The 55,379-nt window shown below is 70.8% G+C and carries 55 protein-coding genes and 1 pseudogene (1 of these 56 running past the window's edge); 24 read left to right on the top strand and 32 right to left on the bottom strand.

All coding sequences use genetic code 11. From position 1 onward, the window contains the following. The 4 genes from ACI2L1_RS33265 to ACI2L1_RS33250 form a co-directional block, all read right to left on the bottom strand. A protein-coding gene (locus ACI2L1_RS33265) for a TerD family protein (RefSeq protein ID WP_404743130.1) crosses the window boundary here: on the bottom strand, positions 1-1,722 show its 5' portion. Its footprint begins 513 nt before the window's first position; 1,722 of the gene's 2,235 nt are visible here — the first part of the coding sequence; it begins with the start codon at positions 1,720-1,722; its stop codon lies off the left edge, out of view. A 52-nt stretch (positions 1,723-1,774) separates the two neighbouring features. After that, complete coding sequence (locus tag ACI2L1_RS33260; RefSeq protein ID WP_404743129.1) at positions 1,775-2,353, bottom strand: TerD family protein; 579 nt, start codon at positions 2,351-2,353, stop codon at positions 1,775-1,777. Positions 2,354-2,485: 132 nt separating this feature from the next. After that, positions 2,486-4,621: an excinuclease ABC subunit UvrB gene (gene uvrB, locus ACI2L1_RS33255; RefSeq protein WP_404743128.1), complete on the bottom strand. Its 2,136-nt coding sequence runs from the start codon at positions 4,619-4,621 to the stop codon at positions 2,486-2,488. A gap of 73 nt (positions 4,622-4,694) precedes the next feature. Then, the gene (locus ACI2L1_RS33250) at positions 4,695-5,564 is read right to left on the bottom strand and encodes an MHYT domain-containing protein (protein ID WP_404743127.1); all 870 of its coding nucleotides are present in this window, start codon (positions 5,562-5,564) and stop codon (positions 4,695-4,697) included. 278 nt (positions 5,565-5,842) lie between these two features. Between ACI2L1_RS33250 and ACI2L1_RS33245 the strand changes: the two genes are divergently transcribed. The 3 genes and pseudogenes from ACI2L1_RS33245 (at position 5,843) to fdhA (ending at position 8,681) form a co-directional block, all read left to right on the top strand. Beyond that, complete coding sequence (locus tag ACI2L1_RS33245) at positions 5,843-6,712, top strand: glycerophosphodiester phosphodiesterase (protein WP_404743126.1); 870 nt, start codon at positions 5,843-5,845, stop codon at positions 6,710-6,712. 56 nt (positions 6,713-6,768) lie between these two features. Next, positions 6,769-7,323, top strand: a complete 555-nt coding sequence (locus ACI2L1_RS33240; protein ID WP_404743125.1) for a methylated-DNA--[protein]-cysteine S-methyltransferase — start codon at positions 6,769-6,771, stop codon at positions 7,321-7,323. Between the two features lie 174 nt (positions 7,324-7,497). Beyond that, positions 7,498-8,681, top strand: a pseudogene (fdhA, locus tag ACI2L1_RS33235) (formaldehyde dehydrogenase, glutathione-independent). Between the two features lie 51 nt (positions 8,682-8,732). Here the strand turns inward: fdhA and ACI2L1_RS33230 are convergent. After that, on the bottom strand, positions 8,733-9,161 hold the full coding sequence (locus ACI2L1_RS33230) for a VOC family protein (protein WP_404743124.1): 429 nt from the start codon (positions 9,159-9,161) through the stop codon (positions 8,733-8,735). 99 nt (positions 9,162-9,260) lie between these two features. Between ACI2L1_RS33230 and ACI2L1_RS33225 the strand changes: the two genes are divergently transcribed. Continuing rightward, positions 9,261-10,169: a pseudouridine-5'-phosphate glycosidase gene (locus tag ACI2L1_RS33225; protein WP_404743123.1), complete on the top strand. Its 909-nt coding sequence runs from the start codon at positions 9,261-9,263 to the stop codon at positions 10,167-10,169. Then, positions 10,166-11,104, top strand: coding sequence for a carbohydrate kinase family protein (locus ACI2L1_RS33220; protein WP_404743122.1), 939 nt, complete (start codon positions 10,166-10,168; stop codon positions 11,102-11,104). The genes ACI2L1_RS33225 and ACI2L1_RS33220 overlap by 4 nt, the downstream gene beginning before the upstream one ends. A 374-nt stretch (positions 11,105-11,478) precedes the next feature. Here ACI2L1_RS33220 and ACI2L1_RS33215 read toward each other — a convergent pair whose 3' ends face one another. Next, positions 11,479-12,273 (bottom strand): class I SAM-dependent methyltransferase, encoded by a 795-nt coding sequence (locus tag ACI2L1_RS33215; RefSeq protein ID WP_404743121.1) that lies wholly within the window; start codon positions 12,271-12,273, stop codon positions 11,479-11,481. A gap of 245 nt (positions 12,274-12,518) precedes the next feature. On the opposite strand from ACI2L1_RS33215, the gene ACI2L1_RS33210 reads away from it, so the two are divergent. Continuing rightward, entirely contained in the window at positions 12,519-13,646 is a 1,128-nt protein-coding gene (locus ACI2L1_RS33210; RefSeq protein ID WP_404743120.1) for a magnesium and cobalt transport protein CorA, read from the top strand. Between the two features lie 22 nt (positions 13,647-13,668). Here ACI2L1_RS33210 and ACI2L1_RS33205 read toward each other — a convergent pair whose 3' ends face one another. Together ACI2L1_RS33205 and ACI2L1_RS33200 are read right to left on the bottom strand one after the other, a co-directional pair. Then, on the bottom strand, positions 13,669-14,100 hold the full coding sequence (locus ACI2L1_RS33205) for a CBS domain-containing protein (RefSeq protein WP_404743119.1): 432 nt from the start codon (positions 14,098-14,100) through the stop codon (positions 13,669-13,671). Positions 14,101-14,260: 160 nt separating this feature from the next. Further along, positions 14,261-14,893, bottom strand: coding sequence for a uridine kinase (locus ACI2L1_RS33200; RefSeq protein WP_404743118.1), 633 nt, complete (start codon positions 14,891-14,893; stop codon positions 14,261-14,263). A gap of 113 nt (positions 14,894-15,006) precedes the next feature. On the opposite strand from ACI2L1_RS33200, the gene ACI2L1_RS33195 reads away from it, so the two are divergent. From ACI2L1_RS33195 to ACI2L1_RS33185, 3 genes are all read left to right on the top strand, one after another. Further along, entirely contained in the window at positions 15,007-15,705 is a 699-nt protein-coding gene (locus ACI2L1_RS33195) for a DUF2293 domain-containing protein (RefSeq protein ID WP_404743117.1), read from the top strand. A 183-nt stretch (positions 15,706-15,888) separates the two neighbouring features. Next, the gene (locus ACI2L1_RS33190) at positions 15,889-16,368 is read left to right on the top strand and encodes a DUF1772 domain-containing protein (RefSeq protein ID WP_404743116.1); all 480 of its coding nucleotides are present in this window, start codon (positions 15,889-15,891) and stop codon (positions 16,366-16,368) included. A 178-nt stretch (positions 16,369-16,546) separates the two neighbouring features. Continuing rightward, a complete protein-coding gene (locus ACI2L1_RS33185; RefSeq protein WP_404743115.1) occupies positions 16,547-18,034 on the top strand; it encodes a glutamate synthase subunit beta in 1,488 nt (495 codons plus the stop codon). 112 nt (positions 18,035-18,146) lie between these two features. On the opposite strand, the gene ACI2L1_RS33180 is transcribed toward ACI2L1_RS33185, so the two are convergent. Then, entirely contained in the window at positions 18,147-18,623 is a 477-nt protein-coding gene (locus tag ACI2L1_RS33180) for a carboxymuconolactone decarboxylase family protein (RefSeq protein ID WP_404743114.1), read from the bottom strand. Positions 18,624-18,668: 45 nt separating this feature from the next. Between ACI2L1_RS33180 and ACI2L1_RS33175 the strand changes: the two genes are divergently transcribed. Together ACI2L1_RS33175 and ACI2L1_RS33170 are read left to right on the top strand one after the other, a co-directional pair. Next, positions 18,669-20,111 (top strand): PLP-dependent aminotransferase family protein, encoded by a 1,443-nt coding sequence (locus ACI2L1_RS33175; RefSeq protein ID WP_404743113.1) that lies wholly within the window; start codon positions 18,669-18,671, stop codon positions 20,109-20,111. Between the two features lie 510 nt (positions 20,112-20,621). After that, positions 20,622-20,771 (top strand): hypothetical protein, encoded by a 150-nt coding sequence (locus ACI2L1_RS33170; protein ID WP_404743112.1) that lies wholly within the window; start codon positions 20,622-20,624, stop codon positions 20,769-20,771. A gap of 19 nt (positions 20,772-20,790) precedes the next feature. Here ACI2L1_RS33170 and ACI2L1_RS33165 read toward each other — a convergent pair whose 3' ends face one another. From ACI2L1_RS33165 to ACI2L1_RS33155, 3 genes are read right to left on the bottom strand one after another with little or no spacing between them, the layout of a single operon-like run. Beyond that, positions 20,791-21,579: an SAM-dependent methyltransferase gene (locus tag ACI2L1_RS33165; RefSeq protein WP_404743111.1), complete on the bottom strand. Its 789-nt coding sequence runs from the start codon at positions 21,577-21,579 to the stop codon at positions 20,791-20,793. Between the two features lie 31 nt (positions 21,580-21,610). Then, positions 21,611-21,865, bottom strand: coding sequence for a DUF397 domain-containing protein (locus tag ACI2L1_RS33160; protein ID WP_123760041.1), 255 nt, complete (start codon positions 21,863-21,865; stop codon positions 21,611-21,613). Then, complete coding sequence (locus ACI2L1_RS33155; RefSeq protein WP_404743110.1) at positions 21,866-22,726, bottom strand: helix-turn-helix transcriptional regulator; 861 nt, start codon at positions 22,724-22,726, stop codon at positions 21,866-21,868. 269 nt (positions 22,727-22,995) lie between these two features. Between ACI2L1_RS33155 and ACI2L1_RS33150 the strand changes: the two genes are divergently transcribed. The 3 genes from ACI2L1_RS33150 to ACI2L1_RS33140 all read left to right on the top strand — a co-directional run bounded on the left by ACI2L1_RS33150 (position 22,996) and on the right by ACI2L1_RS33140 (position 26,245). Continuing rightward, complete coding sequence (locus ACI2L1_RS33150) at positions 22,996-23,658, top strand: ATP-binding protein (protein ID WP_404743109.1); 663 nt, start codon at positions 22,996-22,998, stop codon at positions 23,656-23,658. Further along, on the top strand, positions 23,649-24,095 hold the full coding sequence (locus ACI2L1_RS33145; RefSeq protein ID WP_404743108.1) for a hypothetical protein: 447 nt from the start codon (positions 23,649-23,651) through the stop codon (positions 24,093-24,095). Before ACI2L1_RS33150 ends, ACI2L1_RS33145 begins: the two co-directional genes overlap by 10 nt. Positions 24,096-24,382: 287 nt before the next feature. Further along, a complete protein-coding gene (locus tag ACI2L1_RS33140; RefSeq protein ID WP_404743165.1) occupies positions 24,383-26,245 on the top strand; it encodes an ABC transporter ATP-binding protein in 1,863 nt (620 codons plus the stop codon). Between the two features lie 2 nt (positions 26,246-26,247). Here ACI2L1_RS33140 and ACI2L1_RS33135 read toward each other — a convergent pair whose 3' ends face one another. The 4 genes from ACI2L1_RS33135 to ACI2L1_RS33120 form a co-directional block, all read right to left on the bottom strand. Further along, positions 26,248-26,433, bottom strand: coding sequence for a hypothetical protein (locus tag ACI2L1_RS33135; protein WP_404743107.1), 186 nt, complete (start codon positions 26,431-26,433; stop codon positions 26,248-26,250). A 173-nt stretch (positions 26,434-26,606) separates the two neighbouring features. After that, positions 26,607-27,296: a DUF899 domain-containing protein gene (locus ACI2L1_RS33130; RefSeq protein WP_404743106.1), complete on the bottom strand. Its 690-nt coding sequence runs from the start codon at positions 27,294-27,296 to the stop codon at positions 26,607-26,609. Positions 27,297-27,362: 66 nt separating this feature from the next. Further along, positions 27,363-28,553 carry a cytochrome P450 gene (locus tag ACI2L1_RS33125; protein WP_404743105.1) on the bottom strand — a complete coding sequence of 397 codons (1,191 nt, stop codon included), beginning with the start codon at positions 28,551-28,553 and terminating at the stop codon, positions 27,363-27,365. A 35-nt stretch (positions 28,554-28,588) separates the two neighbouring features. Then, positions 28,589-29,941 carry an amidohydrolase gene (locus tag ACI2L1_RS33120; RefSeq protein WP_404743104.1) on the bottom strand — a complete coding sequence of 451 codons (1,353 nt, stop codon included), beginning with the start codon at positions 29,939-29,941 and terminating at the stop codon, positions 28,589-28,591. Positions 29,942-30,092: 151 nt separating this feature from the next. Between ACI2L1_RS33120 and ACI2L1_RS33115 the strand changes: the two genes are divergently transcribed. Next, positions 30,093-31,040, top strand: coding sequence for an endonuclease/exonuclease/phosphatase family protein (locus ACI2L1_RS33115; RefSeq protein ID WP_404743103.1), 948 nt, complete (start codon positions 30,093-30,095; stop codon positions 31,038-31,040). Positions 31,041-31,043: 3 nt separating this feature from the next. On the opposite strand, the gene ACI2L1_RS33110 is transcribed toward ACI2L1_RS33115, so the two are convergent. Further along, complete coding sequence (locus tag ACI2L1_RS33110; protein ID WP_404743164.1) at positions 31,044-32,915, bottom strand: FUSC family protein; 1,872 nt, start codon at positions 32,913-32,915, stop codon at positions 31,044-31,046. Between the two features lie 249 nt (positions 32,916-33,164). Between ACI2L1_RS33110 and ACI2L1_RS33105 the strand changes: the two genes are divergently transcribed. From ACI2L1_RS33105 to ACI2L1_RS33095, 3 genes are read left to right on the top strand one after another with little or no spacing between them, the layout of a single operon-like run. Continuing rightward, entirely contained in the window at positions 33,165-33,596 is a 432-nt protein-coding gene (locus tag ACI2L1_RS33105; protein ID WP_404743102.1) for a hypothetical protein, read from the top strand. Continuing rightward, a complete protein-coding gene (locus ACI2L1_RS33100; RefSeq protein ID WP_404743101.1) occupies positions 33,593-34,006 on the top strand; it encodes a RidA family protein in 414 nt (137 codons plus the stop codon). The genes ACI2L1_RS33105 and ACI2L1_RS33100 overlap by 4 nt, the downstream gene beginning before the upstream one ends. Then, positions 34,003-34,452: a GNAT family N-acetyltransferase gene (locus ACI2L1_RS33095; protein WP_404743100.1), complete on the top strand. Its 450-nt coding sequence runs from the start codon at positions 34,003-34,005 to the stop codon at positions 34,450-34,452. Before ACI2L1_RS33100 ends, ACI2L1_RS33095 begins: the two co-directional genes overlap by 4 nt. A gap of 8 nt (positions 34,453-34,460) precedes the next feature. On the opposite strand, the gene ACI2L1_RS33090 is transcribed toward ACI2L1_RS33095, so the two are convergent. Both ACI2L1_RS33090 and ACI2L1_RS33085 read right to left on the bottom strand, forming a co-directional pair. Then, the gene (locus ACI2L1_RS33090; RefSeq protein WP_404743099.1) at positions 34,461-35,177 is read right to left on the bottom strand and encodes an aspartate/glutamate racemase family protein; all 717 of its coding nucleotides are present in this window, start codon (positions 35,175-35,177) and stop codon (positions 34,461-34,463) included. Positions 35,178-35,182: 5 nt separating this feature from the next. Next, the gene (locus tag ACI2L1_RS33085; RefSeq protein ID WP_404743098.1) at positions 35,183-36,655 is read right to left on the bottom strand and encodes an NCS1 family nucleobase:cation symporter-1; all 1,473 of its coding nucleotides are present in this window, start codon (positions 36,653-36,655) and stop codon (positions 35,183-35,185) included. Between the two features lie 175 nt (positions 36,656-36,830). On the opposite strand from ACI2L1_RS33085, the gene ACI2L1_RS33080 reads away from it, so the two are divergent. Then, entirely contained in the window at positions 36,831-37,499 is a 669-nt protein-coding gene (locus tag ACI2L1_RS33080; protein WP_404743097.1) for a GntR family transcriptional regulator, read from the top strand. Here ACI2L1_RS33080 and pip read toward each other — a convergent pair. Both pip and ACI2L1_RS33070 read right to left on the bottom strand, forming a co-directional pair. Continuing rightward, complete coding sequence (gene pip, locus ACI2L1_RS33075) at positions 37,496-38,464, bottom strand: prolyl aminopeptidase (RefSeq protein ID WP_404743096.1); 969 nt, start codon at positions 38,462-38,464, stop codon at positions 37,496-37,498. The genes ACI2L1_RS33080 and pip overlap by 4 nt on opposite strands. A 74-nt stretch (positions 38,465-38,538) precedes the next feature. Then, the gene (locus tag ACI2L1_RS33070) at positions 38,539-39,243 is read right to left on the bottom strand and encodes a uracil-DNA glycosylase (protein ID WP_404743095.1); all 705 of its coding nucleotides are present in this window, start codon (positions 39,241-39,243) and stop codon (positions 38,539-38,541) included. Between the two features lie 107 nt (positions 39,244-39,350). Here ACI2L1_RS33070 and ACI2L1_RS33065 point away from each other — a divergent pair, with 107 nt between their 5' ends. Next, entirely contained in the window at positions 39,351-40,139 is a 789-nt protein-coding gene (locus tag ACI2L1_RS33065) for an RNA-binding S4 domain-containing protein (protein ID WP_404743094.1), read from the top strand. A 176-nt stretch (positions 40,140-40,315) separates the two neighbouring features. On the opposite strand, the gene ACI2L1_RS33060 is transcribed toward ACI2L1_RS33065, so the two are convergent. The 3 genes from ACI2L1_RS33060 to ACI2L1_RS33050 all read right to left on the bottom strand — a co-directional run bounded on the left by ACI2L1_RS33060 (position 40,316) and on the right by ACI2L1_RS33050 (position 42,577). Then, the gene (locus tag ACI2L1_RS33060) at positions 40,316-40,771 is read right to left on the bottom strand and encodes a DoxX family protein (RefSeq protein WP_404743093.1); all 456 of its coding nucleotides are present in this window, start codon (positions 40,769-40,771) and stop codon (positions 40,316-40,318) included. A gap of 123 nt (positions 40,772-40,894) precedes the next feature. After that, positions 40,895-41,584 (bottom strand): class I SAM-dependent methyltransferase, encoded by a 690-nt coding sequence (locus ACI2L1_RS33055; protein ID WP_404743092.1) that lies wholly within the window; start codon positions 41,582-41,584, stop codon positions 40,895-40,897. Between the two features lie 93 nt (positions 41,585-41,677). Beyond that, positions 41,678-42,577, bottom strand: a complete 900-nt coding sequence (locus tag ACI2L1_RS33050) for an acyltransferase domain-containing protein (protein ID WP_404743091.1) — start codon at positions 42,575-42,577, stop codon at positions 41,678-41,680. Between the two features lie 74 nt (positions 42,578-42,651). Here ACI2L1_RS33050 and ACI2L1_RS33045 point away from each other — a divergent pair, with 74 nt between their 5' ends. Next, the gene (locus tag ACI2L1_RS33045) at positions 42,652-42,918 is read left to right on the top strand and encodes a DUF6343 family protein (RefSeq protein ID WP_404743090.1); all 267 of its coding nucleotides are present in this window, start codon (positions 42,652-42,654) and stop codon (positions 42,916-42,918) included. A gap of 37 nt (positions 42,919-42,955) precedes the next feature. On the opposite strand, the gene ACI2L1_RS33040 is transcribed toward ACI2L1_RS33045, so the two are convergent. From ACI2L1_RS33040 to rpsA, 4 genes are all read right to left on the bottom strand, one after another. Beyond that, complete coding sequence (locus ACI2L1_RS33040; RefSeq protein ID WP_328746518.1) at positions 42,956-43,336, bottom strand: tetratricopeptide repeat protein; 381 nt, start codon at positions 43,334-43,336, stop codon at positions 42,956-42,958. A gap of 49 nt (positions 43,337-43,385) precedes the next feature. Continuing rightward, entirely contained in the window at positions 43,386-44,072 is a 687-nt protein-coding gene (coaE, locus tag ACI2L1_RS33035) for a dephospho-CoA kinase (protein ID WP_404743089.1), read from the bottom strand. Between the two features lie 31 nt (positions 44,073-44,103). After that, on the bottom strand, positions 44,104-45,042 hold the full coding sequence (locus ACI2L1_RS33030; protein WP_404743088.1) for a PAC2 family protein: 939 nt from the start codon (positions 45,040-45,042) through the stop codon (positions 44,104-44,106). Between the two features lie 255 nt (positions 45,043-45,297). After that, positions 45,298-46,797 (bottom strand): 30S ribosomal protein S1, encoded by a 1,500-nt coding sequence (gene rpsA / locus ACI2L1_RS33025; RefSeq protein ID WP_404743087.1) that lies wholly within the window; start codon positions 46,795-46,797, stop codon positions 45,298-45,300. A gap of 375 nt (positions 46,798-47,172) precedes the next feature. Here rpsA and ACI2L1_RS33020 point away from each other — a divergent pair, with 375 nt between their 5' ends. Next, positions 47,173-48,009: a class I SAM-dependent methyltransferase gene (locus tag ACI2L1_RS33020; protein ID WP_404743163.1), complete on the top strand. Its 837-nt coding sequence runs from the start codon at positions 47,173-47,175 to the stop codon at positions 48,007-48,009. A gap of 39 nt (positions 48,010-48,048) precedes the next feature. After that, entirely contained in the window at positions 48,049-50,574 is a 2,526-nt protein-coding gene (gene hrpB / locus ACI2L1_RS33015) for an ATP-dependent helicase HrpB (protein WP_404743086.1), read from the top strand. Here the strand turns inward: hrpB and ACI2L1_RS33010 are convergent. The 3 genes from ACI2L1_RS33010 to ACI2L1_RS33000 all read right to left on the bottom strand — a co-directional run bounded on the left by ACI2L1_RS33010 (position 50,564) and on the right by ACI2L1_RS33000 (position 53,578). Beyond that, positions 50,564-51,547 carry a DUF3068 domain-containing protein gene (locus ACI2L1_RS33010; RefSeq protein WP_404743085.1) on the bottom strand — a complete coding sequence of 328 codons (984 nt, stop codon included), beginning with the start codon at positions 51,545-51,547 and terminating at the stop codon, positions 50,564-50,566. The genes hrpB and ACI2L1_RS33010 overlap by 11 nt on opposite strands. 21 nt (positions 51,548-51,568) lie before the next feature. Next, a complete protein-coding gene (locus ACI2L1_RS33005) occupies positions 51,569-51,703 on the bottom strand; it encodes an SPW_0924 family protein (RefSeq protein ID WP_359029548.1) in 135 nt (44 codons plus the stop codon). 150 nt (positions 51,704-51,853) lie between these two features. After that, the gene (locus tag ACI2L1_RS33000; protein WP_404743084.1) at positions 51,854-53,578 is read right to left on the bottom strand and encodes a lytic transglycosylase domain-containing protein; all 1,725 of its coding nucleotides are present in this window, start codon (positions 53,576-53,578) and stop codon (positions 51,854-51,856) included. A gap of 308 nt (positions 53,579-53,886) precedes the next feature. Between ACI2L1_RS33000 and ACI2L1_RS32995 the strand changes: the two genes are divergently transcribed. Continuing rightward, positions 53,887-54,732 (top strand): DUF4184 family protein, encoded by an 846-nt coding sequence (locus tag ACI2L1_RS32995; RefSeq protein ID WP_404743083.1) that lies wholly within the window; start codon positions 53,887-53,889, stop codon positions 54,730-54,732. Here the strand turns inward: ACI2L1_RS32995 and ACI2L1_RS32990 are convergent. Then, positions 54,665-55,096, bottom strand: a complete 432-nt coding sequence (locus ACI2L1_RS32990; protein WP_404743082.1) for a hypothetical protein — start codon at positions 55,094-55,096, stop codon at positions 54,665-54,667. The genes ACI2L1_RS32995 and ACI2L1_RS32990 overlap by 68 nt on opposite strands. Positions 55,097-55,379 lie beyond the last annotated feature (283 nt).

The raw sequence follows: 55,379 nt of genomic DNA, 5'->3' as shown, positions 1-55,379 counted from the left end.
GATGACATGCAGGGTGAAGTCACCGGCCGGGTGAACGGCGAGGAGCCGGGCCGCGAGCGCGACGGCCGTGTCCATGGCGAGACCGCGCAGTTCATGGGAGTCGAGGAACGAGCCGTCGAGCGACCCGGCGGCTCCGCCGTCGATCCACAGTCCGCGTTCCAACGGCAGCCTGACCAGCATCGGGATGCGCAGCTCGGCACACTCCGGCAGGTGCACGTCGCCCAGCCGCACGGCCATGGGCACCTCGAACGGCACGCGGTAGCCGTGCCAGACGGGATTGTCCCAGCGGGCGTACGCCGGCGGCAGCGCGGGCTCTACCACCTCGGACTCGGCCATGAGCTGGCCGAGATCCCGGTCGTAGACCGCGCGGGCCTGTTCGACGAGCTGGGCGTGCTTGACGCGGGCCGCCTCCCGCGCGGCGTCGCCCTGTACGCCGACCCGGTTGCGCGGGTCGGCGAGGGCCGCGTCGAGTTCCTTCTCCATGCGCGAGTCGGCGAAGTCGACGGCGCTGCGGTACGCCGCCGTGGAGCGGGCCAGGTCCTCGAACATGCCCCACACCTGGTTGTACAACCGCTCGTCCATGGACCAGCCGGTCGCGTCCCCGGCGACGGGCCGCGCGGGCTGCCCCGGCTGGGCGGGGGACGCGGTGGGCGGAGGCGACGGTGGGGCGGCGTTCTGCCGACGGGGATGGCTGTAGTCGATCGGGCCACCGACCGTGGGCGCGGCCGACTCGGCAGCGGAGTCCACCGTCCCGGCACCCTGGGCGTACCCCGACTGCGCCGCGTCGGCCGCCGGGGTGACCTGCGCGCCGGGGGGAGGGACGGGTTGCTGTGGGCCGGAGGTCAGGCCACCGACCGTGGACGCCGTCGGCTCGGCAGCCGAGTCCGCCGTCCCGGGACCCTGGGCATACCCAGGCTGGCCTGCGTCGGCCGCCGGTGTGCCCTGCGCGCCATGGGGAGCGACAGGTTGCTCTGGGCCGGAGGTCGGGGGCATCGGCTGCGGCGGGGTGCCGGGGGGCTGTGTGCCATACGGCGACAGGGGCTGCGGCGGTACGGCTCCGGGGGCGCCCTGGGTCGTGGCGGAACCCTGGTCCGCGCCGAGGGTCGGCGTGGTCGTCTGCCAAGGGCGGCCGCCGTCGGCCGTGCGGACGGGAAGTGCCGGGACCGAGCGGGCCAGTCCCTGGGCCACCGCCTCGTGGATGGTGCTCGCGAGCTGGTGGGCCTGGGGAAGGCCCTGGTCGGTGAGGAGTTCGGCGAGGCCGCCCGCGTAGCCCTGTCCCACGGCGCGCACTTTCCAGGCGCCCTGGCGGCGGTAGAGCTCCAGTGCGACGACCGCCGACTCGGCGTCCAGACCGGTGATGGTGTAGCTGGCGAGCTCGGTACCGTCCAGGCCCGTGACGGCGACGAACGGGGCGGCGACGGCGCCGAAGTGCACGGGGCCGCCCGCCGCGGGCAGGGCGAGCAGCACATGGACACGGTGGACGGCCTCGGGCACGGCGTCGAGATCAACCGCGAGCCGGTGGTCGGCGGCCGCCTGCCGGGAGACCTCCAGCCCCGGCAGAGTGGGTGCGCCCGGGTGGACGACCCACTCGACGCCGTGCACCGTGCCGTGCTCGTCGCCGAGCGTGGCTCCGGCCACGATCGGTGTGCCGGACGCGATCCGGATCTCGAGACGGGCCTGGGAGAGCGGGTGGTTCTGCCCCCGCACCAGCTCGGCCGTCATCGCCTTCTCCCCCTGTGTCGTGGTGTCGGTCGGATGCCGCTCGGCGGCGCCGTTACAGGTGCGGCAGGATCGCCGGCATCAGGTCCTGGAAGGTCCGGCCGTTGGCCGGGGTGCCTAGGGCGGTCATCGTCCAGCCCGGGCCCGTCCGGTGCACCTTCGCCATGATCTGGGCGGTGTAGGAGCCGCCGCCGGCGAGGGTGTAGCGGGCCAGCTCCTGGCCGTTGGTCTCGTCGACCAGTCGGCAGAACGCGTTCTCCACCTCCTGGAAGGTCTGGCCCGTGAAGGAGTTCACGGTGAAGATGATCTGGTCGACGTGGACCGGGACGCGGGCCAGGTCGACGAGGATCGCCTCGTCGTCCCCGCCCTGGCCGACGCCGCCGACGAGGTTGTCACCGGTGTGCGTGACCGAGCCGTCGTCGCTCACCAAGTGGCGGAAGAAGACGACGTCGACGGGCTGCTTGTCGGCGAACAGGACGGCGGAGGCGTCGAGGTCGACCTCCCGCGTGCGCGAACCGAACAGGCCACGCCGGGGAGCCGCCTGCCAGCCGAGCCCCATGCGCACCGCGGTCAGGCTGGCTCCGTCGTTCTTCTGCAGGCTGATGGCCTGACCCTTGGTCATGTTGACGGTCACGCGCCGAACCCCTCTCGCTGTGTCCCCTGTTGCCGCGGCGCCCGCGGTTGTCCAGAACCCTACGCAGGGCTGCTGACGGTGACGCACCCCGGAGCGCACTTTGTGTCGGTCTTGCAACACGGCGCGATGGGGTCAGGCCAGGCCCGCTTCCTTCATCTGCCGGAGCTCCTTCTTCATCTCGGAGACCTCGTCGCGCAGCCGGGCCGCGATCTCGAACTGGAGGTCGGCGGCGGCGGCACGCATGCGTGCCGTCATCTCCTCGATCTGCTCGGTGAGTTCGGCCGCCGGCCGGTCGGTCGGGACCGTCTCCTTGGCCTTGCCCTTGGCGGCCTTGGTGCCCGCCGCCTTGCCGCCGAGGGCGGGTACGGGGGCCTTGGCTCCCTTGCCGTCCTTGCCCTTGCGGTAGCCGGAGCCGAGCAGCTGCTCGGTGTCCACGTCCTCACGGGCGATCTGCGCGACGATGTCGTTGATCTTCTTGCGGAGCGGCTGGGGGTCGAGACCCCGCTCCTCGTTGTACGCGACCTGCTTCTCCCGGCGGCGGTTGGTCTCGTCGATGGCCTTCTCCATCGCCGGGGTGATCTTGTCGGCGTACATGTGGACCTGGCCGGAGACATTGCGCGCCGCGCGGCCGATGGTCTGGATCAGCGAGGTGCCGGAGCGCAGGAAGCCCTCCTTGTCGGCGTCGAGGATGGCCACCAGGGACACCTCGGGCAGGTCGAGGCCCTCTCGCAGCAGGTTGATGCCGACCAGGACGTCGAACTCGCCGGAGCGCAGCTCGCGCAGCAGCTCGACGCGGCGCAAGGTGTCGACATCGCTGTGCAGATAGCGGACCTGGATGCCGAGTTCCAGGAAGTAGTCGGTGAGGTCCTCGGCCATCTTCTTGGTGAGCGTGGTGACCAGGACGCGCTCGTCCTTGTCGGTGCGGGTGCGGATCTCGTGCACCAGGTCGTCGATCTGGCCCTCGGTGGGCTTGACGACGACCTCCGGGTCGACCAGGCCTGTTGGGCGGATGATCTGCTCGACGACGCCGTCACCGCGCGAGAGCTCGTACTTGCCGGGGGTCGCCGACAGATAGACGGTCTGGCCGATGCGCTCCGTGAACTCCTCCCACTTGAGGGGGCGGTTGTCCAGGGCCGAGGGGAGGCGGAAGCCGTGGTCGACGAGAGTGCGCTTGCGGGAGGCGTCGCCCTCGTACATGGCGCCGATCTGGGGCACGGTCACATGTGACTCGTCGATGACGAGGAGGAAGTCGTCCGGGAAGTAGTCGAGAAGGGTGTTCGGCGGTGAGCCGGGCTCGCGGCCGTCGAAGTGCATCGAGTAGTTCTCGACGCCCGAGCAGGAGCCGATCTGGCGGAGCATCTCCAGGTCGTACGTCGTGCGCATGCGCAGCCGCTGGGCCTCCAGGAGCTTGCCCTGCTTCTCCAGCTCGGCCAGGCGCTCCCCCAGCTCCTTCTCGATGTCGTTGACGGCCCGCTCCATGCGCTCGGGGCCCGCGACGTAGTGAGAGGCCGGGAAGACGTACAGCTGCTCGTCGTCGCTGATGATCTCGCCGGTGAGCGGGTGCAGCGTGGACAGGGCCTCGATCTCGTCGCCGAACATCTCGATGCGGACGGCGAGCTCCTCGTAGACCGGGAAGATCTCGATGGTGTCGCCGCGCACCCGGAAGGTGCCGCGGGTGAAGGCCAGGTCGTTGCGCGTGTACTGGATGTCGACGAAGCGGCGCAGCAGTTGGTCGCGGTCGAGTTCGTCGCCGACCCTGAGGGGGACCATGCGGTCCACGTACTCCTGGGGAGTACCGAGGCCGTAGATGCAGGAGACGGAGGCGACCACGACGACGTCCCTGCGGGTGAGGAGCGAGTTGGTCGCGGAGTGGCGCAACCGCTCGACCTCCTCGTTGATCGAGGAGTCCTTCTCGATGTAGGTGTCCGACTGGGGGACGTACGCCTCGGGCTGGTAGTAGTCGTAGTACGAGACGAAGTATTCGACCGCGTTGTTCGGCAACAGTTCGCGGAACTCGTTCGCCAGCTGGGCGGCCAGCGTCTTGTTCGGGGCCATCACGAGGGTGGGGCGCTGGAGTTTCTCGATCATCCACGCCGTGGTGGCGGACTTTCCGGTGCCGGTCGCGCCGAGCAGGACGACGTCCCTCTCACCTGCCTCGATGCGCTTGGCCAGGTCGGCGATGGCCGCCGGCTGGTCGCCGCTGGGCTGGTAGGGGCTGACGACCTCGAAGGGCGCCACCGTACGTTCGATGTGGGAAACGGGCCGCATGGAGTCCACCGTACGACCCCCCACTGACAACGCGGCCGGATCAGCGGTTCCGGGCACCGCCGGAGCCGGTGGGTCAGCGGTTCTGCGGGGTGCGGGAGTCGCGGTGGGCCAGGTTGCGGCGGGGCAGGAGCGAGGGGCGGCGGGCGGCGGGGTGGGGGACGAGTTCGCGTGCCGGGACGCCGGGCTTGTTCTCGGCGGGTGACCACACCGGCTTACCCATGACCATCAGCGGATCGAACATCACTACGACACCGGCGAGCAGCAGGAAGGCGAGCGGGCCGATCATCATGGGCGCCAGCAGGGAGGCGGCCGAGTCACCGGCGACGGGGGCGGACGTGCCGTGCAGATGGACGCTGAGGGCGGCCATACCGGTGTAATGCATGCCCGTGACGGCGAGCCCCATGACGAGGCTCGCGCCCACGCTCCACAGGAATCCCCTGACCTGCCCGGCGGCCCACAGAGCCGCGGTGGCGGCGACGACGGCTATGACCACGGAGATGGCGACGGTGACGGTGTTGTACTCCAGCTGCCCGTTCAGGCGCATGCCCGCCATGCCCAGGTAGTGCATCGAAGCGATGCCGAGGCCGGTGATGGCACCGCCGGTCGTCAGGGCCGTTCCGGTCGCTCCCCGGTATCCGACGATGAAGACGCCGATGCCCACCATGACGATGGCGACGCCCAGGCTCGCGAAGGTGATGGCCCTGTCGTAGTGGATCGGCGCCTGCTCGACCTTGAACCCCATCATCGCGATGAAGTGCATGGTCCATATGCCGGAGCCGATCGCCGCCGAGCCGAGTGCCAGCCAGCCGGGTCGCCAGGACCGGCTGACCAGCATGGATCTGGTGGTGCAACGCAGGCCGAGGGCCCCGCCGAGGCAGGCCATGAAGTAAGCCACCAGCGGTGTGACGAGTCCGTAGCTGAATCCGTCGACCGTGCCTTGCATGCGCGGTTACCTTCCGCCCTCTTGCGTCCTGGAATTCCCTGAAATGTGCCCCTTCCCATACCGCCCGGGCGGTCGGGGTTGAGGCAGAGAGTATGACTCCCACCGGAATGGTCGAACGATTTTCCGGCAAAGAAACACGCCCTTGCCCCACTTGTGCGGCACCAGTGAGCGGACTCGGGAGAGGCCCATTCAGGATGTGGCCATTCTGTACCCCATTGCCGCTGACCCGGTGCTGTCACAGTTGTGCTGTACGTGATTGCTCGAAGCGAGGAGTACGTATGCACGCGCGCGCTGCGACCGCCCTGACCACCGCGTTCCTGGGCACCGCCGCCCTTCTGCTTCCCGCAACCGACGGCCGGGCCGTCGAGGACGGCACGCCACCCGCGATCATCGCCCACCGGGGCGCCTCCGCCCACGCCCCCGAGAACACCCTGGCCGCCGTCGACAAGGCCGCCGCGCTCGGCGCCGTCTGGGTTGAGAACGACGTCCAGCGCACCAGGGACGGCAAGCTCGTCGTCCTCCACGACGACAGCCTGCAGCGCACCACCGACGTCGAGACGGTCTTCCCCGGCCGGGCGCCCTGGAAGGTGAAGGACTTCACCGCCGCCGAGATCGCCCGCCTGGACGCGGGCAGCTGGTTCGGCGCCACCTACGCGGGCGCGCGCGTGCCGACGCTCAAGCAGTACGTGCACCGCGTCGATCTTCACCGTCAGAAGCTGCTCCTCGAACTCAAGAATCCGGAGCTGTACCCGGGGATCGAGCAGGAAACCCTCAAGCTCCTCGGCAACGAGGGATGGCTGGACGGTCGGCACCGGAGCCGGCTGATCGTGCAGAGCTTCAGCTCGGCGAGCCTGCGGACCGTCCACGACCTGAAGCCCGGTGTGAAGACCGGCTTCCTCGGGACGCCGGCCGTGGCGGACCTGCCCTCGTACGCGGTCTTCGCCGACCAGATCAACCCGTCGTACACCTCCGTCTCCACGGGGTACGTCTCTGCGGTCCAGTCCTTCACGGGCCCGCACGGCAAACCGATGCAGGTCTCCGTATGGACGGTCAACACCGCGGACGCCGCGCGACGGGTCGCCGGGTACGGCGTGGACGGCATCATCACCAACAAGCCCGACGTCGTGCGGGACGCACTGCGCGAGTAGCGGGCTGTTTTCGCAGGTCACCGGGTGTGTCAGTGGTGGCCCGTACCGTGGGTCGCATGAACAACCATGGGCAGGACGAGCAGCGGGTCGTGTGGGCCGTCGTCGGCACGGACATCGGCCCGCTGCTGCTGGCCGCGACCGACGAGGGTCTGGTCAACGTGGTCTTCCACGCCACCGAGCCGGTCCGCGACAAGGCGCTGGAGCGGCTCGCGTCCCGGCTGGGAACCGAGCCCGTCGAAGCGCCCGGTTCCCCGCTGCTGGCCGAGGTGATACGCCAGGTCAAGGCCTACTTCGCGGGCGAGCGGCACGCCTTCGAGCTGCCCCTGGACTGGTCGCTGATCTCGGGCTTCAACCGACAGGTCCTGCGCGAGCTGGCGTCCGGTGTGGCGTACGGCCAGGTCGTCGGGTACGGCGATCTGGCCGGGCGGGTCGGCCAGCCGGGCGCCGCCCAGGCCGTGGGGGTGGCCATGGGCTCCAATCCGCTGCCGATCGTCGTGCCCTGCCACCGGGTCGTCGAGAGTGACGGTGGCATCGGCGGGTTCGGGGGCGGTCTGGAGACCAAGCGAAAGCTGCTCGCGCTGGAGGGCGTGCTGCCCGAGCCGCTGTTCTGACGCCTACCGGCATCCCTTTGTGAAGGGCCCGCGCGCGACGGCTGGCCGGAGGGCCGACGCGGTAGCAGACTCCGCCCTGCGCACAGCCACTGGCATCCGAGGGCTCGGAGCCGAAGGGATGGCGATCAGACATGAGCGGAAAACAGGGCAGTCGCGTATCTCAAGCCAGGCGCGGTGGAGGTCAGGACCGTCGACCACCCGACGCTTGAGCTCCAGGACGGGCCGGGGGTGTCTCCCGAGGCGGTCGGCAGGAAGTGCCGGCATGGGGTCATCCTGAAGGTCCTCGCCACCAACATCTGCGGAAGCGACCAGCACATGGTGCGCGGGCGGACGACCGCGCCCGAGGGGTTGGTTCTCGGACACGAGATCACCGGGGAGGTCGTCGAACGGGGACCGGACGTCGAGTTCATCGAGGTCGGCGACATCGTCTCAGTACCGTTCAACATCGCCTGCGGGCGGTGTCGCAACTGCAAGGAGCGCAGGACCGGAATCTGCCTCAACGTCAACGGGTCCCGCCCGGGCGCGGCCTACGGTTATGTCGACATGGGCGGCTGGTCGGCGGTCAGGCCGAGTTCGCCATGGTCCCGTACGCCGACTTCAACCTGTTGAGGTTCCCGGACCGGGACGAGGCCCGCGAGAAGCTGCTCGATCTGACCATGCTGTCGGACATCTTCCCGACGGGTTTCCACGGCGTGGTGAGTTCGGGCGCGGGCGTCGGTTCAACCGTGTACGTCGCCGGGGCGGGGCCGGTGGGTCTGGCGGCGGCCGCGTCGGCGCAGCTCCTCGGTGCCGCCGTGGTCATCGTCGGGGACCTCAACGCCGAGCGGCTCGCCCAGGCGCGGAGCTTCGGCTGCGAGACCGTCGACGTGTCGCAGGGCAGCGTGCAGGAGCAGATCGCGCAGATCCTCGGGGAGCCCGAGGTGGACGCCGCGGTCGACGCGGTGGGTTTTGAGGCACGGGCCCACGGCAAGGACGCCCCGGAGGCGCCGGCAACCGTCCTGAACTCACTGATGGGCATCACACGCGCGGGCGGTGCGCTGGGTGTACCCGGCCTGTACGTCACCGATGACCCCGGTGGGGTCGACGAGGACGCGAAGAGCGGGACGCTGAAGGTGCGGCTCGGGCTCGGCTGGGCCAAGAGCCACCGCTTCACGACCGGGCAGTGCCCGGTGATGCAGTACAACAGGAGCCTGATGATGGCGATCCTGCACGGACGTGTGCACATCGCCAAGGCGGTCAACGCGACGGTCATCGGACTGGAGGACGCACCGCGCGGCTACGCCGAGTTCGACCAGGGCGCCGGCCGCAAGTACGTGCTCGACCCGCACGGCGCGCTCAGCGGCGTGCGTCCGGTCTGACCCCCTCCGGGAGAGCGGGGCCACGCGTGCGTGCACGTGGCCCCGTGTCCGTCAGTCGTAGTGACGCGCTTCGAAGACGTTCCCGTCGGGGTCGCGGAAGTAGAAGCTGCGCCGCGCCATCCCGCGGGCTCCGAAGGAGTCGTGAGAGATGTCCGAGACCGGCACCGAGCGTTCCTCCAAGCGGGCGCGGAGTGTCTCGAAATCGTCTGCCGGCAGGGCCAGGCAGACATGATTGACGGGGTGTCCCGCGCTCTGTGCGGCGCCGGGGACCATGTCCATGCGCTCCGCCACGGCGAGCGGCATGAGGTCGAAGATGGTCTCGTCGTTGAGCCGTACGGAGGGGAAGGGCGCCGCTCCCGCGGCGAAGTCGGTGATCCTCAGGGGTTCCATGCCCAGCGTCTTCTCGTAGAAATCGGCCGACGCCACCGGGTCGTGCACCCAGAGGACGACATGGTCGAGACGTGTCGAGTTGTCCGTCATGCACCTCAGGCTGGTGTCCTCCTCCACAGCCCGCAAGGGTTTGACCGGACGTACTGTCCGCCAGAGATGAGGGAAGACCGAACGACAGGAGGCAGGCCCGTGGTGCTGATGGTGTCCGAAGAGGTGCGCGAGGCGATCGACGCGCGTCGACCCGTGGTGGCTCTGGAGTCCACGATCATCGCGCACGGGCTGCCGCGTCCGCGCAATCTGCAGGTGGCGCTGGAGCTGGAGGGCGTCGTACGCCAGGAGGGCGCCGTACCGGCGACGATCGCCGTGCTCGACGGGCGGCCCCATGTCGGCCTGGACAAGGAGCAGTTGGAGCGGGTCGCGAACGAGGACGGGATCCGGAAGCTCGGCCATCGCGATCTGCCGCTCGCGGTGGCCGCCGGGGCGAGCGGGGCGACCACGGTCTCGGCGACGGCGCAGCTGGCGGCGCTGGCCGGGGTGCGGGTGTTCGCGACGGGCGGGCTCGGCGGGGTGCACCGGGAGTGGACGGTCACGCAGGACGAGTCGGCCGACCTCGGCCTGCTGGCGCGGACACGGATCACCGTGGTGTGCGCGGGGGTGAAGTCCATCCTGGACGTGCCCGCGACGCTCCAGCGGCTGGAGACCCTGGGCGTCGCGGTGGCCGGCTACGGCACGGACCGCTTCCCCGGCTTCTATCTCTCCGACTCCGGTTACCCCGTGGGCTGGAGGCTGGACTCCCCCGAGCAGGTGGCGGCCGTGATGCGGGCCCAGGACGCGCTCCACGCACCCGAGTCGTCGCTGATCGTCGCCAACCCCGTGCCCGAGGCCGAGCAGCTGGATCCCGGCCTGCACGCGCGCGTGCTCGCGGAAGCGCTGCACGCGTGCGAGGAGGCGGAGGTCACGGGGCAGGGGGTCACGCCCTTCCTGCTCGACTATCTGGTCAGGCACACCGACGGCGCCTCCCTGAGCGCCAACCTGGCGGCGGTGCGCGGCAACGTTCGCCTGGCGGGGCGGATCGCGGCGGCCTGGGCCGGGGCGTGACGACGGACGGGCCCGGTACCGACGCGGCGGATCGGGGCAGCGCCCTCCTGGTGGTCGGGGACGTCATCACGGATGTCGTCGCCCGGCACCGGGGGCCGCTCGCCGCAGGCACGGACACGGCGGCGGCGATCCGTACAGTGCCGGGTGGCGCGGGGGCCAACGTGGCCTGCTGGGCCGCCCGCGATGGCGGTACGGAGGTGCGGCTGCTCGGGCGGGTGGGCGCGGAGGCCGTAGCGTGGCACGAACGGGAGCTGGCCGCGTGCGGGGTACGGTCGCGGCTCGTCGTCGATCCGGAGGCGCCGACCGGGACGGTGATCTGCCTCGTGGACACCGGTGAGGCCGCCGAGCGGACGTTCCTCACGGACAGCGGGGCGTCACTGCGGCTGGCGCCGGACGACTGGTCGGACACGCTGCTCGACGGGGTGGCCCGGCTCCATCTGTCGGGCTATCTCCTGTTCTCGGAGCCGAGCCGTGCGCTGGTGGCGGTGGCCCTGGAGTCGGCACACGCGCGTGGCGTGCCCGTGAGCCTGGATCCGGCGTCGGCGGGCTTCCTCCAAGCGCTGGGCGTGGACCGTTTCCTCTCACTGGTCGAAGGGGTGGACGTCCTGCTGCCGAGCCGGAACGAGGCGTGTCTGCTCACCGGGCTGCCCGACGCGGCGGACGCCGCGGCCAAGCTGAGCCGCCACATCCCGCTGGTGGTCGCCAAACAGGGCGCGGAGGGGGCACTGATCGCCCGGTCCGGCACGGTGTGCGCCCGCGTACCCGCCGTGGCGGCGACGCCCCGGGACACCACCGGGGCGGGCGACGCGTTCACGGGCGCGTTCCTCGCGGCCCTGCTCTCGGGTGCCGTGCCCGAGGACGCGGCGGCGGAGGGATGCCGGGCGGGTGCGCTGGCGGTGGAGCGGGTGGGCGGGAGGCCACTGGTGCCGGGCTGACGGCGGGTCGGCGGCCGCCGTTGCCGAACCCACGCCTCGCCGGGCCCCGGGGTCGCCCTTCGCCGTACACGGCACCGGCGATGCGCCGACACCGCGCCGCTCGCCGCCCGGCACACCGTCGACTGCCCTTCCGCCATGGCCCGGCACACCGACGGCTGCCCTTCCGCCATGGCCCGGCACACCGTCGACTGCCCTTCCGCTACGACCCGGCACGCCCTCGCTGCCCGTCGCTACGACCCGGCACCCGCCGGTGACCCGCCTACGGCCCGACCCCGACCGCGTTCGGCACGCGCCGGAAACCAACCCGCCGTCCGGTTCCCCGACTCCCGCTCCCCTCCTCTCCTGCCTCTCTCCTCTTTCTTTTTTCCTACCTCCTACGCCTTGCGCCCCCACGCCGAGATCAGCGGGGCCGTGGCCAGGTCCAAGGTGCCGGTGGCGACGTTGGCGAGGTGCTGGTCGATGTCCTCGTCCGTGGCGAGGCCCGCCGTGACGAGCTGGTCGCGGATCTGGCGGACCGTAGCGGACTCCAGGGCGGCACAGGCCGGCGAGGCGAGAGGGAAGTACGCGTCGGCCGCGACCTGGCGCAGACCCGCCTCGCGCAGCAGTCGCGGGAGGGTGCGGCCGTAGGAGAGGTCGGCGCCGCGGTCGGCGAGCAGCCTGCGGAAGCCCTGACGCAGCCGGTTCGCCAGCTGTTGCTCGGGACCGTACTCGTCGGGGCAGGTCAGGGGTTGCAGGGCGGGGTCGGCGTCCTCCAGCAGGAGCCGTCCGCCGGGACGCAGGGCCTTGATCATCGACCGCAACGCCCGTTCACGGTCCGGCACATGGACGAGGACGAGGCGGGCGTGCACCAGGTCGAAGCCCTCACCCGGCGGCTCCTCGGCACTCACGTCGTGGACGCGTACGTTCACCGGCGGGCGGGCCGCAGCGGCCAGGCGTGTGGTGTCGATGTCGGTCGCGACGACCCTTCCGGTGGGGCCGACCTTCTTGGCCAGCCAGGACACCACGGAGGTGCCGCCGGCGCCGACCTCCCAGCAGCGCCAGCCGGAGCCGATGCCGAATCCTTCGAGATGCCGGAAGGTCGTGGGGTCGAAGAGGGTGGCGAAGGCGTCGAAACGTTCTGCCGCCTCCGACTGCCTGTTGTCGAGGAGATACCCGTCGCTTCGTGTCATGCCGCGATGATCCCAGTTGCCGGGCTTGTCTGAAACGGACGACGCGGTCGCCACGACGAGATGGCCGACACTGGTCCGGCGAGGAGACCCGCGCCGAGGTGAGCGCGAGTGAGTTGTCCACAGGCGGGAACCAAACGGAATGTCCCCTGTCCACAGGCTCACCCGGCGCTTACGCCGGCCTGGCACACTGGCTCGCCAGGACGCAGCAACGCGTCGAACGGGGAGATCCACGCAAGGAGATCCAGATGTCCATGGCAGGGAATCTGCGCAAGGTCACGGGCCTGGGCAGGGTCGGCGGCCTGCGCAAGGTGGCCCGGCTGACCCGGCGGCGCCCGCGCGTCGACCTGAGCCACCATGCCCGCTCCCCGCTGGGCACCTCGGTGGTCAACTGTGTGACGTACAAAGACGGTGTCCGGGTCCCCGCGGACGGCGATCTGGTCGACACGGTGGAGCACCTGCGGAAGACCCGTGACGGTTTCGTCTGGCTCGGCCTCCACGAGCCGTCGAACCACGAGTTCGAGGGCATCGCGGACCTCTTCGACCTGCATCCGCTGGCCGTCGAGGACGCGGTGGAGGCCCATCAGCGCCCGAAGGTGGAGCGCTACGGCGAGACCCTGTTCGCGGTGTTCAAGACGGTCTGCTACGTGGAGCACGAGGAGCTCACGGCGACGAGCGAGGTGGTCAACACCGGCGAGATCATGGTGTTCGTCGGCCAGGACTTCGTGATCACGGTGCGGCATGGCAGCCACGGCTCGCTGGGCCCGTTGCGCGAGGAGCTGGAGTCCGATCCCCGCCAGCTCGCCAAGGGGCCGGCCGCAGTGCTGCACGCGATCGCGGACCATGTCGTCGACGACTATCTGAACGTCACCGACGCGATGCAGTCGGACATCGACCTGGTCGAGACAGCGGTGTTCGCGGAGAACGGCGCCCGGGTCGACGCGGGCCACATCTACCAGCTCAAGCGGGAGCTCCTGGAGCTGAAGCGGGCGGTGGTCCCGCTGAGCCGCCCGCTCGAAGAGCTCTCCACACGGCCGATCCAGGTGATCGCCCCGCAGATACAGGCGTACTTCCGCGATGTCTCCGACCATCTGTTGCGCGCCAAGGAGCAGATCGCCGCGTTCGACGAACTGCTCAACTCGATCCTGCAGGCGCACCTCGCGCAGGTGACGGTCGCGCAGAACGAGGACATGCGGAAGATCACGGCCTGGGCCGCGGTGATCGCCGTCCCGACGATGGTCTGCGGGGTGTACGGCATGAACTTCGACCACATGCCGGAGCTGCACTGGACGTTCGGCTACCCGTTGGTCATGGGCGTGATAGCCGTCGGGTGCGGCGTACTGTACCGCGGCTTCCGGCGCAACGGCTGGCTGTGACCGGGGCCGTCCGTACGGCGGTTCAGTGGGTGGTGGAGGCGCGGGCGTAGACGCTCTCGGCCCATCCGGCGATCTGTTCGTCCGTCAGGTGCCGGGCCAGGTCGGCCTCGCTGATCATGCCCACCAGGCGCTTGTTCTCGATGACGGGAAGCCTGCGGATCTGGTGCTCCTGCATCTCGTGCAGGACGTCGCCGACGTCGGCGCTCGCGTCGATCCAGCGGGGTGTGCCCTGGGCCATCTCGCCCGCGGTGACCTTGGCCGGGTCGTGGCCCACGGCCACACAGCCGATGACGATGTCGCGGTCGGTGAGGATGCCGCACAGCCGTTCGTTCGCGTCGCTGATGGGCAGGGCTCCGACGCCGAGTTCACGCATCAACTGGGCGGCGCGGTCGAGGGTCTCGTGGGCGGGGATCCACTGGGCACCCCGGTGCATTATGTCTCCGGCGGTGGTCATGGAGTACCTCCCGGTGCCGGACGGCCGGCGCGGCGCGGACGGCACCGCAAGTCCCGGCGCCCTACATTCTCGCCGCGCCGTGGAGGGTCCGCACCCGGAACCCAGCGGTAACGGCGGCCGGGCCCGAACAGGGTCGCCACGACTCCTCGGCGCGGTGGGATCAGCGGCTCCATGCGGGGTGGCGGGGGTCGTCGGCGCGGACGAGGACGTCTGCCGTGCCGGCCGGGTCGGTCTCCTCGGTGTAGCGCTCGTAGGCGGGGAGGGTCCAGTGGTCGGACTCGGGGGTACGGCGGCGCAGGGCACCGTCGGAGAGGAGTACGTGGACGGTCAGGTCGAAGGGGAACCAGTGGCGCAGCAGGAGGGGGCCATGGAGCAACAGGACGCCGCCGGGCGGGAGATGGACGTAGGGACTGCGGGTGGCGCGGTCGGTGGCCGGGTCCCACAGGTCGGGCAGGACACGGCCGTCGCCGCCCGGTTCGAGGGGGCCGAAGACCTCGCGCCAGAGGGCTCCGGTGTCGAACCAGCCGTTGTAGTAGGCCTCCAGGTCGTGGTGGCCGTATTCCAGGCGGAGCGAGGCGGGGCGCAGGAAGCCCTGGATGCCGACGACGAGGGAAGGCCGACCGCGTATGCGCAGCGCCTCCCCGACACGTTCGGCGAGGTCGCCCGGGCGGGCCGCCGGGGCGCCGTCGACAGCGACGCGGGGCCAGGGGCTGCCGTCGGCCGACTTCAGGTCGAGAAGACGGTCGGCCAGTTGGTCACCGAGCCGGTCCCAGGTGATCGCTTCGAGTCGCACATGGCCATGATGCGTCAGCCGACGCTCAGGACGCGTTCCCTCGCACGCAAGGTCTCGCTGCGACTCTTGGGCGCGGGTGTCGGTGGTGGGTGCGCCTGGGGAATGAACCTTTCATGACAGGCCTCGCGACTCCCCCGGCCCGTGGCGGACCCCTGGTCGTCCAGCCGTTGCGGAGACGGCACTGTGCGGAGTGCCGGGGCGGGCCGTTGGCGCTGCTCGTCGTCGAGGGCGGGGCACCGCGGTGTCTCGACTGCGCCGACCTCGGGCACCTGGTGTTCCTGCCACGCGGCGACACGGCGCTCACGCGTCGGTCACGGGAAGAGAGCGCGCTGTCGGCTGTCGTCGTGCGGTTCAACCGGCGCAAGGGGCGCTATGAGCGGCAGGGCGTCCTCGTGGAGGAGGCGGGGCTGGCGCGAGCTGAGGAGCGGTGCCTGGCGGACGTGGAGGCGCGGCGGCGGCGCCGAGTGCGGGACGCCCGGCGGCGGGCGGCGGGGGACGTGCGGTTCGCGGAGGCCTTCGCGGCGGAGATACGACGGCTGTTTCCGGGGTGCCCGGTGGACCGGGCCCGGGACATCGCCTCGCATGCGTCCGTGCGGGGCAGTGGGCGGGTGGGGCGGAGTGCTGCGGGGAGGGCGTTGTCGGAGGGGGCGGTGGTGTCGGCGGTGGTGGCGTCCGTGCGGCATGTGGATACGCCGTATGACGCGTTGCTGATGAGCGGGGTGGCACGGCATGAGGCCCGACGGCGGATCTCGCGGGGCGTGGAGGCGGTGCTGGCGGAATGGCGGGGTGTGGTGGAGGTGGAGGCGGGTTGACGGTGCCGGGTCCGGGAGAGGGAGGGGACGGGATCCCGGCAGAACGTGAGGAGAGGCCGGTGGACGTTTGCGTATGGGGTTGCGCGGATGGGCCATGTGGTGAGGGGTGGGCGCGGGATTCGGTGGTGGGGACGGGCGGTGCCGGGCCGGGGGGCTCGGCCGGATGCGGGAGCTGGTGTTGAGATGATCGATGGGCCTTTCTTCGTGCTGGTCGTGCTGGGGGTGCTCGGTACCGGGCTGGTGGCCGGGGTGTTCTGCGCGTTCTCGACCTTTGTGATGAGGGGGCTCGCCGCGCTGCCGCCCGCGCAGGGCGTCGCCGCGATGAACGCGATCAACGTGAGCGCGGTGCGGCCGCCGTTCATGGCCGTGTTCGCCGGTTCGGCGGTGCTGTGCGCGGTGATCGCGGTGGTGACGTTCGTGCTGTGGCCGGACGAGGGGACGGTGGAGTTGCTGGTGGGCAGCGCGCTGTATCTGTTCGGCTCGTTCGGGCTGACGATGGTGGCGAACGTGCCGCGCAACGACGCCCTGCTCAAACTGGACCCGGGCACCCCGGAGGCGGCGGCGTACTGGCCTACGTACGTGCGCGAGTGGACGATGTGGAACCACGTTCGCGCGGTCGCCTCGGGCGCGGCGGCGGTGGCGTACGTTCTGGCCCTCACATGAGCGTCGTGCGCACCGCCGGGGGACGGGAGAAAGCGCTGTCGCGATGGTCCGTCGGCACCCTGCGGGAGCGGTCGATGAGTCGTATCGTGGCCGAAAGAAGTTCCGCAGGAGTGCCGCCCGATGACGCACGGCCACGTCGGACGCGTCAGCGTCACCAGCGCGAGCAAGGAAGACGGCCATGGCCGATCCCAAGGGATTCATGACCACGCCTCGCCAGGACTGGCCCCGCAGGCCGGTCGAGGAGCGGGTCCGGGACTGGGACGAGGTGTACGTCCCCGGGGCGTTGCTGCCCATCGTCAGCAAGCAGGCGGACCGCTGTATGGACTGCGGCATACCGTTCTGCCACGAGGCCTGTCCGCTGGGGAATCTCATCCCCGAGTGGAACGACCTGGTATCGCGGGAGGACTGGCGGCAGGCCGCCGACCGGCTGCACGCGACGAACAACTTCCCCGAGTTCACCGGGCGGTTGTGCCCGGCGCCGTGCGAGGCGGGGTGTGTGCTCGCCATCAACCAGCCGGCGGTGACCATCAAGAACGTCGAGGTGGCCGTCGCGGACCAGGCCTGGGAGCTCGGGTTCGCGCCGCCGCGGCCGCCGGACCGGTTGTCCGGGCGGACCGTCGCGGTGATCGGGTCGGGGCCCACCGGGCTCGCCGCGGCACAGCAGTTGTCGCGGGCGGGGCATACGGTCGCGGTGTATGAGAAGGACGACCGGCTCGGTGGTCTCATGCGGTACGGCATCCCCGAGTTCAAGATGGAGAAGCACCACCTTGAGCGGCGGATCGAGCAGATGCGGGCCGAGGGGACGAAGTTCCGTACGTCCACGGCGGTCGGGCGGGATGTGGGGGCGGCGGAGCTGCGGGCGCGGTACGACGCCGTGGTGATCGCGACCGGGGCCACGGCGTGGCGTGAACTGGACGTGCCGGGGCGGGAGTTGGCCGGGGTTCAGCAGGCCATGGAGTATCTGCCGTTGGCCAACCGGGTGTGCGAGGGGGATCTGGAGGTGTCCCCGATGTCGGCTGCCGGGAAGCATGTCGTCATCGTCGGTGGGGGTGACACCGGGGCCGACTGTCTGGGGACGGCGGTGCGTGAGGGGGCCGCTTCCGTGACCCAGTTGGACATCTACGCGCAGCCGGGTGGTGAGCGGGACGAGGATGTCGAGCCCTGGCCGACGTATCCGAAGATCTATCGGTTGTCGGCGGCTCACGAGGAGGCGCGGGATCTGGGGACGGCGCCCGCGGCGGATGCGGATGCGCGGTTGTTCGCGGCCTCGACGCTCCGGTTCGAGGGGGACGCTGGTGGGCGGGTGCGGTCGCTGCATCTCGTCGAGGTCGATGCGGGGCGGCAGGCGGTCGTGGGGACGGGACGGACGCTTCCCGCCGACCTCGTGCTGCTGGCGCTCGGGTTCTCCGGGCCGGATCGGAGGGACGGGCTGGTGGAGCAGTTGGGGCTGGAGATGGAGCCCCGGGGGACGGTCGCGCGGGATGGGGGGTTCGCTACGAATGTGCCAGGGGTGTTCGCCGCGGGGGATGCGGCTCGGGGGCAGTCGTTGATCGTGTGGGCGATCGCGGAAGGGCGGGCGGTCGCGGCGGCGGTCGATCGGTATCTGACGGGGAGTTCGCGGCTGCCTGCACCCATCGGGCCGTACGACAGGCCCATGACGGTGTAGGGCGTGGCGAACGGCCCGGCGGTTGCGGCGCGTTCGGCACCGCCGGGTCGAGTCGTCGTGGTCGGCGGAAGGATGCCTGGCAAATGAAAGGGACCCTGCAGAGGAGGCCCGCTCAGGCCCGCTCGTCCGTCCCCGCCACCTTCCCCGTCGACAGTGCCACCCTGTTCCAGGTGTTGATCGTGAGGATCAGGGACAGGACGTGGGCCAGTTCCTGATCGTCGAAGTGTGCCGCGGCCTCCCCGTAGATCTCGTCGGGGACGCCACCGTCCGCCACCAGGGTCACCGCCTCCGTGAGGGCCAGGGCCGCCTGCTCCTTGTCCGTGAAGAAGTGACGGGCCTCTCGCCAGACCGGGACCATGTGGAGGCGTTCCTCGGTCTCGCCGGCCTTGCGGGCGTCGTTGGTGTGCATGTGGAGGCAGTACGCGCAGCGGTTGAGATGGGAGGCGCGGATCTGGATCAGTTCGACGAGGGTGGGGTCCAGGCCCTCGCGGGCCGCCGCGTCGAAGCCGACGAGGGCGCGGAAGACCTTGGGGGCGGCCTTCGCGAAGTTCATTCGAGCCGTACCTGTCACGCTGGTGTGCGTCGTCATGTGATCAACCTATGACCGGAAAGACCGGCTGTAGGGTGCATTTCCATGGCGGAATCGTGGGTCAATCATGCGGAGCGGATCGGCGCCGACCTGCACCTGGACCTCTCCGCGCCGGGGAGCAGGCGGGCCGCCCTGGTCCAGGCGCTGCGTGACGCCGTACGCGGTGGGCGACTCGCCCCCGGCACCAGGCTGCCGCCGTACCGTTCGCTCGCCGCCGACCTGGGCGTCGCCCGCAACACGGTGGCCGACGCCTACGCGGAACTCGTCGCGGAGGGCTGGCTGATCGCCCGCCAGGGCTCCGGGACCCGGGTCGCCGAGCGGACCGAGCCGCTCGCCCCCGCCGTACCCGCACCCCCGTTGCCCAAGACGCCCAAGACGCCCCCACGCGCGCGTGCCCCCCGCCACGACCTCCGCCAGGGCACCCCGGACGCCTCCTCCTTCCCCCGAACCGCCTGGCTTGCCTCCTACCGCCGAGCCCTCCAGCAGGCCCCCAACGAGGCCTTCGGGCCCGGTGACCCCGCCGGACGCCCCGAACTGAGAGCGTCTCTCGCCGAATACCTCGCACGCGTGCGAGGGGTGCGGGCGGAGCCGGACCGGATCATCGTCTGCTCCGGGTTCGCGCACGCCCTGCGTCTGCTCTTCGGAGGCGGTGTGCTGCGCGGCCCTCTGGCCGTGGAGGCGTACGGGCTGCCCTTCCACCGCGAGCTGCTCACCGCCGAGGGCGTACGGACCGTGCCGCTTCCCCTCGACGCGCGCGGCGCACGCGTCGACCGGCTGGACCGCGAGCGGGCCGTACTGCTCACGCCCGCACACCAGTTCCCCACCGGCGGGCCGCTGCACGCCGAGCGGCGGGCCATGGTGGTCGACTGGGCACGCGCGCGTGGCGGGGTGGTGCTGGAAGACGACTACGACGGGGAGTTCCGCTACGACCGCAAGCCCGTCGGCGCCCTCCAGAGCCTCGATCCCGAGCGGGTGATCCTCGTCGGCTCGGCCAGCAAGAGCCTGTCGCCCGCGGTGCGGCTGGGGTGGATGGTGCTGCCGGAGCGGTACGTCGGCGACGTGCTGCGGGCCAAGGGCGAACGGGAGGCCTGGGCGAGCGTCCTGGACCAGCTGGCCCTCGCCGACCTGATCGGCTCCGGGTCCTACGACCGTCACGTACGGCGGATGCGGCAGCGGTACCGGAGTCGCCGGGACCGGCTCGTCGCCGCACTCGCCGAGCATGCGCCGCACATCGGCGTCGACGGGGTCGCTGCGGGGCTGCACGCGGTGCTACGGCTACCGCCCGGCACCGAGCGGTCTGCCGTCAAGGCCGCGGTCTGGCAGGGCGTCGCTCTCGACGGGCTGGCGGAGTTCCGCCACCCGGACGCGTCGGACAAGGACATGCCGGCCCACGACGGTCTGGTCGTGGGGTACGCGACACCGTCCGAGCACGCGTACGGGGCGGCGCTGGAGGCCCTGTGCGGGGCGCTGCCGCCGGGTGAGGCGTAGGACTTCGGCGCCGACGCCGCCGCAGGGACCGCGGCCTCCCACCCCCTGCCCCTGCCCCTGCCCCTGCCTCAGAATGAACCGCCACTCCGCCCGCTCCTGCCCAGGAACGAGCGCACGCCTGCTCCCCGGGGACCAGTCGGAGTCCGTGCTCTCCTACGGACTCCCGATTCCTCCCGCGATCTGTCCGAAAAGCGGCTTACGGGCTACATCGATCAGAACAGCGGTGGGGTCATCGGAACAGGAGGCGAGCTGCCGTCGCGCCCATGGGGGTCGGCAGCGGCCCACCCTCCCTCCTTCGTTCCGCCGTCAGGCGCAGGGCCACCCCCGCGCGTCCCTCCTGTTGGCGGTCGGTCCTGGATGACGTTCGATGACGACGCTCGATGAACGTCACGGAGAGGGCGCTCGCGACGGGGAGGGCCGTCGGGGCGCGGTCCGCTCGGACCCGGCCGAGGTGTGCGGCCGGACCGCGCCGGACGCCGTCCCGCTGGAGCAGCCTGTCGCCGCGGCCCCATGACGGCGGGCTCCAAGGCCGCGAATCTCGCCCACGCGGCCCGCGCCGGTCTGTCGGTGCTCCCCAACGAGGCGGAGCAGCCACCGCTGCCGGTGGTGGCCGTCAGCAGGCTGGTGGACGCTCCGCGACGCATGGCGTCCTGGTTCTGAGGCCCGTTACGGGCACCCTTCAAGGCTTGCGCCCCACCGCCCCGTACCCCGGGATCACCCCGTCGTCCTGGCCTGGTACTGGGTCCCCCAGTTCGGGGTGCCACGACTGCGGTACCTCGACGCCGGGTTCGACGAGTTCCAGGCCTTCGAAGAAGCGGGCGAACTCCGCGCGGGAGCGCAGGGCCAGGGTGACTCCCGCGGCCCTGAGTTTCTCGGTGGCTGCCTTCGACTCCTCGGGGGTGAAGTCGGCCGTGGCGTGACTGGCCACCAGGTAGCTGCCGGAGGGCAGTTCGGCGAGCAGTCGGCCGACCAGGTCGTGCGCGCCGTCCTCGTCGGAGACGAAGTGCAGCAGGGCGATGAGCGAGAGGGCGATGGGTCGGGAGAAGTCCAGGATCTCGCGCGCTCCCTCCAGGACGGTGTCCGGGTCGCGGACGTCGGCCTGGAGGTACTCGGTGACACCCTCGTCCGTGCCCCGTAGCAGGGCGGCCGCGTGGGCGAGGACGATCGGGTCGTTGTCGCAGTAGACGACCCGGGCCTCCGGGGCGATCTCCTGGGCGACCTGGTGGAGGTTGGGTGCGGTGGGGATGCCGGTGCCGACGTCCAGGAACTGACGGACGCCGGCGCGGGCGAGCCAGCGGGTGGAGCGGTGCATGAAGGCCCGGTTGACCTGGGCCATCACCGGTACGCGCGGATCCAGGGCGAGCATCTGCCGCCCCATCGCCTCGTCTATCGGGTAGTTGTCCTTGCCTCCGAGGTACCAGTCGTACATCCGCGCCGGGTGGGGCTTGGTGGTGTCAATCTCAACCATTAAGTGATTACCCATCAATTCAGCACTGAGGTCAGGAGAGAAGGAAGTCGGCCACCCCCGCCTTGGCACCCTCGATGAACGCGGTCATCTCGTCGGTGGTGTAGATCAGCGCCGGTCCGTCAGGATCGGTGGACTGACGGACGGCGATCCGGCCGTCGGCGAGCTTCATCGCCTCCAGGCAGTTGCCGCCGTTGCCGCCGCTCCACGGCTTGTGCCAGCCTTCGCTCCCCAGCTCCCGGGCGGGCATGCCGTTGTAGACGGGTATGCGCGGCTTGATGCGGTTCATTCACAGCTCCTTGCGGAGATCCCGGAGGATCTCCTTCGTGCGATGTGCTGTAGCGGCCTGCGCCGCCATGCGGTCCATGACCTCGAGGTGGGTCGCCACCTCGACGCGCGCGTCCAGATAGATCGCGCCGGTCAGGTACTCGCTGTAGACCATGTCCGGAAGTTCGGGCACGGCAAATCGGAAGAGCACGAAGGGCCCGTAGGTGCCGGGGTGCGGCCCGTTGGCGAACGGGGCGACCTGCAGCGTCACGTTGGGCAGCTTCGTCGCCTCAAGCAGTTTGTCGATCTGCGCACGCATCACCTCCGGGCCGCCGGCGGGGCGGCGCAGCACGGTCTCGTCCATGACGACCCACAGTCGGGGCGCGTCCTGACGGGTGAGCAGTCCCTGGCGTTCCATGCGCAGGGCGACATGGCGCTCGATGTCCTCGGGGCTGGTCTGGCCGATGGCACCGGAGCGCAGGACGCCACGCGCGTAGTCCTCGGTCTGGAGCAGACCGGGCACGAAGTGCGGCTCGTACTCGCGGATGAGCGCGGCCGCGCCCTCCAGGCTGACGTGCATCGAGAACCAGCCCGGCAGCACGTCGTGGAAGCGCTGCCACCAGCCGGGGCGGTTGGCGTCCTCGGCGAGCTGGACGAAGTCCTCGGCCTCCTGGTCGGAGACGCCGTAGGCCTTCAGCAGGAGCTGGAGGTACGGAATCTTGAGTCCGACCTCGGCCATCTCCATACGGCGGACGGTGGCAGGGGCGACACGGAGGATGCGGGCGGCTTCCTCACGCTTGAGCCCGGCGCGTTCCCGCAGGTCCAGCAGGCGCCGACCGAGGACCACCTGGCCGACCGTCGGCGCGGACCGCGGTTCGCTCACGCTCCACCTCCACGAAGTCATGTACGGGCGTCACAGGTCGGGCACGGGCGTCACAGCCACCAGCATGCTGACAGGCCTGCGGCGCCATTCGAAGACCTAATTCGAAGATCTGTACGGATACGAACACGGATACGTACGGATCTTCGGCGATCCCAACTGGCGCCGCTCAAGATGCTGTTGCGAGCAGTGTGCCACGGCGTCTCACCGCGCCACACAGCACTCTGCATTTTTCAGAGTGACACTTGCCAAGTGTTCACGACGGGGCGATAGTGGCAAGCGTGATTCCGTCCCCGCCCTTAGGAACAGACGCCGCCGTAGGCCGCCCCCGGGGCTTCGGTGACGCCGTGGGAGTGACCCCCGAAGGGGCTGCTTTCCGGCGCCGGTTCCGTTTCGAGCTGGCCGCGCATCCGGGTTCTCCGGCGCAGGCCAGACGTCTGACGAGGGCCAGGCTGACCCACTGGTCGGTCTGCGAGGACATCTGCGACTCGGCCGCCCTGGTGGTCTCCGAGCTGGTCACCAACGCCATCGTGCACACCGCGAGCCGCCGCGTGGTCTGCGAGCTGCACGACGACGACGACCTGGTGCGAATAGCCGTACGCGACGAGGGCTGCGCGCCGGGTGAGCCCCATCCGTCGCCGCAGCGTGGCGAGGAGGAGCACGGGAGGGGACTGCTTCTCGTCGATGCTCTCTGCCACTCCTGGGGCGCCCATGAGCACGGCCCCGGTCTGCTTGTCTGGGCGGAGCTGCCGCGCAAGGCGGACGAGCCCCGTAAGGACACCGGCCCGCGCAACGACCTGGGCTGGGGGGCCCGCCCGAAGCCGGTTCCCTCCGGGGGGCCCGGCCAGGGGGACGAGGCGGAGGAGCATCACAGAGCGGTGCCCGAGGGGGAAGCGCGCGATCACGGGACGGAGGACTCCGGCCCATGGGCGTGAGGAGCGGGTCCGGCGGTCAGGTGCTGACCCTGGACACGCTGGTCCGCCTCAGACGCGGGCTGGCCGCGCCGGGGACGCCGCGCAGGCTGGCCGTGCCGGAGGGGATGAGGGTGCCGCTGGGTTGCGACGCGGTGGGGATGCCGGCGCTGCTGGGGCAGCAGCTGGCGCCTCGGCTGCCGCGGGTGGGGTGTGTGTACGCCGATGACACACACTGGTGGTGGCTCGTTCCCGCCGACTCCGACTACGCGCTCGACTGGCCCGCGCCCGCCCAGTACGCCACCGGGGCGGTTGTTCCGGACGCCCCGGTGGTGCCGTCTCTTGTGCGTCGGGGTGAGGGGACGTTGCCGTACACACCGCCGATACCGTTGTACTTGGCGTTGTGCCGGCTTACGGGGACTACTCCTAGTTGGTCGCGGCCCGTCAGTTCTGCCGGATAGGCCGTCGTTCGGGTGCGGGTCCGTGGGGGATTGTCGCCCCCCGCGGCGGAGCCGCATATCGATACAGCCCCGCGCCCCTGGGTACGTCACCGGCCCCGGCACTCCAAGGTGTGCGCCCGCGCTCTCACCGCACTTCTCTCTGCGCCCTCCCCCGATACAGCCCGCCCCGCCATAGTTGCCCCGTCCACGATCGGGGGAGGTCAGTGGTGGGGAAACGGCATGGCTCCGAGCAGCCCGGTGTCTCCGAGTCGGAGCGGCTGCTCTTCGGGGGGCCGCTGCGGTACGACATGGGGTGGAACTCGCACTCCGACGCGTTTCTGGAGCTGGGGTTCCGGGCCATGGTCGTCCGGTTGCCGTCGCTGCTGTCGGGGAGCTTCCGACTGGCCTGGCAGGCCGACCGGCAGGCCGCGCGGATCGTGCTGGTCGCCGAGGTCGGCCGGGGGCTCATGCAGGCCGTGAGTCTGCTCGCCGTCAACAGTGTGCTGGGGCGGCTGATCGGCGGGGGCGCGCTGGAGGACCGGCTTCGGGGAGCCGTGCCCGCGCTGGTGACGATGGCCGCCGTCCTGCTCGTGGGAGCTCTGTTGCGGGCGGCGTCCACATACGCCACCGGACGCCTCGAACCCAAGGTGGAGCGGGTGGCCACCGAGCGGTATCTGGAGCGGGCGGCCACCGTGGAGCTGGCCGCGATCGAGGACCATGCCTTCCACAAGCTGCTGGACACCGCGCAGTACGGCGCCACCTCGGCCCGCCGGATGATCTCGTTCGCGACGCGCGTGGTGAACGCGATGATCTCGCTGATCGCGGCGGCCGGCGTGCTGACCGTGCTGCACCCGGCGCTGCTGCCGCTGCTGGTCACGATGACGATCCCGAGCGGCTGGGGCGCGCTGACCATCGCACGCCGCCAGTACGAGTCCTTCCACACCTGGGTGCAGCATGTGCGGGCGGGCCGGCTGCTCGGCGCCCTGCTGATCGAGCCGGAGGCGGCGCCGGAGATCCGGGTCCACGGGGTGGGCCCGTTCCTGCTCAGGCACTATCGCGCGATGGCGGAGACCGCGGAGACGGAGCAGGCCCGGCTGGCCCGGCTCGCGGCCCGGACCGGGCTGATCGCGGCGGCCTGGACGGGCCTGGCCACGGTGGCGACGTACGCGACACTGGGCGGGCTGCTGCTGGCGGGCGCGATGGCGCTGTCGGTGGCCGGTACGGCCGTGATCGCCGTCCGCACCGGCTCTCAGAGCCTGAACACGCTGGTCATCGAGATGAACGCACTGCACGAGGAGGCCCTGTTCGTCGGCGACCTCCAGCGGCTCTACGAGGAGGCGGACAAGTGGGCGATCCCGGCGGGCGGGACCGTGCTGCCGGACGATCCGCGCGAGATCCGCTTCGAGAACGTCACCTTCACCTACCCGGGTGACGCGACCCGCCCCGCGCTCGACGACGTGACGCTCACCGTGCCGCTCGGCAAGATCGTCGCGCTGGTCGGCGAGAACGGCTCCGGCAAGACCACCCTGGTGAAACTGCTGGCCGGCCTGTACTCACCGGGCCGGGGCCGGGTCCTGTGGGACGACGTGGACGCGGCACACGCGGACCGGCGGCTGCTCGCGGAGCGGGTCGCGATGGTCGCCCAGGACTTCAAGCGGTGGCCGTTCACGGCCCGCGTCAACGTGGCGGTGGGCCGCTCCTCGGCGCCGCTCACCGACGAGCGGGTGTCCGGCGCGGTCGCGGAGGCCGGGGCCGAAGAGGTGCTGGCCGATCTGCCCCGCGGCCTGGACACCCTGCTGGCCCGCAATTTCAGCGGCGGCCACGAACTGTCCGGCGGGCAGTGGCAGCGGCTCGGCATCGCCCGGGCCGCCTACCGGCGCGGCCGCATCCTGATCGTGGACGAGCCGACGGCCGCTCTGGACGCGCGGGCCGAGCTGGAGGTCTTCGAGAAGATCCGGGCCCTGGCCGGCACCGGCCAGACGGTCATCCTGATCACCCACCGGCTGGCGTCCGTACGCCACGCCGATCTGGTGCATGTGCTGGAGCAGGGCCGGCTCGTGGAGTCGGGCACGCCCGACGAGCTCCTGGCCTCCGGCGGTGTCTACGCGGAGCTGTACTCGCTCCAGGCACGGCAGTTCACGGCGAAGGTGCCCGCCAAGGAGGCGGGCTGACCTCACGCGACAGCGTCGACGGCGGCCTCTCCACCACGGACGATCACCAGGAACATGTCCGTCGCGAGGTCCATGACGACCTCAGCCGGCAGCCCTTCAAGACGCCTCGCCTGCGCGAACTCCTCCGCCGGCCACGATCCTCGCGGCCCGCCAGCGGGAAAGCGTTCGAGCACTGTTCGCCCGTTCACCACCCTGCACCTCCAGAAAGCGTTGTACTCACCCGTAGGAGCACTTGTAGGAGTTAACGCCTTCCGGGGCCAAAACGCCTCGCTGAGTTGCCGGACTGAGACGTAGTTGACACGCGTTCAGCGCGAAGCGTGAGAGTCCGGTTACTTAGCGGTCACTTCGGTTGCTTTATGTGTCAGTTCTCGTACTCATCGTGATAACGGATCCGCGCGCTCCCCGCAGGCGCCCCGAGAGCCGACGCACGCCCCTTGGGTTCCTCCCACTCCTCCTGCCGACCCAGCGCGGTGAGATCGAGGAAGCTGGTGGTCGAGCCGAGCCCGTCGAGGCCGCGTTCAAAGGTCGAGTAGGTGTGGAAGACCCGGTCGCGGTCGCGCAGGAAACAGCTGACGCCGGGCCGCTCGGCCGGCTCCCCGTCGATCTCCAGGGTGACCTCGAAGTCGTGGTTGAAGTCGCTTCCGTACGACGAGTACCAGGGCACGGCCCAACCCATCCGCGCCTTGAACGGCAGGATCTTCGTGTACGGCGCTCTCGACACGGCCGCGAACGTCGTACCCCGTGCCTTCAGATGGGCCAGGTGCCCGACCTGGTCCAGGAAGGCGGAGCAGCTGCGGCAGCCCGCGTCCCACTCGGGCGCGAACATGAAGTGGTACACGACGAGTTGGCCGCGCCCCTCGAAGAGGTCGAGCAGGGTGGCCTTCCCGTCGCCGCCCTCGAAGACGTACTCCTCCTCGACCTCGACCATCGGCAGTCGGCGCCGGTCGGCGTTGAGCGCGTCCCGCGCACGCGTGGCCGCCTTCTCCCTGACCAGCAACTCCTCGCGCGCCGCGCGCCATTCGTCCCACGAGACGATCTCCGGAAGCGGCATGGGATCCCTCCTGTACAACGGTCCGTTCGGGGTGGTGACCGTCGGGAGGAGCAGAACTCATCGCTGTCAGGGGAGATTTCTTCCGTACGACACCTGCAGCGCGAGCAGCCCGCGGGCGCGCAGGGAGTTGCGCCATCTCGGCGTGGACTCGGACTCCGCCAGCGAGAGATCCGGGAACCGCTCCAGCAGCGCCGCCAGGGCGATCTCGGTCTCGGCGCGGGCCAGTGGGGCGCCCAGGCAGTAGTGGATGCCGTGGCCGAGGGAGAGGTGACCTGAGGTGTCGCGGCCGAGGTCGAGGCGGTCGGGTTCGGGGAAGCGGGCCGGGTCGCGGTTGGCGGCGGACGGGGACACCCAGACCGTCTCGCCGGCGGGCACGGTGACCCCGCCGATGGTGACGTCCTCGACGGGGAAGCGCCGGAGGGCGAGCAGGGCGGGGCCTTCGTAGCGGAGGAACTCCTCGACGGCGCAGGGCAGTTGCGCCGGGTCCGCACGCAGGGCGGTGAGCTGCTCGGGGTGTTGGAACAGGGCCAGCACCGCGTTTCCGATCAACTGCACGGTGTTCTCGTATCCCGCGAAGAGGATGAGGAAGGCCAGCGACATCAGCTCGTCCTCGCTGAGCCGGTCGCCCTCGTCGCGCACTGCGATCAGATCGGAGAGCAGGTCGTCCGCGGGATCCCGGCGCTTCTCGGCGAGGAGCCGGGTGAAGAAGCCGAGCATCGCCACGACCGCCTCCTTGGCGACCCCGGGTCCTGCCGACGGGTCCGGGGCGACGAGGGTGTCGGTCCACACCCGGAAGTCGAGCCGGTGCTGGTCCGGGATGCCGAGCAGGTCGCAGATGACGGTGATGGGCAGGGGTGCGGCGTAGGAGGCGATCAGGTCGGTCGTGCCGTGGTCGCCGAGCCCGTCGAGGAGCCGGTCGGCGGTGCGCCGGATCGGCTCACGGAGCTGCTCGACCCGACGCGGTGTGAAGGCCTTGCCGACCAGCCGCCGGATCCTGCTGTGGTCCGGCGGATCCATGTTGAGGAGGTTGGCGTCGAGAGCGGCCGGCAGGGAGAACCCCTTGTACGTCCCCGCCGTGGCATGCCTCTTGTCCAACGACAGCCGCGGATCGGCGAGAGCCGCCCGCACGTCGTCGTACCGCGTGACGATCCAGGCGGGCGTCCCGTCGGGTCCGGCGATCCGGTGCACCGGGGCGGTGTCACGCAGACGCCGGTACACGTCGTAGGGGTGGTCGAGGAGGCCGTCGGCGGGGTCCATGGGCATCAGCCTAGGCGCTCCGCCGGAGGTGGCTCTCAGGTGTCGTAGTCCTGGACCCGTTTGCCATGGCTCCGGTCCAGGAGCGCCGGCATCCGCTCCCCCAACTCCCGTACGACTCCGGCCACATCGAGGGTCAGCAGCTCGCGGTCCCGCATCAGGACACGGCCGTCGACGATCGTGGTGCGGACGTCGGAGGAGCGGGCGCTGTGGACGAGGGTGGCGGCGAGGTCGTGGACGGGCTGGGTGTGCGGGCCGTTGAGGTCGACGAGGATGATGTCGGCCCGCCGGCCCGGGGCGATGGTGCCGACGGCGTCACCGAGACCGACCGCTCGCGCGCTCTGCAGGCTTGCGTGGTGCAGTGCTTGACGGGATGTCAGCCATCGTGGGTCGCCGGTCGTGGACTTCTGGATGAGGGCGGTGAGCGCCATCGACTCCCATACGTCGAGGGAGTTGTTGGAGGCGGCGCCGTCCGTGGCGAGTCCGACGGGGATGCCGATGTCGTGCAGGGCGCGGACGGGTGTGGTGGTGGGCCAGGCGAACTTGAGGTAGCCGCGGGGCGCGGTCGCAACCGCCGTACGGCCAAGGGCACGTGAGAGCAGCGGCAGGTCCCGGTCGAGGATGCCCGAGCCGTGCGCGATCAGGACGTCCGTGTCGAGGATCCCGGTGCGCCGCAGCACCTCGATGGGGGTGACGCCGTACCGGGCGAGACTCGCCTCGGCCTGGTCGCGGTTCTCGGAGGCGTGGAGGTGGACGGGGAGCCCGTGTTCGAGGGCGAGCGACGCGGTGGCGGCGAGGTCGGTGTCGTCGACCGTGTAGGGCGCGTGCGGGGCGAGGGTCGTGGTGATGCGGCCCCCGGCGCCGCCGCGGTGCCGTAGTGCGAACTCCAGTGATTTCTCCCGCCCTTGGGGCCCTTGTGAGGAGAAGTAGGCCTCGCCGAGATGCGCCCGGATCCCGCACTCCTCGACGACCGCGGCGACGGCGTCCATCGAGAAGTAGTGGTCGGCGAAGCAGGTGACCCCGCCCCGGATCATCTCGGCGCAGGCCAGCCGCGCCCCCAACTCCACGTCCCGCTCCGTGAGGTTGGACTCGATGGGCCAGACGACGTCGTTGAACCACTCCTCGGTGGGCAGGTCCTCGGCGACCCCGCGCAGCGTGACCATGGGCGCGTGGGTGTGGCAGTTGACGAGCCCCGGCATTGCGACCTGGCCGCGGGCGTCGATCCGTTCGACGGCGGGCAGGTCCCGTACGGCGTCGGCGCTCGTCACCGACTCCACGGCCCCGCCCCGTACGACGACGGCTGCGTCCTCCTCGAACCCGATCCGTTCCTGTTCGTCGTGCACGAGGACGGTGCATCCGGTGATGATGAGCTCGGCGGGAGAGTCGGTCATCACGACAACGTACGACGTCGTACGCGCGGCGCGGGAGCCGAACCGCGCATCCCGTCAGGGCTCTGTCGCGTTCCCCGCCGACCGGGCACCCTGGCCTCACGGCACGCGAGGTCCGACATCGCACGGACCCGGCTTCTGAAGGGAGCCCGGCATGCTCCTCGGCACCTGGAACCTGGAGAACCTGTACCGTCCCGGAGGCCCGTCCGGCCCCAGGGACAAGGCCGCCTACGAGGCGAAGCTCGCCGCTCTCGCCGACGCGATCACCGCGCTCGACCCGACGCTGCTGGCCGTGCAGGAGGTCGGCGAGCCGGAGGCACTGCGGGATCTGGTCGACCTCCTGGGCAGTGGCTGGACCATCGCGACCTCGCGGCACCCGGACAGCAGGGGCATACGGGTGGGCGTGATATCCCGTACGTCGTTCGAGGTGCTGGCCGACACCACCGTGTTCCCGCCGAAGCTGCGTCCCGTGCAGGTGGACGACGAGGGCACCACGGTCGCGGAGTCGGGCCGCGGGTTCCTGGCGGTGGAGGCGGAGACCGACCTCGGTCCGGTGCGGGTGGCGGTGGCCCACCTCAAGTCGAAGCTGCTGTCGTACCCGGGCGGTCGCTTCCAGCCGCGCGACGAGGGCGAACGGGCGCGTTACGGGGCGTACGCGCTGAACCGCCGGACCGCGGAGGCGACGGCGCTCAGGGCGCTGGCCGACGAACTGCTGGACGGCGACGGGCGTGAGCGGGACGTGCTGGTGCTGGGCGACCTGAACGACGAGGTGCAGGCCGCGACCACCCAGATACTGCTCGGCCCGCCCGGTTCGGAGATCGGCACGTCCGGCTACAAGATGCCCGACAAGGGGGACGCGGGCCGGCTGTGGGACACGGCCCCGTTGATCCCCGCCGAGGAGCGCTTCTCCCGCGTCAACTCCGGGCGCCGCGAACTGATCGACCATCTCCTGTGCAGCCACCGCCTGGTGCACCGGGTGCGGGAGGCGGGGACGGGGCTGCCGGGCGAGGGCGCGATGCGGTTGCCGTCGCTGGGGCCGGATCCGGCGGCACGGCGGGACGCGGCGGGTTCGGACCACGCACCGGTGTGGGTGCGCGTGTGACTCCTAACCGGCGAGGGGCAGTTCGGCCACCTTGACCCCGACGCGCCCCCGTCCCTCGTCAAGTCGGCTGATCTCACCGAGGAGTTCGGTGAGCCGCTGGATGTGTCCGGGGGTGAGCCGGCCCGAGTCGTCGAGGTGGACGGCACACGCGGTGGTCGTGTCCACGAGTTGTTCGAGCACGGCGACGATCTCGTCGGCGCCCTCCGAGTGCCGGGCGAGCGCGGGGAGTTCGGCGGCGGCGAGGGCGATGGCGGTACGGGCCTCGGCGAGCGCGCGGTAGGCCTCGCGACGGAGGGTCCAGCGGAGGGGCCGGGCTTCCTCCGCGTCGGCGCCCCGCAGGTCGGCCTCCCGCAGGACATGCGCGAGGTACGCCTCCGCCGCCCGGCCCGCCGCGGCCACCCGCGCCCGTACTCCCCCGCCCCGCTGCCCCGGCATCGGCAGATGGCCCACGATGAGCACGATCGCGCAGGCGAGGAGGGTCTCGGTGATCCGGCCTGCGGAGGCCTGCGGCTCGCCGCCGACCATCACGAGCGCCAGGACGAGGACCGTGACGACGGCGGTCTGCGCGGCGAAGTGCCGGGTGGCCACGGGGATGAGCGCCCCGCAGACGGTGACGAGCGCGATGAGCCCCTCGGGCCGCGGCAGCACGAGCGCGAACCCGGCGAAGACCAGCGCACCCAGCACGGTCCCCGCCGCCCGGCACAGCACCCTGGAGACGAGTGGCCCGAGGTCGGGCTTGACGAGGAAGACGGCGGTGGCGGGCAGCCAGTACCAGTGCTCGTGCTCGCCGTACCAGCGGGAGTGGTGCAGCGCCTGCGCCACGGCGACGCTGGCCCCGAAGCAGAGGGCGACCCGCAGCCCGTACTCCCGCCCGCCGGCGCCGAGGACGGACCGCAGCAGATCCCGCACGGTGAGCCGACGGGTGTGCAGATCCCCGCCCCGGCCCCGGTCGAAGGCCTCGGCGGCCCGCAACAACGCGTCATCGAGCGCCCGCAGCGCGGGAGCCGACCGGGTGGGCGCGGGCAACGGCCCGGTGTGCGTGTTCTCCCGTACGGCGACGGCGAGCCGTCGGGGCCCCGCGGAGGCCCGCCCTGGCACCGCTTCCTCCGCCCAGGCGAGCGCGGTCGCGGCCTCGGCGAGGGGGAGCGCGGCGGCGTACTGCGCGTGCAGCCGCCGCTCGGCGGAGGAGCTGGCGTACCGCCGCAGCCGGGGCCCGGTGAGCGCGTCCTGGGCGTGGTCGAGGGCGGCGGTGAGCGCGACGCGACGCGCGGTGGCCTGCTCGCCGCCCGCCGCGTCGAGCAGGTCGGCGACGGCGTCGTACACCCGGGCGACGGCCGCCCGTTCCCCGTCGAACCGGAAGTCCCCGGCGATGGCCCCGGGCGTGGGCAGCACCAGCCGCAGGGCGAGCAGCCAGCAGGCCCCGCCGAGATAGCCGACGGCCCGCAGCCACCCTTCCTCCGGCAGGGGCATCCCGGCCCCGATCGCGGAAGCGACGAGCAGTTGCGTTCCGGCCCCGGAGGCCACGGGCCCGACGGCACTGATGCCGCCGGCGACCAGCCCGACGAGGGTGAGGAGGACCGTGAGGGCCACCGCCCCCATGAACTCCCCCGCATACGTCCCGACGACCATCCCGACCGCCCCCGCGAGCGCCGGCACCCCGATCCGCTTGACGGCGACCCGCCGGCTCCCGGGCCGGTCGTTGATCCCGGCGAGCATGGCGGCGACGGCGGCGACGACCCCGAGCGAGGTCCGCCCGGCGATCACCGCGACCAACAGCAGCGGCCCGGCGGACAGCACCCCCCGCACGACCGCGTTCCAGGGGATCGGCCCACGCTGTGCACGGAGAGCGTGGGCGAGCCAGGGCGGTAGGTGCATCCGTACGGCGGGGCGGGACACGGGGCTCCTGTCGTCGGGGGGAGGCGGGGGTGTGCCTTCGGGCGACGGTGGCCGGGCGGTGGGCTGTGGTCTTTACGGTAGGTCGCGTTCTTGGACGGGGCGGGGCGCTTGTGTTACTGGGGTGTGACGATGCCTGCAAGAGCCACGTTCTTTATGAACGCAATGGGCGGAGGCGCGCACAGGTCCGCGGAGTGTGCGGCGGGGCCGGTGCGCGGGAGGCGGTCCGCCGTGGTGAAGGCGGCGGCGCTGCGGAGGCGGCGGGAGGTACTGGCCAGGATCGCGGCGGAGCCGATCGACGTGCCGTCGCTCGCCCCGGACAGACTGACGGCGCTGGCCATCGAGTATCGCGATCGCCAGAGCGGGTCACCAGGGTCAGCAGGATCACAGGGATCCTCGCTCGACCACTGGAAGGTCGACTACCTGCGCCATCGTCTGGCCCGCTACGACGACATCCTCGACAAATTGTCGGGGCACACCGGCCGCGTGGCCGCGGAACAGTTGCTTCGGCGCCGGATCTACACGGCCATCGCCCAGGCATACCCGGGCCTTTCGCAGGAGTGCGAGCGCCGGTCGCGTGAGCCGGGAAATTCAGGTGCGGTCCAGCCTCCCACCCCCGATGATCGGAAAGTTCTCCGCCGTTCGCCCCAGGAGCCCACGTGATCCAGCGCGTCATCGCACCGGCGCTCTTCCCGCCGCCGACCTACTCCCACGCCTCCGTCGTCGAGGCCGGCACGAAGCTCGCGTTTCTCGCCGGGTCCGTGCCGCTGGACGCGGCGGGCAATCTCGTCGGTGAGGGGGATCCCGCGCGGCAGGCCGAGCAGGTGATCGCGAACCTGAGGCAGCAACTGCACGCCGTCGGCAGCGACTTGGAGCATGTGCTGGCGACCGACGTACATGTCGTGAGCAGCGAGCCCGCGGTCCTGTCCGCCGTGTGGGAGGTCGTCGAGGCGTCCGGGCTGAGTGCCGGCCCGCACTCGTCGACCCTGATCGGGGTCGCCTGCCTCGGCTACACGGGCCAGTTGGTGGAGATCACGGCGACGGCCGTGGTGCCGGAGGTGACGGCGCGGTGAGCGCCGTCGTCATCCGCCGGGCCGCCGCCCCCGACGCCGCCGCCACGGCCGACGTCTATCTGCGCTCCTTCGCCGCCGCGTTGCCGACGGTCGTACGGCCCCGGTCCGACGACGAGGTGCGCGCCTACATCCGGGACGTCGTGGTGCCGTCGCGTGAGACATGGGTTGCCGTGGTGGATGACCGGGTCGTGGGGCTCATGGTCCTCGCCGGTGATCTGCTGTCCCAGCTGTATCTCGACCCCGACTGGCGGGGGCGCGGCATCGGCGACCGGTTCGTCGCACTCGCCAAGGAACGCAGCCCGCAGGGGCTGAACCTGTGGACCTTCCAGGTCAACAAGCCCGCCCACCGCTTCTACGAGCGTCACGGCTTCGTCGAGGCCGAACGCACCGACGGCAGCGGCAACGAGGAGCGGGAGCCGGACGTTCGGTACGTCTGGCAGCCGTAGCACAGGCCCTACGACGGCCGCCCCCACGCCCGTTCCTTCGGCACCGGCTTCGCATAACTCCCCACCCGACTCGTGTTCAGCCCCAGCCCCACCAGCGACTCCGCCAGCTTCACCGCCGCGCCCACCCCGTCCACCACCGGGAGCCCCAGCTTCTCCCCCACCGTCCGTTGCAGCCCGGTCATCCCCGCACACCCCAGCACCAGCACCTCGGCGCCCGCCTCCCGCACCCGTTCGGCGGCTGCCAGGAACGCGGCCTCCGTGCGGTCGGCGTCGCCCAGGTCGAGAACCCCCAGCCCCGTCCCGACGACGGCGGCGCAGTTGCGCCCCACCCCGGCCAACTCCAGGCTGTCCTCGATCTGCCCGCAGGAGCGCTCCAGCGTGGTGACGACCCCGTAGCGCCGGCCGAGCAGACAGGCCAGATGGGCGGCGGCCTCGGTGATGTCGACGACCGGTACGTCCACCAACTCCCGGACGCCCTCCCGTCCGTGCTCGCCGAAGCCGGCCATGACGACGGCGTCGTAGGAAGGACCCTCGTAGGTGCGCAGCAGGTCGAGGACCGCCGCCGCGGAGAGGTAGCTGTCGAGCCAGCCCTCCGCCGACTCGGGTCCCCAGTCGGGGGTGAGCCCGAGCACGGTGGTGCCCGGGCCTGCGGCGGCCCGGGCACCTCGTACGATCTCCTCGGTCATCTCCTGCGTGGTGTTGCAGTTGGTGACGACGATCCGCACGTTTCTCAGACCTCCACGGCCTCGTCGTGAGCCGTCCGGTCGTTCCGGTCGTTCCGGCACAGCAGCGCGTACAGACCGGCCGCGAGCGCCGTACCGATGAACCAGGAGTACGGGGCCACGTCGCTGAACGTCTTCACCAGAGCGAGGACGCCCGCGACGCCCGCCGCCGGGAGGAACGCCCACAGCGCCTTGGGGTTGACGCCCTTGCGGTAGTAGTAGCGGGAGCCGGGCTCAGCCTTGAAGAGCTCGTCCACGTCCACGCGGCCCTTCTTGACCCAGTAGTAGTCGAGCATGATCACGCCGAACAGCGGGCCGAGGAAGGCGCCGAGGCCGCCGAGGAAGTAGTTGACGACCGTGGGATTGGAGAAGAGGTTCCACGGGGTCACGACCAGCGCGGCGACCGTGCTGATCATGCCGCCGACCCTGAAGGTGATCTTCTGCGGCCAGACGTTGGCGAGGTCGTACGCCGGTGAGACGAAGTTGGCGACGATGTTGACGCCCATGGTGGCGATGGCGAAGGTGAGCGCGCCCAGCACCATGACCCAGGTGTTGCCGACCTTGGCGACGAGTTCGGCGGGGTCGGTGATGGCCTGGCCCCAGACCTCGAGCGAGCCCGCGGTGACGATGACCGAGACGACCACGAAGGCCGTGGAGTTGATGGGCAGACCCCAGAAGTTGCCGCGACGGACGGTCTTGTAGTCCGGCGCGAAGCGGCTGAAGTCGCAGAAGTTGAGCATCAGCGTGCCGTACGTGGCGAGGATCAGGCCGATCGCGCCGAACCACTGCCGCCACTGCTCGCCGACGGAGACCGGGTGCGGGGTGGTGGTGAGCGAGATGCTCCAGCCGGCCTTGGCGAGGACCCAGATCGCCAGCGCGATCATGACCAGCCAGATCGCCGGGCCGCAGAAGTCCTGGAACTTACGCACCGACTCCATGCCCTGGCTGATGATCAGCGCCTGGATCAGCCACAGCGAGAGGAAGGAGACCCAGCCGAGCGCGTCGAGTCCGAGGAAGGAGCTGTGCGTCCAGGACTCCAGGCCCGGCCAGGCGGCCAGCAGCATCACGTTGACCGCGACGGAGGCGAGATAGGTCTGGATGCCGTACCACATGATGGCGATCACGGCCCGGATCAGGGCCGGGATGTTGGCACCCCACACCCCGAAGCTGATGCGGCTGACCACGGGGAACGGCACACCGTGGCGCTGGCCGATCTTTCCCATCCAGTTCATACCGACGTAGATGATCACGAAGCCGACGAGCAGGGAAGTGAAGACCTGCCAGACGTTCATGCCGAGGACCAGCAGGCCGGCCGCGAAGGTGTAGTTGCCGAGGTTGTGGACGTCGGACATCCACATGGCGAAGAGGTCGAAGACCTTCCAGTTCCGCTTGTCGGCGGGCGCCAGGTCTTCGTTGGTGAGCCGGGGATCGGGGACGAATGCTGGGGTGCCGGTGGCTTCGGCACGGTCGGCGAGGGACACAGGGCCTCCAGGGACGGGGGACAGGAGGGTGGCGGCCGCCTGGCATCCAGTTTTGGTATACCAAACTGCCGACATGGTCCCCCCGTCAAGAGTTCCGACCGATGTCGCGTTCGTTAAGGCTCCGTAAAACAGCTCCGGCGACAACAACGGCTCCGGCGTCGGAGAAGATGGCTCCATGAGCTCCACGACGAACACCGAGCCCCTCGGCGCCGTCCGCGAACGCGTCCTGGCCACCCTGCGGCAGGAGATCATCGCGGGCGAGCTGCGCCCGGGCGACCGGCTGGTCGAGCGGGAGCTGGCCGAACGCTTCGGAGTCTCACGGGTACCGGTCCGCGAGGCGATCCGCGCCCTGGTCGCCGAGGGCTTCGTCCACTTCGAGACGCCCCGCCGGACGGTCGTACGGCGACTCACCCCGAACGACGTCAAGGAACTCTTCGAGCTGCGCGAGGCGCTGGAGGTGTACGCCGCAGGTCTCGCCGCGGCCCGCGCGACCCCGCAGGACCTCGCGGCGGTCGAGCGGCTCCTCGACCTCGCGGCGACCGCGACCGAGGCGGGCGACGCGGAGACCATCACGGACATCAACAGCCGACTGCACGACAGCATCGTGGCCATGGCCCGCAACGGCCTGCTGGTCGAAGCGCTGGAACCGGTCGCGGGCCGACTGCGCTGGATGACCCGACGGAACGAGGAGTGGCCCCAACTCCTCGTCGAACACCGCGACTTGTACGAGGCGATCGCCTCAGGCGACCCGGACCGGGCCCGCGCCCACGCTCTCGCGCATGTGCGGACCAACTACGAGTCGACGGTACGGCAGTTGTTCGGGGACTCGGCCGAAATGATCTAACGGGCCCTGTTGCGGGCGTACTTGTCCGTCGCCGCCACCATCACGGCCACACCCCGTTCGCCCGCATTGTGTCCGCCGTCGTCGATCACCGTCAACTCGCTGCCCGGCCAGGCGTGATGGAGCCGCCAGACGGTGCCGAGAAGGTTGCCGAAGTCGAGGCTGCCCTGGACCAGCGTGCCGGGGATGCCCTTCAGCTGGGGCGCGTCACGCAGGACGACACCTTCGTCGTTGCCCTCACCCAGGAAGTGGTCGTTGCCCCAGTAGTGGGTGACAGTACGGGCGAATCCCTGGCGGAACACCGGGTCCTCGTACCGCGGGACCGACCGCGGCGGCGCGGGCTCGATCGCCGTCTCCCAGTCGGTCCACGCCCGCGCCGCCCGCTCACGCACTTCAAGGTCGGGCGATTCGAGCAACCGGTTGTAGGCGGCGGCGAGATTGCCGGACCGCTCCTCGACAGGCAACTCCCCGACGAACCGTTCGAAGGCCTCCGGGAAGGTCTTCCCAAGCCCCCTGGTCAACAGGGCCACTTCAGGATTCGAACCGGTCGCGACCCCCGTCAGCACCAGCTCCGTCACCGAGTCCGGATGCGTCTGCGCATACCGCAGCCCCAGCACCGACCCGAACGACACGCCCCACACCAGCCACCGCTCGATCCCCAGGTGCCGGCGCAACAGCTCCAGGTCCGCGAGGAGATGAGGCATCGTGTTGACGCTCATATCGGTGTCGTACGCGCTCGCCGGCGGCGTCGAACGCCCGGCACCACGCTGGTCCAACAGCACGATCCGGTACGCGGCAGGGTCGAACAGCCGCCGCGCCCACGGCCCGCAGCCGGACCCCGGCCCACCGTGCAGCACCACCGCCGGCTTGCCCTCCGGATTCCCGCAGGTCTCCCAGTACACGCGGTTGCCATCACCGACATCGAGCATGCCGTGGTCGTACGGTTCGATCTCCGGGTAGAGAGGCATCCGGCGACCCTAACCCTCGTACGGCGGCCTCGTCGTCCCCTTTTCCTGCTGTACGGCCACGCCAGGCGCCGTTCTCACGCTCTGCGGCCGCGCCCGTACAACCCCGCCGCGTCAGCCGCCGTGCCCAGCACTTCCCGCAGCATCTCGGGGGTGAGCTTGCCAGTGAAGGTGTTGCGCTGACTGACGTGGAAGCAGCCGAAGAGCTCCAGGCCGTCGAGCGGGACGCGCGCCCCGTGTCCGAAGGCGGGCCGCGGCCGGGGCACGCTCCACCCCGCCTCCGCGAACGCGGGCAGCGCGGCCTGCCAGCCGAAGGCGCCGAGCACGACCACGGACCGCAGCGTCGGCCGCAGCAGGTTCAGCTCCTGTACCAGCCATGGCCGACAGGTGTCGCGCTCCTCGGGGGTGGGCTTGTTGGCGGGCGGCGCGCAGTGCACCGGCGAGGTGATCCTTACGCCGTACAGCTCCAGTCCGTCGTCCGCGGTCACGGCCGTCGGCTGTGAGGCGAGGCCGACGTCGTACAGCGCCTGGTACAGCACATCCCCGGAACGGTCACCCGTGAACATCCGGCCAGTACGGTTCCCACCGTGCGCGGCCGGCGCCAGCCCGACGATCAGCATCCGCGCGTCCGACGGCCCGAACCCCGGCACCGGGCGCCCCCAGTAGGTCCAGTCGGCAAAGGCGGCTCGCTTGGTACGGGCCACCTCCTCACGCCAGTCGACCAGCCGGGGACAGGCACGGCAGCCCGCGATCCGACGGTCGAGATCAGCGAGGGCGTCCACGGGTCCACGGTACGGGTGGTCACCGGGAACGGGGGCGTTCCGGTACGCCGGGCACCGCCCGGAAAACCCATCCGGGGCGTACGGCCCCGGGTACTAAGGTCGGAGGCATGGCAGTGGAGCGTACGGACGACAGCGAGACCGGTGGGGCGGGCGAGCCCGGCAGGACGTCGGACGGTCCCGGCGCGAGGGGCACCGCCCCGGACGCCGTGGCCCCAGGAACCGTGGGCTCCGAGGCCCCTGATCCGAAGATCGCCGCCGCTGCGGCCGCCGCGGAGGCCGCCGGGCCGCAGAACGGTGAGTCCGTACGGATCGACAGCTGGATCTGGTCCGTACGGCTGGTCAAGACCCGTTCCGCGGGAGCCACCGCCTGCCGGGGCGGGCATGTGCATGTGAACGGCGAGCGTGTGAAGCCCGCCCACTCCCTGCGCGTCGGCGACGAGGTACGCGTCCGCCAGGAGGGCCGGGAGCGGATCGTCATCGTCAAACGCCTGATCCGCAAACGCGTCGGCGCCCCCGTGGCCGCCCAGTGCTACGTCGACAACTCTCCCCCGCCCCCGCCCCGCGAGGCCTTCGCCCCCGCCGGCATCCGCGACCGCGGCACCGGCCGCCCGACCAAACGCGACCGCCGCGAACTGGAACGCCTGCGCGGCCTCACGGAGGGCAGCCACCGCAACCGCTTCAGCGGCCCGGGCGGCCCCGACAACTCGGCAGAGCCCATGAGCTCTGCCGACCGTGAAGGCCAAGGCGTCTCGGGGAGCCCGGACAACTCGGAGGGGACCCGTCGCTCGGACAGGGCCGGGCACTCGGACAGGACACGCCGCTCGGACAAGGGCCGGAACCCAAGCAGGGGTGAGAACTCGGGCAAGGGCCGGAATTCGGGCAGAACCAGTCACTAGGGCACCGGAGGGTATTCGGGCAGGGCCACACGCTCAGGCTGAGCGCCGCCCCGCTCCCCGCCCCGATACCACCCCACCGTCGCCAGTCAAACAACCGTCGGCCGCCACCGTGAGGCCGGTCCCCTCCCGAAGGGAAGGGCACCGGCCTCACCGCGGTGGCCGAGGAGCCGTACTTTTCACGCCCGTCGTCGCACCAGCCGCAGCAGGTCCGCGTTGTGTCCGCGCCTGGCCCAGGCGATCAGGGCAAGCGGGATGATCAGGATGAGCGGGGTCGCCGCGTTCTCCCCGTCGAAGTAGGTGAGTTGGACGACGAACGCGCCGACCATCAGCCCGCTCAGCGCCACGGCCGCCACCGACTGCAGCACCGGGATCAACAGGGCGATTCCACCCGCCAGTTCGAGTACGCCGATGATGTACATTCCCGCGCTGCCCCAGCCCATCTTGTCGAAGCCCTCGGCGGCCGAGGGGTGCGCGATCAGCTTGGGGAGCGCGCTCGCGATCACGTAGAAGAGAGCGAGCACGACCTGCAGGGTGCGCAGGGCGATCCGGGCCCGGCGGCCCCGGGCGGTCGAGGACTCGGCGATGACGGGGGAAGCAGCGGTGCGGGTGACGGGGACGGTGGTCTCGGACATCAGGGTCTCCTGTGGGAAGCGGTCCGTGTTGCTGTCACAGAGGTAGACCCGCTCCCGCTCCGGAACTCATCGCCGCCCCACGACCGATTTCAGGCCACCATCACCCGCACCCGCATCCGATCCTCAGACCGATACCACCCGCACCCATGTCCGGTCCTCCGTCAGATACCGGTCCACCCGCAACCCCGCCTCCCCCAGCGCCTCCTCGAACTGCTCCTCCGTCAGGAGACGGGCCCGGAACGTCTGTGTCCAGGTGGCGTCCGGGAACACATACTCCGCGTGTACCGAGTTCACCCCTTCCGCCACCGGCTCCGAGAAGACGACCCGCACGGTGAAGCCGCTCGGGTCGACCCTCTCGCGCGGCACGTTGGAGTGATAGTCCTCCCCCTCGCGTTGGATCAGCACACAACCGCCCGCCGCCACATGCCGGGCACAGGTGCGCAGCATTCCGCGCCGCACCTCCAGGTCGGCGTTGTGCACGAGGAACGACGCGAGCAGCACCACGTCGAACGTCTCGCCCAGGTCGAGGTCCTCGATCGGACCGCATATGGTGCGCGCTCCCCGGACACGCTCCAGCATCTCGGCGGACTCGTCCACCGCGGTGACCGTGAACCCCCGCTCCAGCAGCGGATGGGTCATACGCCCCACCCCACTGCCCAGCTCCAGGATATGCGCCCCCGCCGGCACCGCCCCGGCGATGATCTCCGGCTCCGCTCCGACCGGCAGGCGCGAGTAGAACTCGACCGCGCACCCGTCCGGGGTGATCGCCCCGGGTCCCGTCCCTTGATGTCCCGCTCGCCTCTTCAGCTCCATGCCCGTCCAACGGCCCGTATCCGTACGGCCGTTCCCGAATCGCGCAGGTTCACTCGTCCGAGCTACACAGGAACCCACGAGGAACCACCCGCGCTAAAGCGGAAACCACCCGTGCCCGATGTACCAATGCCGACCGGCCCGCAGATGATCCCCCACGGCCCGCTCCACCACCGTTCGCCGCGGCAGACTCTCCACCGGCAGCTCCCGGTCCCCGAACACGAACTGCACGGGCTCGCTGTCCTCCGGTTCCGGGTCCTGCGGGGCCAGCCGGAAACGCTCCTGGAACCGCAGGATGTTCGAGTCCGCGGGCAGATACTCCTTCAACTGCGGGTCGAGCAGCCAGGAATGGCACAGTGCGGCCCGGTGTGGCTCCTCCGCGAAGTGCCGGGTGAAGAACTCGCCGGCCAGGGCGAGCGAGCGGTCGCAGGCGGCCGGTGACAGCGGGCCGAGGAACTCGGGGATGTGGAGGCTCAGACAGCGCGTCCCGGAAGGGAGGTCAAGTCCGGCCTCGCCGAGCGTCCGTCGGTTCCACGGCCCGTACCGCGTCCGCTCGAACTGGAGCCGCCCCAGTTGATACAGCTCGCCACGGAAGTGACGGGTCAGCCAGCGCGGTGACTGCACGCCCGCCCGGCCGTACCGCCTGCGGTGCAGGGCCATGTTCCGCCCGAGGTCGGCGAGGGTACGCCGGGTGACGTCGGCCGGGATGCCGTGGGCACGGTGGTACGCGTGCGTGTGGGGCAGCGCCGCCACGAACACGTAGACGGGGAAGCAGCGTTGGAGGGCGCCGGTCGGCCAGTCGAGCTCGGGCAGGACGACCGGGTCGTCGGCCCTCCCCATGTCCCGGACGAGTTCGTCGACGGAGTGTTCAAGAAACCGCCGCAGCTCGGGGTCGTCCACCACTCGTCGGCCGATCCGTACGAGTTCGTTGACGTCCTCATGCGGCACGGCGAGTTCGACCAGCACCTCGGCCAGTTCGTCGGCGTCCGGAAGCACGCGGTGACCTCCTGTTCGACCCTTTGGTCAACGTCGTTCCGAAGAGTACGTTGCAAGGAGGAGTGGTGATCCCGATGCGTACGGGCAGTGAGCCGACGACAGCGCGCAGTGCACTGCGGGCGCGGTTCTGGCTGAGTGTGTGGGGGCTGGTCTGGGCGATCTTCGGCACGGTCGCGTTCGCGCTGACGGGACGCCTCGGGTGGGCCATCGCCTGTGGGGTGCTGTGGCTGGTGATCACCGTCGACATGACCCTGATCCTGCGGCACATCCACCAGGGCCCGCACTACCAGCCGGGCCCTGGCATCCCGCCGTACCGACCACCGGGGAACCGCGCCGGGTAGCCGACGCACATGAGCGTGCGGGCACTCATGGAGTCCCTCAGGAATCGAACCTGGCCGCCTTCAGGAACTCCGGCTTCGGGTCCAGCGCCGCCGCCAGCCGGAAGTGCCGCCGGGCCTGGTCGGGCCGCCCCTGTCGCTCATAGGTGCGGGCGAGCGCGAAGTGGGCGAAGGCGTTGTCCGGCTCACGCTCAAGCACGATGGTGAACTCCAGCTCGGCGGGCCGCAGTTGCGCGGCCGCGAAGAAGGCACGCGCGCGCAGCAGCCGGGCCGCCGTGTTCTCCGGGTGGGCGGCGATGACCTGGTCGAGCAGCTTCACCGCACCCCGCGGGTCCCGCGCGGCGAGCAGTTGCTCGGCGGCGCGGAAGTCGATGACATGCGTCTCCGGAGTACGTCCGGTCGAACCGCTGGTCTCGGGCACGGCAAAGTCCTTCCCTCACTGGACGGGTTCAACGCCCGGGCAGAGGACGCTATTCCTGGGACGCCCGCGACTCCTGGGACTCCTGGGACTCCTGGGACGCATCAGGGGAAACGGCCCCGGACGCGCTCGCGCCCTTGGCCACACGCGCTCGCCGTACGAGATCGGCCCATACGTCCCGCACGCGCTTCCGCAGCTCCTCCAGCGGTACGTCGTTGTCGATCACGACGTCCGCGATCTCCAGGCGCTTCTCACGCGTCGCCTGGGCGGCCATACGTGCGCGTGCGTCCTGCTCGGTCATGCCGCGCAGCCTGACGAGCCGGTCCAGCTGGGTCTCGGGACTCGCGTCGACGACCACCACGAGGTCGTAGAGCGCGGCGAGGGCGTTCTCCACGAGGAGCGGGACGTCATGGATGACGACGTCGTCCTCGGTGGCAGCGGATTCGAGCTCGCGGGAGCGTGCGCCCACCAGGGGATGCACGATCGAGTTCAGTACGGCCAGCTTGTCAGGGTCGGCGAACACGATCGAGCCCAGCTTGGGCCGGTCGAGACCGCCGTCCGCGGCGAGCACCTCCTCGCCGAAGGCCTGCACGACCGCGGCGAGGCCGGGCGTGCCCGGCGCGACGACCTCGCGGGCGATGCGGTCCGCGTCGATCAGCACGGCCCCGTGCTCCACGAGGAGCCTCGACACCTCACTCTTGCCGGCGCCGATACCGCCGGTCAGGCCCACCTTCAGCATGCCCGGAAGCCTAGACGGTCGCCGGCGCGTGTCAGTTGTCGCCTTCCCGTTCCGCCAGGAAACGCTCGAACTCCAGGCCGATCTCGTCCGCCGACGGAATGTCCACCGGCTCGGCGAGCATGTTCCCGCGCGTCTCCGCTCCCGCCGCCGCGTCGTACTGGTGCTCAAGGCCCTGCACCAGGGCCACGAGGTCCTCGTCGCCCTCCTGGATCTGGCGGTCGATCTCGGTCTGGGTGCGGTGGGCGTCGGTGCGCAGGGCGTGGGCGATGCCGGGCAGGACCATACCGGTACCGGCCGTGATGGCCTCCAGGACGGTCAGGGCCGCGTCCGGGTACGGCGAGCGCGCGATGTAGTGCGGCACGTGCGCCGCGACGCCCAGGACGTCGTGGCCTGCCTCCATGAGCCGGTACTCGACGAGGGCTTCGGCACTGCCGGGTACCTGCGCCTCGTCGAAGGGGCTGCGGTGGCCGGGGACGAGGTCGTGCCGGTTGCCGTGCGGAGTGAGGCCGACAGGCCGGGTGTGCGGGACGCCCATGGGGATGCCGTGGAAGTTCACGGACAGCCGGACGCCGAGCCGCTCCACGATCTGCTGGACGGCCGCGGCGAAGCGCTCCCATTCCACGTCCGGCTCCGGTCCCGACAGCAGCAGGAAGGGTGCTCCGGTGGCGTCCTGGACGAGCCGCACGTCGATGGTGGGCTCTTCGTAGTCCGTCCAGCGGTCGCGCTTGAAGGTGAGCAGCGGACGGCGGGCACGGTAGTCCACGAGCCGGTCGTGGTCGAAACGGGCCACGACCTGGTGGGGCAGCGAGTCGAGCAGCCGGTCGACGATCTGGTCGCCGGTTTCGCCCGCGTCGATGTATCCGTCGAAGTGGTAGAGCATGACCAGGCCGGCCGACTCCTGGGCGAGCGCCATGTCAACAACGGCGAGGCCCTTAGGCTCCCATGCGTACAAACCCTGCGGATCAAGCACTGTGACCGCTCCTCCTCGTGTTCATACGCTTCAACGCGCCCTGAAACAGCGGCATTCCCACCCACGGCCCTGATCAGGCCATCTCTTACGGCCTTTTCATGTCAGGGGGTAGGCGAAACGCGCCCCCATAGGGGCGCGGGGAACTGCGCGACCAACCCCCACCGGCCGTCAGCCGAAAACAAGCCGGACAACACTGAAGGACCGCACCTCGAAAGGTACGGCCCTTCAGTTCAAGAGCTACTGCTCAGTGAGCGTTCAGCTCTGGCCACCGGCCAGCTTCTCGCGCAGCGCGGCAAGCGCCTCGTCCGACGCCAGCGCACCGGAGGTGTCCGCACCCTCGGAGGAGTACGAACCGCCACCACCCGCTGCCGGAGCCGCACTCGCAGCTTCGCCGCCCTCGGCCGCGGCAGCGGCGTCGGCCTCGCGGGACTTGATGACCTGCTGCTGGTGCTGCTCGAAGCGGGTCTGCGCCTCGGCGTACTGGTTCTCCCACACCTCACGCTGGGATTCGAAGCCCTCGAGCCAGTCGTTGGTCTCGGGGTCGAAGCCCTCGGGGTAGATGTAGTTCCCCTGGTCGTCGTACGACGCGGCCATGCCGTAGAGCGTCGGGTCGAACTCGACCGAGGCCGGGTCGGAACCGAAGGACTCGTTGGCCTGCTTCAGGGACAGCGAGATCCGGCGACGCTCGAGGTCGATGTCGATGACCTTGACGAAGATCTCGTCGTTGACCTGGACGACCTGCTCCGGGATCTCCACGTGGCGCTCGGCCAGCTCGGAGATGTGGACCAGACCCTCGATGCCCTCGTCCACGCGGACGAACGCACCGAACGGAACCAGCTTCGTGACCTTGCCGGGCACGACCTGGCCGATCTGGTGGGTCCGGGCGAACTGCTGCCACGGGTCTTCCTGCGTCGCCTTCAGCGACAGGGAGACACGCTCGCGGTCCATGTCGACGTCGAGGACCTCGACGGTGACTTCCTGGCCGACCTCGACAACCTCGGAGGGGTGGTCGATGTGCTTCCAGGAGAGCTCGGAGACGTGGACCAGACCGTCGACGCCACCCAGGTCCACGAAGGCACCGAAGTTGACGATCGAGGAGACCACACCAGAGCGGACCTGACCCTTCTGGAGGGTCGTGAGGAACGTCTGGCGGACCTCGGACTGGGTCTGCTCCAGCCAGGCACGGCGGGACAGGACCACGTTGTTGCGGTTCTTGTCCAGCTCGATGATCTTGGCCTCGAGCTCCTTGCCCACGTAGGGCTGGAGGTCGCGAACGCGGCGCATCTCGACCAGGGAAGCCGGGAGGAAGCCACGGAGGCCGATGTCGAGGATGAGACCACCCTTGACGACCTCGATGACGGTACCGGTGACGATGCCGTCCTCTTCCTTGATCTTCTCGATGGTTCCCCAGGCACGCTCGTACTGCGCGCGCTTCTTCGAGAGGATCAGGCGGCCTTCCTTGTCCTCCTTCTGGAGAACAAGGGCTTCGATCTCGTCACCGACGGCGACGACCTCGTTCGGGTCGACGTCGTGCTTGATCGAGAGCTCACGGCTCGGGATGACACCTTCGGTCTTGTAACCGATGTCGAGGAGAACCTCGTCCCGGTCAACCTTGACGATGACGCCGTCGACGATGTCGCCATCGTTGAAGTACTTGATCGTCTCGTCGATAGCGGCGAGGAATGCTTCCTCGTTACCGATGTCGTTGACCGCAACCTGCGGGGTGGTGGCGGTGGTCTCGGTGCTGCTCGTCATGTGGGAAAGGGCTCCGGTACGGACATTGAAGTCGTAGGTACTGCTACGCCGGGAGCCCGTGTCGCTCTGAAGAAGCCGGACAGCCAAGGAAGCGCCACATTGGAAAAATCCGGTGGCGCCTCGACAACCGAGGGGACATACGACAGATGCGGCGCAGCCTGCTACGTCTGAGGTGCGCAGGCCCGCAGCGCAACTTGTAGCATACGGGGGCAGCCGGACAGGGTCAATGCGCGAAGGCGCACACCCGGGGCGGATCGCCGCATACCCGGCACAAAACCTGTCTCACGAGGCCACGCGCGCGTGACTGCGCCCCTTTTATGACGGCCGCCGCGACGGGTTGGACGGAAGAGCCCGCAGACTAATACGAGGGAGCCGATCATCCAAGAGCCCGCATCACACCAGCAGGCGGCCGGGCCGGACGCCGAGTCGGAGGCCACCCGACGTGCCGCCGACGTCACGGAGAGCTCCCGTGCCAACCGCGGCTGGTGGGACCGCAACGCGGACGAGTACCAGGTCGAGCACGGCACGTTCCTCGGCGACGACCGCTTCGTGTGGGGCCCCGAGGGCCTCGACGAGGTGGAGGCCGAACTGCTGGGCCCGCCCGAGGACCTCAAGGGCAGGGACGTCCTGGAGATCGGCGCCGGCGCGGCCCAGTGCGCGCGCTGGCTGGCCGCGCAGGGTGCCCGCCCCGTCGCCCTCGACATCTCCCACCGACAGCTCCAGCACGCCCTGCGCATCGGTACGTCCTTCCCCCTGGTGTGCGCCGACGCGGGCGCGCTGCCCTTCGCGGACGCCTCCTTCGACCTGGCGTGCTCGGCGTACGGCGCGCTGCCCTTCGTGGCCGACCCGGTCCTCGTCCTCCAGGAGGTCCGCCGGGTCCTGCGCCCGGGCGGCCGCTTCGTCTTCTCGGTCACCCACCCGATCCGCTGGGCCTTCCCGGACGAGCCCGGGCCCGAGGGCCTGTCCGTCTCCGCCTCCTACTTCGACCGCACGCCCTACGTCGAGCAGGACGAGACCGGCCATGCGGTGTACGTCGAGCACCACCGCACGATCGGCGACCGGGTCCGCGACGTGGTCGCCGGCGGCTTCCGCCTGGTCGATCTGGTCGAGCCGGAGTGGCCGGCCTGGAACACCTCGGAGTGGGGCGGCTGGTCCCCGCTGCGCGGAAACCTGATCCCCGGCTCAGCGATCTTCGTGTGCGAACGGGACTGACGTACACGGGCGCCCGCGCGGCCATACGACACTAGGGGCGTGATCCGTTACGACGCCCTGGACGCCCTTCCCGTACGCGGCGCCCTGCCCGCGCTGAGCGACGCCCTGGCGGGGCACGGCACGGCGGTCCTCGTGGCGCCGCCCGGCACCGGCAAGACGACCCTCGTGCCGCTGGCCCTCGCTGGTCTGCTGGACTCCGGCGCACTCGCGCGGAAGGTCGTCGTGGCCGAGCCCCGCCGGATCGCGGCCCGCGCGGCCGCCCGGCGGATGGCGTGGCTGCTGGGCCAGAAGGTCGGCGAGAGCGTCGGATACACCGTGCGCGGCGAGCGGGTGGTCGGGCGCCACACGCGTGTGGAGGTCGTCACGACAGGTGTGCTGCTGCAGCGGCTCCAGCGGGACCAGGAGCTGGCGGGCATCGACGTGGTGGTGCTCGACGAGTGCCACGAGCGCCATCTGGACGCCGACACCACGGCGGCCTTCCTCTGGGACGTACGGCAGACCCTGCGGCCGGAGCTGCATCTGCTGGCCGCGTCCGCGACGACCGACGCACAGGGGTGGGCCCGGCTCCTGGGCGACGCACCCGTGGTGGAGGCGGCGGGCGTCTCCCATCCGGTGGAGGTCGTCTGGGCGCCCCCGGCCCGTCCCGTACGGCCGCCGCACGGCATGCGTGTCGATCCCGCGCTGCTCGCACACGTGGCGTCGGTCGTGCGGCGGGCGCTGGCCGAGCGGGACGGGGACGTGCTGTGCTTCCTGCCCGGTGTGGGCGAGATCGCGCGCGTGGCCGGGCAGTTGGGCGGTCTCGGTGACGTGGAGGTGCTCCAGGTCCACGGCCGGGCCCCGGCGGCCGTGCAGGACGCGGTGCTGGCCGGTGGGGAACGGCGGCGGGTGGTGCTGGCGACGTCCGTGGCCGAGTCGTCCCTGACGGTGCCCGGGGTGCGGGTGGTCGTCGACTCGGGGCTCGCGAGGGAGCCGCGCGTCGACCACGCGCGCGGGCTGAGCGCACTGGCGACGGTACGGGCCTCGCAGGCGGCGGGGCGGCAGCGGGCGGGCCGTGCCGGGCGGGAGGCACCGGGTGCGGTGTACCGCTGCTGGGCGGAGGCCGAGGACTCCCGTCTGCCGCGTTTTCCGTTGCCGGAGATCAAGGTGGCCGATCTGACGGCGTTCGCGTTGCAGGTGGCCTGCTGGGGCGATCCGGACGCGTCAGGGCTCGCGCTGCTGGATCCGCCGCCGGGCGGGGCGATGGCGGCGGCAAGGGCCGCTCTCGCGGCGGTGGACGCGGTGGACCCGGCCGGTCAGGCCACGAAGCGGGGTGTCCGGCTTGCACGGCTGGGGTTGCACCCGCGGGTGGGACGGGCCCTCCTGGACGCGGCCGCGTCGGTCGGGGGCGAGCGTGCCGCCGAGGTCGTCGCACTGCTGAGTGAGGAGGCGCCGCGGGAGTACGGGGACGACCTCGTGGGCGCGTTGCGGACCGCCCGGCGCGGGAGTGACGCCTATGCGGGGCGGTGGCGGGCGGAGGTGCGGCGGCTGCGGGCCGCCGCGACGGAGTCCACGCACCCGCCCGCCCCTCGGGGCCCCCGGTCGGCGGACACCGGCGAGGACGGCGTGGTCGGGCTCGTGGCCGCCCTGGCGTTCCCCGAGCGCGTGGCCAAGGCCGACGGCGGCTCCTACCTCATGGCCTCCGGCACCCGCGCCGAACTCCCCACCGGCTCCCCTCTCCGAGGCGCCCCCTGGATCGCCGTGGCCGTGGCGGACCGTCCCGTCGGGAAGGGCCACGCGCGTGTGCAGCTCGCCGCCGTGATCGACGAGGACACGGCCCGGTCGGCGGCGGCGTCGCTGTACTCCGAGCTCCAGGAGGTGCACTGGGCCGACGGTGACGTCGTGGCGCGGCGGGTGGAGCGGCTCGGGGCGATCGAGCTCACGGCACGGCCGCTGAGGAACGCCGACGCCGTCCTCGTACGCGAGGCTCTTCTTGAAGGGCTCCATCAGGAAGGGCTACGGCTGCTGCGGTGGACGCCCGACGCCGACGTACTGCGGCAGCGGCTCGCGTTCCTGCGCCACCACCTCGGGGACCCGTGGCCCGACGTCTGCGACGACGCGCTCCACGCGCGCGTGGACGAGTGGTTGGAGCCGGAGCTGGGCCGCGCCCGGCGCCGGGCCGACCTGGCGCGCATCGACGCCGGTGAAGCACTGCAGCGGCTGCTCCCCTGGGCCTCCGGTGACGCCGCTCGACTGGACGAGCTCGCACCCGAGCGGATCGCCGTACCGAGTGGGTCCAGAATCCGGATCGACTACGGCAACCCGGAACAGCCCGTGCTCGCCGTGAAGTTGCAGGAGATGTTCGGGCTGAAGGAGTCGCCGCGGGTCGCCGGGGTGTCGCTGCTTGTGCATCTCCTCTCCCCCGCCGGCCGGCCCGCCGCGGTCACCGCCGACCTCGCCTCCTTCTGGAAGGGCGGCTACAACGGCGTGAGGGCGGAGTTGCGCGGCCGGTATCCGAAGCATCCGTGGCCGGAGGACCCGGCGGGCGCCGAGCCGACGCGGCACACCAACGCGCGGCTCAGGCGGTGACCGGTTCGGGGGTGTCCACCTTCTCGGGAGCCGGACGGCGGCTGCGGGCTTCCAGCCACAGCGACAGCGCCAGCAGCAGGACGCCCAGGGTCAGAAAGCCCCACGGCAGGTACGAGGTCATGACGAGGACGAGGGTGCGGTTCGACTTGACCAGGTCGACCGTGTGCTCGATGTAGTCCTCGCGCATCTTCACGTCGCCGGCGAAGACCGTCACCTTGTCGCGGCCGCCGAGCAGGGTGCCGCCGCGCAGTTCCTCCTTGTGGAGTTCCTCGCCGTAGACGGGGGCGCCGGTGAGGGGTTCGACCCAGAACTTGCGGACCGTGGTGTACCAGCGGGTGGTGCCGGTCTTGGCGATGGACTCGGGGGTGATGCCCTGGACCGGCATGGTCTTCGGGAAGGGCACCTTGGTCCAGGGGATGGTCTGCTCGAAGTAGTAGACGTCGACGCCGCGGAAGGTGCGGGTGCCCTCGTAGTGGATGGGGGCCGAGGTGCGGGCCTGGGCGTCGAAGTACTCGTAGTCCCGTTTCTCTGTCAGGAAGGGCCACTTGAACTCGATGCCCTCGCGTTTGACCGGGGTGTCGTCGACCATCTCGCCGGTGGCGTGGACGGGTTCCTGGGAATGGGCGTCGAAGATGTAGCGCTCGGGGATCTTGGAGACCATCTTGCCGTCGGGGCCGACGACGTAGGACAGGCCGTCCCAGACGACGACGTCCTTGCCGACCGTCTTCTCGATCTTCTCGGAGGCCTCCACGTTTCCCTTGAGGGTCTGCACGATGGTGACCTTCGGGACCTTCTTCGCCGTCATCGAGCCGTAGTCGATGAGGGTCGCGTTCTTCGCCTCCAGAACCATGTCCTGGTACTGGTTCGCGGGGATCTTGGCCAGGCGCGGGAAGGCGTACCAGCGCAGCAGCGGGGACAGCGCCGCGAAGAACACGGCGAGGGCGAGCAGGACCAGGCTGGTCTTGCGGCGCATCTCGGCCTCCCGGGCGGGCGGTTACGGGTGTGCGGGCACCGTGGTCAGCAGCGGCTTGGGGGATGTCCTGCCGGTGGGCGTGCCGAGTGCGGTGATCGTGAGGACCAGCGCGAACGCGAGGGCGAGGCCGGTCGCGGCGGCGATGAGGGCGCGCATGTCTGCCTCCCCGCGGACGGGAACTGATACATCGTCAGGTCCGGCACCGTAGCAACGGGCGGGCGAGATGAGAACAGCTCGCACACGGACGGAGGGCGCCCTGTCCGCCGTAGCGGAAGGAACGCCCTCCGGGGGTGGGTCCGTTGGTGCCTACGAAGTCGCGCTCGCGCTGGGCGAGGGGCTCGCGGAGGCGTCCGCGGCGGCCGCCACGGTCAGTGTCACGTCGAGCGTCGCCCCGCCCGTGGTGGTGATGCGGAGCACGAAGGTGCCGGTGGTGGTGTCGGAGTAGAGCTGCGGCAGCTTCAGCACGCCGTTGGCGTCGGTCGTGAGACCCGTCAGGGTGCGGACGGTCTTGCCGTCGGCGTCCTTGAAGTAGGGGCCCTTGTCGTTCTCGGTCGCGTCGTCGGCCGACTTGATGAGGGTGGCGGTGGCGGCGACCTTGTCGGCGACGGCGCCCTTGTAGGTGGCCTTCACCTCGACGGCGTCGGCGAACTCGCCGCTCGGCGTGCAGGTCAGCGCGGTGTCGCTGGTGCGGACGAGGGTGTCGGCGACGCGCTGGGTGACGGTGGCCGTGTAGGCCGGGCCGGTGACCGTACGGCCGATGAGGGTCGCGGTGACCTTGAAGGTGCCGGTGGTCTCGCCCGCCTGGAGCGCGGGCGCGGTGGCCACGCCGGAGGCGCCGGTGAGACCGGTGGCGACCTTCTCGCCGCCGGCGAAGGTGGCGTCGGTGTCGCCGACGATCGTGAAGCGGATCCGGACCTTGGGGACGCCCTGCCCTGCGGCGTTCTCGGCCTTGGTGCTGATCTTCGTGGTGAACGCGTCGCCCGCCATGGCGGTGAGCTTCGCGGTGCCCGAGTCCTCCAGGTGGTGCACGGACTGGGTGGGCGTGACGGGCGTCGACGGGGCCGGCGGGGTGGGTGTCGGCGAGGCCGGCGTGGTGGGGCTGGACGAGCCGGTGCCGGGCGTGCTCGGCGTGGACGTACCCGGCGTGGAGGGCGACGACGGCGAGGAGGTCGACCCGCTGCTGCCGCTGCTGCCGTCACTGCGGCTGTCGGGGACCGTGCCGGTGCCGTCGGGGACCTCGTAGGTGCCCTCGCGGTAGTACTCCAGCCACGACAGGACCGTGTTCAGGTAGGCCCGCGAGTTGTTGTAGCTGAGGATCGCGCTTTCCAGGTCGCCGCTGGTCGACAGGTCCCAGCCGTTGCGGCACAGGTAGTGACCGGCGGCGAGAGCGGCATCGTAGACGTTGTTCGGGTCCTTCACCCCGTCGCCGTTGCCGTCGCGTCCGGCCCACGCCCAGGTGGACGGGATGAACTGCATGGGCCCGACGGCCGAGTCGTAGGCGCTGTCGCCGTCGTAGACACCGTTGTCGGTGTCCTGGATGAGCGCGAAGCCGTTGCCGTCGAGCTGCGGGCCGAGGATCTTGGAGGTCGTGGTGCCGTCCGCGTCGACCCGGCCGCCGCTGGCCTGGCCCGACTCGACCTGGCCGATGGCGGCGAGGAGCTGCCAGGGCAAATTGCAGCCGGGCTTGGACTCCTGGAGCTCCGTCGCGGCCTTCTTGTAGGCGTCGAGGACGGTCGCGGGTATGCCCGCCTCACTCTCGACCGGAGAGGTGGAGGGAGTACTGCCGTCGGTCGGCGCGGGGCTCGGGGTGTTCAGCGGCGGCAGGTCCGTGTAGTACGGCGAGTTGCCGGTCGCGCTGCCGTCACCGGCGGTCGCGTCGGGGGAGGGCTGGGCGTCGGCGGCGGTCGATCTGCCGTCGCCGTCGGCTGTCGCTCCCGGGGCCTGGGAGGCGGACAGTGCCGCGACCGCGGCCGCGGCCACGGCGGTGGTCACCGCTCCTTTGCGCAGCCTCCTGCCGAATTGCGCCGCCATAAAATGAACCCCTCCCAAGGACGCCCGAGCGCCCGTCTCCGTCTGTCGCTCTCGTCGAGGTGTGACGGTCGAGCCGCCCTGGAGGTTGCCCCTGTGACGCGCGGTAATTCCTGATTCGCACGTTCGACCGAACTCCCCAGCACGGTGACCCGTGTGACCCTACGACAACTTCCTTTTCACGAACACCGCTTCGCGCCCGATATTCACCGGTTGGCCATGTTCGATCGGTGCGGGAACGCGTCACTCATACTGGACGGACCCGATCACCCGGGCCGCCGCCCGGACAACGTCCGTAGTGAGGAGCCCCGTTGCCGTTCACCCTCAGCCATGCGGCGGCGGTGCTGCCCGCGGTGCGCGCCGACGGATCCGGCCGGGGCCGACTGGTTCCGGCCGTACTCGTGGCCGGATCCTTCTCACCCGACATGACCTACTTCGCGGCAAGTGTCGTGTCCGGGGCGATGGAGTTCGGCACCGTCACGCACTCCTTCTTGGGCGTCTTCACGGTCGATGTGCTCATCGCCTGGGCGCTGGTGGGCCTGTGGCTGCTGCTGCGCGAGCCGCTGGTGGCCCTGCTGCCCCGAGGACGGCAGGGCAGACCGGCGACACTCCTGCGCTGCGGAACGCCACGCGCACGCGTACGTACCGCCCTGATCGTCCGCTGGTACGTCTCCGCGGCACTCGGAGCGCTGACCCACGTCGTGTGGGACGCGTTCACCCATCACGACCGATGGGGGATGCGACTGTTCCCTTTCCTGGGAAGGGAACTGGCCGGCTCCCCTCTGTACTGGTACCTCCAGTACGGCAGTTCGGCGGTGGCGGCCCTCATGATCGCCGCGTTCTGCGCCTACGCCCTGCGCCGGGCACCGATGACGGCCGAGCCGCGGGGTGTACCCGTGCTCTCGACGCGGGACAGGTACGGGGCGATGACCGTGATCGGCACGTGCATGACGGTGGCGGCGGTGCAGCGGGCCTCGCGGTGGTGGGCGTACTGGGGCTCCACCGCGAGGCCCTGGGAGCTGATCCCGACCCTCTGCTTCGGGGCAGGCGCCGGACTGACACTCGGGGTCCTGCTGTACGCCACGGGCGTCAGGCTGTGGCGCCCTGCTCCGGCGTCCGGTGCCCCGGAAGAGGCCGGCCTTCCGGCCGCCCGATGACGGTGTCCGTCGTCGCGACGAACACGGTCATCGTCGGCATCGGCCGGGCCCGGGGCAGCAGGGTGAGAGCGAGCGCCAGATAACCGAGCGCCAACTCGGCCCACAGCCGATGCCTGGACGGCTCCTGGGACACCCCCTCCGGTTCTTGGTCCACGTCGTCCCGGTCGCGGCGGGCGAAACGGTGCCGTAGGTCGTCGGTGGCGCGGCGCAGGAGAGTCGTCAGGTCGCGGGGAACACGGGCGGTGCTTGCGGCGGCCGCGTGGGCCGGGACCGGGCGGCGCGCGACGGACGGGGCGTTGTCGGCGTGCGCCTGAGCCTGCGTCCGGGCGGGGGCCGTCCGGCGGTGGAGCATGCGTATACCCATGACCGCATCCTGGCCGGGGGTGGGGGCGGGGGCGTTGTTGTGGGGTCCACCAGAGTGATGGGGGCGGGGCGCCCAATGGGGTGCCGGGTCGGGTTGTGGGGCGACCGCGGGCCGGTGGGGGCTGGTCGCGCAGTTCCCCGCGCCCCTAAAAGCGGTGGGTGCACGTACCGCAAGCCGCGTACGGCGCGAAGGGGCCGGGGTGGGGGGTGTCCGCCCGCAGCGGCCGGCGTCCGTTACAGAGCACTGTTGAAGCAACAGCAACCGCCGGACCGAGGACGGACAC

The organism is Streptomyces sp. NPDC019531 (assembly GCF_044903305.1).
GTDB lineage: Bacteria > Actinomycetota > Actinomycetes > Streptomycetales > Streptomycetaceae > Streptomyces.
This window is presented reverse-complemented; position numbering and strand designations above follow the sequence as displayed.

What these genes read in the sequence shown, in the direction of transcription:
- uvrB (WP_404743128.1), bottom strand. Translation starts at nt 4,621, where the DNA reads ATGCGGCCCGTTTCCCACATCGAACGTACGGTGGCGCCCTTCGAGGTC.
- ACI2L1_RS33250 (WP_404743127.1), bottom strand. Translation starts at nt 5,564, where the DNA reads ATGCAAGGCACGGTCGACGGATTCAGCTACGGACTCGTCACACCGCTG.
- ACI2L1_RS33245 (WP_404743126.1), top strand. Translation starts at nt 5,843, where the DNA reads ATGCACGCGCGCGCTGCGACCGCCCTGACCACCGCGTTCCTGGGCACC.
- ACI2L1_RS33240 (WP_404743125.1), top strand. Translation starts at nt 6,769, where the DNA reads ATGAACAACCATGGGCAGGACGAGCAGCGGGTCGTGTGGGCCGTCGTC.
- ACI2L1_RS33230 (WP_404743124.1), bottom strand. Translation starts at nt 9,161, where the DNA reads ATGACGGACAACTCGACACGTCTCGACCATGTCGTCCTCTGGGTGCAC.
- ACI2L1_RS33215 (WP_404743121.1), bottom strand. Translation starts at nt 12,273, where the DNA reads ATGACACGAAGCGACGGGTATCTCCTCGACAACAGGCAGTCGGAGGCG.
- ACI2L1_RS33210 (WP_404743120.1), top strand. Translation starts at nt 12,519, where the DNA reads ATGTCCATGGCAGGGAATCTGCGCAAGGTCACGGGCCTGGGCAGGGTC.
- ACI2L1_RS33205 (WP_404743119.1), bottom strand. Translation starts at nt 14,100, where the DNA reads ATGACCACCGCCGGAGACATAATGCACCGGGGTGCCCAGTGGATCCCC.
- ACI2L1_RS33195 (WP_404743117.1), top strand. Translation starts at nt 15,007, where the DNA reads ATGACAGGCCTCGCGACTCCCCCGGCCCGTGGCGGACCCCTGGTCGTC.
- ACI2L1_RS33190 (WP_404743116.1), top strand. Translation starts at nt 15,889, where the DNA reads ATGATCGATGGGCCTTTCTTCGTGCTGGTCGTGCTGGGGGTGCTCGGT.
- ACI2L1_RS33185 (WP_404743115.1), top strand. Translation starts at nt 16,547, where the DNA reads ATGGCCGATCCCAAGGGATTCATGACCACGCCTCGCCAGGACTGGCCC.
- ACI2L1_RS33180 (WP_404743114.1), bottom strand. Translation starts at nt 18,623, where the DNA reads ATGACGACGCACACCAGCGTGACAGGTACGGCTCGAATGAACTTCGCG.
- ACI2L1_RS33175 (WP_404743113.1), top strand. Translation starts at nt 18,669, where the DNA reads ATGGCGGAATCGTGGGTCAATCATGCGGAGCGGATCGGCGCCGACCTG.
- ACI2L1_RS33170 (WP_404743112.1), top strand. Translation starts at nt 20,622, where the DNA reads ATGACGGCGGGCTCCAAGGCCGCGAATCTCGCCCACGCGGCCCGCGCC.
- ACI2L1_RS33165 (WP_404743111.1), bottom strand. Translation starts at nt 21,579, where the DNA reads ATGGTTGAGATTGACACCACCAAGCCCCACCCGGCGCGGATGTACGAC.
- ACI2L1_RS33160 (WP_123760041.1), bottom strand. Translation starts at nt 21,865, where the DNA reads ATGAACCGCATCAAGCCGCGCATACCCGTCTACAACGGCATGCCCGCC.
- ACI2L1_RS33145 (WP_404743108.1), top strand. Translation starts at nt 23,649, where the DNA reads ATGGGCGTGAGGAGCGGGTCCGGCGGTCAGGTGCTGACCCTGGACACG.
- ACI2L1_RS33140 (WP_404743165.1), top strand. Translation starts at nt 24,383, where the DNA reads ATGGGGTGGAACTCGCACTCCGACGCGTTTCTGGAGCTGGGGTTCCGG.
- ACI2L1_RS33130 (WP_404743106.1), bottom strand. Translation starts at nt 27,296, where the DNA reads ATGCCGCTTCCGGAGATCGTCTCGTGGGACGAATGGCGCGCGGCGCGC.
- ACI2L1_RS33125 (WP_404743105.1), bottom strand. Translation starts at nt 28,553, where the DNA reads ATGGACCCCGCCGACGGCCTCCTCGACCACCCCTACGACGTGTACCGG.
- ACI2L1_RS33120 (WP_404743104.1), bottom strand. Translation starts at nt 29,941, where the DNA reads ATGACCGACTCTCCCGCCGAGCTCATCATCACCGGATGCACCGTCCTC.
- ACI2L1_RS33115 (WP_404743103.1), top strand. Translation starts at nt 30,093, where the DNA reads ATGCTCCTCGGCACCTGGAACCTGGAGAACCTGTACCGTCCCGGAGGC.
- ACI2L1_RS33110 (WP_404743164.1), bottom strand. Translation starts at nt 32,915, where the DNA reads ATGCACCTACCGCCCTGGCTCGCCCACGCTCTCCGTGCACAGCGTGGG.
- ACI2L1_RS33080 (WP_404743097.1), top strand. Translation starts at nt 36,831, where the DNA reads ATGAGCTCCACGACGAACACCGAGCCCCTCGGCGCCGTCCGCGAACGC.
- pip (WP_404743096.1), bottom strand. Translation starts at nt 38,464, where the DNA reads ATGCCTCTCTACCCGGAGATCGAACCGTACGACCACGGCATGCTCGAT.
- ACI2L1_RS33065 (WP_404743094.1), top strand. Translation starts at nt 39,351, where the DNA reads ATGGCAGTGGAGCGTACGGACGACAGCGAGACCGGTGGGGCGGGCGAG.
- ACI2L1_RS33060 (WP_404743093.1), bottom strand. Translation starts at nt 40,771, where the DNA reads ATGTCCGAGACCACCGTCCCCGTCACCCGCACCGCTGCTTCCCCCGTC.
- ACI2L1_RS33055 (WP_404743092.1), bottom strand. Translation starts at nt 41,584, where the DNA reads ATGGAGCTGAAGAGGCGAGCGGGACATCAAGGGACGGGACCCGGGGCG.
- ACI2L1_RS33045 (WP_404743090.1), top strand. Translation starts at nt 42,652, where the DNA reads ATGCGTACGGGCAGTGAGCCGACGACAGCGCGCAGTGCACTGCGGGCG.
- coaE (WP_404743089.1), bottom strand. Translation starts at nt 44,072, where the DNA reads ATGCTGAAGGTGGGCCTGACCGGCGGTATCGGCGCCGGCAAGAGTGAG.
- rpsA (WP_404743087.1), bottom strand. Translation starts at nt 46,797, where the DNA reads ATGACGAGCAGCACCGAGACCACCGCCACCACCCCGCAGGTTGCGGTC.
- ACI2L1_RS33010 (WP_404743085.1), bottom strand. Translation starts at nt 51,547, where the DNA reads ATGCGCCGCAAGACCAGCCTGGTCCTGCTCGCCCTCGCCGTGTTCTTC.
- ACI2L1_RS33005 (WP_359029548.1), bottom strand. Translation starts at nt 51,703, where the DNA reads ATGCGCGCCCTCATCGCCGCCGCGACCGGCCTCGCCCTCGCGTTCGCG.
- ACI2L1_RS33000 (WP_404743084.1), bottom strand. Translation starts at nt 53,578, where the DNA reads ATGGCGGCGCAATTCGGCAGGAGGCTGCGCAAAGGAGCGGTGACCACC.
- ACI2L1_RS32990 (WP_404743082.1), bottom strand. Translation starts at nt 55,096, where the DNA reads ATGGGTATACGCATGCTCCACCGCCGGACGGCCCCCGCCCGGACGCAG.